The 56566-nt window shown below is 65.6% G+C and carries 53 protein-coding genes (1 of these 53 cut by a window edge); 22 read left to right on the top strand and 31 right to left on the bottom strand.

Going from position 1 to position 56566, the window contains the following annotated elements; translation table 11 throughout:
* The 5 genes from yjdN to J3489_RS29365 form a co-directional block, all read right to left on the bottom strand.
* Positions 1–385, bottom strand: partial view of a VOC family metalloprotein YjdN gene (gene yjdN, locus J3489_RS29385; protein WP_207004334.1) — the 5' portion only. The gene continues 32 nt to the left of window position 1, outside the view; only the first 385 of its 417 coding nucleotides appear in the window; the start codon lies at positions 383–385; its stop codon lies beyond the left edge, outside the window.
* 69 nt (positions 386–454) lie between these two features.
* Positions 455–1408, bottom strand: coding sequence for a transaldolase (gene tal, locus J3489_RS29380; protein WP_207004333.1), 954 nt, complete (start codon positions 1406–1408; stop codon positions 455–457).
* A gap of 182 nt (positions 1409–1590) precedes the next feature.
* Positions 1591–2814: a benzoate/H(+) symporter BenE family transporter gene (locus J3489_RS29375; protein WP_207004332.1), complete on the bottom strand. Its 1224-nt coding sequence runs from the start codon at positions 2812–2814 to the stop codon at positions 1591–1593.
* A 69-nt stretch (positions 2815–2883) separates the two neighbouring features.
* On the bottom strand, positions 2884–4059 hold the full coding sequence (locus J3489_RS29370; RefSeq protein WP_207004331.1) for a vWA domain-containing protein: 1176 nt from the start codon (positions 4057–4059) through the stop codon (positions 2884–2886).
* Positions 4060–4120: 61 nt separating this feature from the next.
* Entirely contained in the window at positions 4121–4963 is an 843-nt protein-coding gene (locus tag J3489_RS29365; protein ID WP_207004330.1) for an AAA family ATPase, read from the bottom strand.
* 339 nt (positions 4964–5302) lie between these two features.
* Between J3489_RS29365 and J3489_RS29360 the strand changes: the two genes are divergently transcribed.
* Both J3489_RS29360 and J3489_RS29355 read left to right on the top strand, forming a co-directional pair.
* On the top strand, positions 5303–5671 hold the full coding sequence (locus J3489_RS29360; protein ID WP_207004329.1) for a c-type cytochrome: 369 nt from the start codon (positions 5303–5305) through the stop codon (positions 5669–5671).
* A 68-nt stretch (positions 5672–5739) separates the two neighbouring features.
* Positions 5740–6123 carry a c-type cytochrome gene (locus tag J3489_RS29355; RefSeq protein WP_207004328.1) on the top strand — a complete coding sequence of 128 codons (384 nt, stop codon included), beginning with the start codon at positions 5740–5742 and terminating at the stop codon, positions 6121–6123.
* 196 nt (positions 6124–6319) lie between these two features.
* On the opposite strand, the gene J3489_RS29350 is transcribed toward J3489_RS29355, so the two are convergent.
* Positions 6320–6757 carry a DUF1841 family protein gene (locus J3489_RS29350; RefSeq protein WP_207004327.1) on the bottom strand — a complete coding sequence of 146 codons (438 nt, stop codon included), beginning with the start codon at positions 6755–6757 and terminating at the stop codon, positions 6320–6322.
* Positions 6758–6968: 211 nt separating this feature from the next.
* Between J3489_RS29350 and J3489_RS29345 the strand changes: the two genes are divergently transcribed.
* Positions 6969–7898: a DMT family transporter gene (locus tag J3489_RS29345; protein ID WP_207004326.1), complete on the top strand. Its 930-nt coding sequence runs from the start codon at positions 6969–6971 to the stop codon at positions 7896–7898.
* Between the two features lie 61 nt (positions 7899–7959).
* Here J3489_RS29345 and nth read toward each other — a convergent pair whose 3' ends face one another.
* Both nth and rsxB read right to left on the bottom strand, forming a co-directional pair.
* Positions 7960–8604 carry an endonuclease III gene (gene nth, locus J3489_RS29340; RefSeq protein ID WP_207004325.1) on the bottom strand — a complete coding sequence of 215 codons (645 nt, stop codon included), beginning with the start codon at positions 8602–8604 and terminating at the stop codon, positions 7960–7962.
* A gap of 10 nt (positions 8605–8614) precedes the next feature.
* Complete coding sequence (gene rsxB / locus J3489_RS29335; RefSeq protein ID WP_207004324.1) at positions 8615–9466, bottom strand: electron transport complex subunit RsxB; 852 nt, start codon at positions 9464–9466, stop codon at positions 8615–8617.
* Positions 9467–9818: 352 nt separating this feature from the next.
* On the opposite strand from rsxB, the gene J3489_RS29330 reads away from it, so the two are divergent.
* Complete coding sequence (locus J3489_RS29330) at positions 9819–10451, top strand: TetR/AcrR family transcriptional regulator (protein ID WP_207004323.1); 633 nt, start codon at positions 9819–9821, stop codon at positions 10449–10451.
* Positions 10452–10633: 182 nt separating this feature from the next.
* Here the strand turns inward: J3489_RS29330 and J3489_RS29325 are convergent, their stop codons facing one another.
* Positions 10634–11911, bottom strand: a complete 1278-nt coding sequence (locus J3489_RS29325) for a polyhydroxyalkanoate depolymerase (protein ID WP_207004322.1) — start codon at positions 11909–11911, stop codon at positions 10634–10636.
* A gap of 281 nt (positions 11912–12192) precedes the next feature.
* The gene (locus tag J3489_RS29320; protein ID WP_207004321.1) at positions 12193–14040 is read right to left on the bottom strand and encodes a glycoside hydrolase family 15 protein; all 1848 of its coding nucleotides are present in this window, start codon (positions 14038–14040) and stop codon (positions 12193–12195) included.
* Positions 14041–14310: 270 nt separating this feature from the next.
* Here J3489_RS29320 and J3489_RS29315 point away from each other — a divergent pair, with 270 nt between their 5' ends.
* Entirely contained in the window at positions 14311–14559 is a 249-nt protein-coding gene (locus tag J3489_RS29315) for a hypothetical protein (RefSeq protein ID WP_207004349.1), read from the top strand.
* Between the two features lie 81 nt (positions 14560–14640).
* Here the strand turns inward: J3489_RS29315 and J3489_RS29310 are convergent, their stop codons facing one another.
* On the bottom strand, positions 14641–14796 hold the full coding sequence (locus J3489_RS29310; protein WP_207004320.1) for a DUF3096 domain-containing protein: 156 nt from the start codon (positions 14794–14796) through the stop codon (positions 14641–14643).
* Between the two features lie 627 nt (positions 14797–15423).
* On the opposite strand from J3489_RS29310, the gene J3489_RS29305 reads away from it, so the two are divergent.
* Both J3489_RS29305 and J3489_RS29300 read left to right on the top strand, forming a co-directional pair.
* Complete coding sequence (locus J3489_RS29305) at positions 15424–15768, top strand: hypothetical protein (RefSeq protein ID WP_207004319.1); 345 nt, start codon at positions 15424–15426, stop codon at positions 15766–15768.
* 341 nt (positions 15769–16109) lie between these two features.
* Positions 16110–16463 (top strand): BON domain-containing protein, encoded by a 354-nt coding sequence (locus tag J3489_RS29300; protein WP_207004318.1) that lies wholly within the window; start codon positions 16110–16112, stop codon positions 16461–16463.
* A gap of 102 nt (positions 16464–16565) precedes the next feature.
* Here J3489_RS29300 and J3489_RS39130 read toward each other — a convergent pair whose 3' ends face one another.
* Both J3489_RS39130 and J3489_RS29290 read right to left on the bottom strand, forming a co-directional pair.
* Complete coding sequence (locus tag J3489_RS39130) at positions 16566–19622, bottom strand: FtsK/SpoIIIE family DNA translocase (RefSeq protein ID WP_508617102.1); 3057 nt, start codon at positions 19620–19622, stop codon at positions 16566–16568.
* A 215-nt stretch (positions 19623–19837) separates the two neighbouring features.
* Complete coding sequence (locus tag J3489_RS29290; RefSeq protein ID WP_207004317.1) at positions 19838–20389, bottom strand: META domain-containing protein; 552 nt, start codon at positions 20387–20389, stop codon at positions 19838–19840.
* Positions 20390–20538: 149 nt separating this feature from the next.
* Between J3489_RS29290 and purT the strand changes: the two genes are divergently transcribed.
* The 3 genes from purT (at position 20539) to J3489_RS29275 (ending at position 25400) form a co-directional block, all read left to right on the top strand.
* Complete coding sequence (purT, locus tag J3489_RS29285; RefSeq protein ID WP_207004316.1) at positions 20539–21753, top strand: formate-dependent phosphoribosylglycinamide formyltransferase; 1215 nt, start codon at positions 20539–20541, stop codon at positions 21751–21753.
* Between the two features lie 461 nt (positions 21754–22214).
* The gene (locus J3489_RS29280) at positions 22215–23879 is read left to right on the top strand and encodes an acetolactate synthase large subunit (protein WP_207004315.1); all 1665 of its coding nucleotides are present in this window, start codon (positions 22215–22217) and stop codon (positions 23877–23879) included.
* Between the two features lie 84 nt (positions 23880–23963).
* Positions 23964–25400: an aldehyde dehydrogenase family protein gene (locus J3489_RS29275; protein WP_207004314.1), complete on the top strand. Its 1437-nt coding sequence runs from the start codon at positions 23964–23966 to the stop codon at positions 25398–25400.
* A 243-nt stretch (positions 25401–25643) separates the two neighbouring features.
* Here J3489_RS29275 and J3489_RS29270 read toward each other — a convergent pair whose 3' ends face one another.
* On the bottom strand, positions 25644–25835 hold the full coding sequence (locus J3489_RS29270) for a hypothetical protein (RefSeq protein ID WP_207004313.1): 192 nt from the start codon (positions 25833–25835) through the stop codon (positions 25644–25646).
* Here J3489_RS29270 and J3489_RS29265 point away from each other — a divergent pair.
* Positions 25834–27273, top strand: a complete 1440-nt coding sequence (locus J3489_RS29265) for a DEAD/DEAH box helicase (RefSeq protein WP_207004311.1) — start codon at positions 25834–25836, stop codon at positions 27271–27273. The two genes, J3489_RS29270 and J3489_RS29265, sit on opposite strands and share 2 nt — an antisense overlap.
* A gap of 113 nt (positions 27274–27386) precedes the next feature.
* On the opposite strand, the gene gluQRS is transcribed toward J3489_RS29265, so the two are convergent.
* Both gluQRS and J3489_RS29255 read right to left on the bottom strand, forming a co-directional pair.
* On the bottom strand, positions 27387–28280 hold the full coding sequence (gene gluQRS, locus J3489_RS29260; RefSeq protein ID WP_207004309.1) for a tRNA glutamyl-Q(34) synthetase GluQRS: 894 nt from the start codon (positions 28278–28280) through the stop codon (positions 27387–27389).
* An 11-nt stretch (positions 28281–28291) separates the two neighbouring features.
* Positions 28292–29155: a sulfurtransferase gene (locus J3489_RS29255; RefSeq protein WP_207004307.1), complete on the bottom strand. Its 864-nt coding sequence runs from the start codon at positions 29153–29155 to the stop codon at positions 28292–28294.
* Between the two features lie 262 nt (positions 29156–29417).
* On the opposite strand from J3489_RS29255, the gene dnaE reads away from it, so the two are divergent.
* Both dnaE and J3489_RS29245 read left to right on the top strand, forming a co-directional pair.
* Positions 29418–32990, top strand: a complete 3573-nt coding sequence (gene dnaE, locus J3489_RS29250; protein ID WP_207004347.1) for a DNA polymerase III subunit alpha — start codon at positions 29418–29420, stop codon at positions 32988–32990.
* Positions 32991–33000: 10 nt separating this feature from the next.
* Positions 33001–34206, top strand: a complete 1206-nt coding sequence (locus J3489_RS29245; RefSeq protein WP_207004305.1) for a glycosyltransferase family 9 protein — start codon at positions 33001–33003, stop codon at positions 34204–34206.
* A 10-nt stretch (positions 34207–34216) separates the two neighbouring features.
* Here the strand turns inward: J3489_RS29245 and J3489_RS29240 are convergent, their stop codons facing one another.
* The 3 genes from J3489_RS29240 to J3489_RS29230 form a co-directional block, all read right to left on the bottom strand.
* Entirely contained in the window at positions 34217–35506 is a 1290-nt protein-coding gene (locus J3489_RS29240; protein WP_374193500.1) for an O-antigen ligase family protein, read from the bottom strand.
* A gap of 181 nt (positions 35507–35687) precedes the next feature.
* Positions 35688–36530: a glycosyltransferase family 2 protein gene (locus J3489_RS29235; protein WP_207004303.1), complete on the bottom strand. Its 843-nt coding sequence runs from the start codon at positions 36528–36530 to the stop codon at positions 35688–35690.
* Positions 36531–36673: 143 nt separating this feature from the next.
* Positions 36674–37462, bottom strand: a complete 789-nt coding sequence (locus tag J3489_RS29230; protein WP_207004301.1) for a glycosyltransferase family 2 protein — start codon at positions 37460–37462, stop codon at positions 36674–36676.
* Between the two features lie 185 nt (positions 37463–37647).
* Here J3489_RS29230 and msbA point away from each other — a divergent pair, with 185 nt between their 5' ends.
* A complete protein-coding gene (msbA, locus tag J3489_RS29225; protein WP_207004300.1) occupies positions 37648–39429 on the top strand; it encodes a lipid A export permease/ATP-binding protein MsbA in 1782 nt (593 codons plus the stop codon).
* 60 nt (positions 39430–39489) lie between these two features.
* Here msbA and J3489_RS29220 read toward each other — a convergent pair whose 3' ends face one another.
* On the bottom strand, positions 39490–39804 hold the full coding sequence (locus J3489_RS29220; RefSeq protein ID WP_207004299.1) for a hypothetical protein: 315 nt from the start codon (positions 39802–39804) through the stop codon (positions 39490–39492).
* Between the two features lie 94 nt (positions 39805–39898).
* Positions 39899–40057: a hypothetical protein gene (locus tag J3489_RS29215; protein ID WP_207004298.1), complete on the bottom strand. Its 159-nt coding sequence runs from the start codon at positions 40055–40057 to the stop codon at positions 39899–39901.
* Positions 40058–40264: 207 nt separating this feature from the next.
* Here J3489_RS29215 and J3489_RS29210 point away from each other — a divergent pair, with 207 nt between their 5' ends.
* Positions 40265–40447, top strand: a complete 183-nt coding sequence (locus tag J3489_RS29210) for a hypothetical protein (RefSeq protein WP_207004297.1) — start codon at positions 40265–40267, stop codon at positions 40445–40447.
* A gap of 59 nt (positions 40448–40506) precedes the next feature.
* On the opposite strand, the gene J3489_RS29205 is transcribed toward J3489_RS29210, so the two are convergent.
* The 10 genes from J3489_RS29205 to upp all read right to left on the bottom strand — a co-directional run bounded on the left by J3489_RS29205 (position 40507) and on the right by upp (position 50172).
* On the bottom strand, positions 40507–41748 hold the full coding sequence (locus J3489_RS29205; protein ID WP_207004296.1) for an ammonium transporter: 1242 nt from the start codon (positions 41746–41748) through the stop codon (positions 40507–40509).
* 309 nt (positions 41749–42057) lie between these two features.
* Positions 42058–43527: a ribonuclease G gene (rng, locus tag J3489_RS29200; protein WP_207004295.1), complete on the bottom strand. Its 1470-nt coding sequence runs from the start codon at positions 43525–43527 to the stop codon at positions 42058–42060.
* A 5-nt stretch (positions 43528–43532) separates the two neighbouring features.
* On the bottom strand, positions 43533–44168 hold the full coding sequence (locus tag J3489_RS29195; protein ID WP_207004294.1) for a Maf family protein: 636 nt from the start codon (positions 44166–44168) through the stop codon (positions 43533–43535).
* Positions 44169–44251: 83 nt separating this feature from the next.
* Positions 44252–44722, bottom strand: a complete 471-nt coding sequence (gene rlmH, locus J3489_RS29190) for a 23S rRNA (pseudouridine(1915)-N(3))-methyltransferase RlmH (RefSeq protein ID WP_207004293.1) — start codon at positions 44720–44722, stop codon at positions 44252–44254.
* Between the two features lie 3 nt (positions 44723–44725).
* On the bottom strand, positions 44726–45178 hold the full coding sequence (gene rsfS, locus J3489_RS29185) for a ribosome silencing factor (RefSeq protein WP_207004290.1): 453 nt from the start codon (positions 45176–45178) through the stop codon (positions 44726–44728).
* A gap of 3 nt (positions 45179–45181) precedes the next feature.
* Positions 45182–45916 (bottom strand): nicotinate-nucleotide adenylyltransferase, encoded by a 735-nt coding sequence (locus J3489_RS29180; RefSeq protein WP_207004345.1) that lies wholly within the window; start codon positions 45914–45916, stop codon positions 45182–45184.
* 73 nt (positions 45917–45989) lie between these two features.
* Positions 45990–46913, bottom strand: a complete 924-nt coding sequence (gene hemF, locus J3489_RS29175; protein WP_207004282.1) for an oxygen-dependent coproporphyrinogen oxidase — start codon at positions 46911–46913, stop codon at positions 45990–45992.
* Between the two features lie 286 nt (positions 46914–47199).
* Positions 47200–48474 carry a phosphoribosylamine--glycine ligase gene (gene purD / locus J3489_RS29170; RefSeq protein ID WP_207004280.1) on the bottom strand — a complete coding sequence of 425 codons (1275 nt, stop codon included), beginning with the start codon at positions 48472–48474 and terminating at the stop codon, positions 47200–47202.
* A gap of 106 nt (positions 48475–48580) precedes the next feature.
* Positions 48581–49309: a YebC/PmpR family DNA-binding transcriptional regulator gene (locus J3489_RS29165; protein ID WP_207004278.1), complete on the bottom strand. Its 729-nt coding sequence runs from the start codon at positions 49307–49309 to the stop codon at positions 48581–48583.
* Positions 49310–49521: 212 nt separating this feature from the next.
* On the bottom strand, positions 49522–50172 hold the full coding sequence (upp, locus tag J3489_RS29160; RefSeq protein ID WP_207004276.1) for a uracil phosphoribosyltransferase: 651 nt from the start codon (positions 50170–50172) through the stop codon (positions 49522–49524).
* 370 nt (positions 50173–50542) lie between these two features.
* Between upp and J3489_RS29155 the strand changes: the two genes are divergently transcribed.
* From J3489_RS29155 to kdpB, 7 genes are all read left to right on the top strand, one after another.
* Positions 50543–51322, top strand: a complete 780-nt coding sequence (locus J3489_RS29155; RefSeq protein WP_207004274.1) for an SDR family oxidoreductase — start codon at positions 50543–50545, stop codon at positions 51320–51322.
* Positions 51323–51368: 46 nt separating this feature from the next.
* Positions 51369–51758, top strand: coding sequence for a methylglyoxal synthase (locus tag J3489_RS29150; RefSeq protein WP_207004272.1), 390 nt, complete (start codon positions 51369–51371; stop codon positions 51756–51758).
* A 37-nt stretch (positions 51759–51795) separates the two neighbouring features.
* Entirely contained in the window at positions 51796–52770 is a 975-nt protein-coding gene (locus J3489_RS29145) for a quinone oxidoreductase family protein (protein WP_207004270.1), read from the top strand.
* A gap of 163 nt (positions 52771–52933) precedes the next feature.
* Complete coding sequence (locus J3489_RS29140; protein ID WP_136898692.1) at positions 52934–53047, top strand: potassium ABC transporter ATPase; 114 nt, start codon at positions 52934–52936, stop codon at positions 53045–53047.
* A complete protein-coding gene (locus tag J3489_RS29135) occupies positions 53044–53136 on the top strand; it encodes a potassium-transporting ATPase subunit F (RefSeq protein WP_137331581.1) in 93 nt (30 codons plus the stop codon). The genes J3489_RS29140 and J3489_RS29135 overlap by 4 nt, the downstream gene beginning before the upstream one ends.
* Positions 53133–54938 carry a potassium-transporting ATPase subunit KdpA gene (gene kdpA, locus J3489_RS29130; RefSeq protein ID WP_207004268.1) on the top strand — a complete coding sequence of 602 codons (1806 nt, stop codon included), beginning with the start codon at positions 53133–53135 and terminating at the stop codon, positions 54936–54938. The genes J3489_RS29135 and kdpA overlap by 4 nt, the downstream gene beginning before the upstream one ends.
* Before the next feature lie 37 nt (positions 54939–54975).
* A partial coding sequence (gene kdpB / locus J3489_RS29125) for a potassium-transporting ATPase subunit KdpB (RefSeq protein WP_207004267.1) occupies positions 54976–56566 on the top strand: 1591 nt, incomplete at its 3' end.

The following is a 56566-nucleotide window of genomic DNA, read 5'->3' as shown; positions in this document are numbered from 1 at the left end:
ACGGAATGCCGAACTTGTCGGTGACCATGCCGAAGCCGAGCGCCCAGAACGTCGCCTGCCACGGCATGCCGATCGAGCCGCCGTCCGCGAGGCCGTTGAACAGCTTCTCGCCCGCGGCGACATCGTCTGCCGCAATGGAAAGGCTGAAGCCCGCGTGCGTCGCCGGTTTCGACATATCGCCGTCACTGCCCATCACGATGCTCGAACCGATCTTGAACGACGCGTGCATGATCTTATCCGCGGCCTCGGGAGCGGGCGGCGGCATATCCTTGGGTCCTTCACTAAAGCGCATCTTGAACAGCACTTCGGCGCCGAGCTTGTTTTGATAGAACGCCAGCGCCTCTTCGCAGCGTCCGTAGAACGTCAAATAAGGCTGGACTTGCATCGCTACCTCCTTTGTCTGCTTCTCGGGGATCGACCGCGGCGCGCGGGGTGTGCGCCGCGGCTTGCAGCATCAGCGCAGCGCGTCGATCAGCTTTTCGAGCTTCACGGCGTCCGCTGCAAATGCACGAATACCTTCAGCGAGTTTTTCGGTGGCCATGGCGTCGTCGTTGACCTGGAAGCGGAACGACGGTTCGTCGACGGCGACGCGCTCGATCGACTCGCTCTTCCCGGCTTCCAGCGACAGCTTGCGCTCGACTTGGGCCGTGCTGTCCTGCAGCTTTTGCAGCAGGTCGGGGCTGATCGTCAGCAGGTCGCAGCCCGCGAGCTCGACGATCTGGCTCGTCGTGCGGAAGCTCGCGCCCATCACTTCGGTCTTGTAGCCGAACTTCTTGTAGTAAGCGTAGATGCGGCGCACCGACAGCACGCCCGGATCGTTCGCGCCGCCGTTCTTCACTTCGTCCCACTCGGCGCCGGCGCTCTTCTTGTACCAGTCGTAGATGCGGCCGACGAACGGCGAGATCAGTTGCGCGCCGGCCTCGGCGCACGCAACCGCTTGGGCGAGCGAGAAGAGCAGCGTCATGTTGCATTTGACGCCTTCCTTTTGCAGCGCTTCGGCCGCGCGGATGCCTTCCCAGGTCGACGCGAGCTTGATCAGCACGCGCTCGCGGCCGATGCCCGCTTTCTCGTAGAGCTTGATGAGCTCGTGCGCTTTGTCGATCGAGCCCTTCGCGTCGAACGACAGGCGCGCATCGACTTCGGTCGACACGCGGCCCGGGATGATTTTGAGGATTTCGGTGCCGAACGCGATCAGCAGGTGATCGATGACCTCGCGAGCCGGCTTGCTCGCGTGATCGCGCACGGTTTTTTCGAGCAGCGGCTTGTAGTCGTCCTTTTGGACGGCCTTCAGGACCAGCGACGGGTTGGTCGTCGCGTCTTGCGGCTTGTATTGGGCGATTTGCTGGAAGTCGCCGGTGTCGGCGACCACAGTCGTGTACTGCTTCAGTTGATCGAGTGCGGTTGTCATGGCGGATCTTCCAGGCGCGCGAGCGCGGTTGTGCAGAGAAGGGCGTATCCCGCTATTTTATTGCGGATCGAATGACTCGGTTCTGACAATTGCGAAGGGGACGCCGGGAGCGGGCCTGCTGCAGCGCCGAGCCGCGTTGCGGTTGCGGCGCGCGTGGCCGTTTTCGGCGCTTCCCTGTCGTATCAGCCACGCCGCGCGTTCAGCACGACCTGCGTGACGACGCCCGCGACCAACCCCCAGAACGCCGAGCCGATCGACAGCAGCGTCAGGCCCGACGCCGTGACCATGAACGTGACGAGCGCGGCCTCGCGCTGCTTGAGGTCGTGCATGGCGTTGGTCAGGCCGCCCATGATCGAGCCGAACAGCGCGAGCGCCGCCACCGACACGACGAGCGCCTTCGGCAGCGCAGCGAACAACGCCGCGATCGTCGCGCCGAAGATGCCCGCGATCAGATAGAACGTGCCGCACCAGAGCGCGGCCGTATAGCGCTTCGTGCGGTCTTCGTGCGCTTCGGGGCCGGTGCAGATGGCGGCGGTGATCGCAGCAAGATTGATGCCGTGCGAGCCGAACGGCGCGAGCGCGAGCGACGCCATGCCGGTCGTGGCGATCAGCGGCGCGGAGGGCGGGGTGTAGCCGTCGGCGCGCAGCACGGCGATGCCCGGCACGTTCTGCGACGCCATCGCGACGACGAAGAGCGGAATGCCGATGCTGATCGCCGCGGCGAGCGAGAAGCTCGGCATCGTGAACACGGGCTTCGCGAGCGCGACGTGAAAATGGCTGAAGTCGACGAGACCGAGCGCGGCTGCGGCGGCCGTGCCGACGATCAGCACCGTCACGATCGCATAGCGCGGCGCCGCGCGCTTCATCACGAGATACGCGGCGAACATCGTGAGCACGAGCGCCGTCTGGTACTGCGCGGCGCGAAAGATCTCGATGCCGATCTCGAACAGGATGCCCGCGAGCAGCGCGGCGGCGATGCCGGCGGGAATCTTCTTCATCAACGCGTCGAACCAGCCGGTGAGCCCGACGACCGTGAGCAGCACCGCGCAGACGATGAACGCGCCGATCGCCTCGGGATACGCGACATGCGGCAGCGAAGCAACCAAGAGCGCCGCGCCGGGTGTCGACCAGGCGATGACGATCGGCGCGCGGTAGCGCAGCGAGAGGCCGATGGTCGTGAGCGCCATGCCGATCGACAGCGCCCAAATCCACGAGGAAATTTGCGCATCGGTCAGATGCGCCGCGCGGCCGGCCTGGAACATGAGCACGAGCGAGCTCGTATAGCCCGTCATCATGGCGACGAAGCCGGCGACGACCGCATGCAGCGAAGTATCGGCAAAGGGCCGCAGCGCGCCGCTGCGCGATGCGGGCGACGGAGAGAACTCAGGTGTCGAGGGCGGATTCATGCGTCATAGGCCGGGAGCGGGGAGCGCTCAGGCGTGATGGTCGTTGGGTTGTCGAGGGGTTGCCGACGGCTACTTGCTCAGCGTGCGCATCGCGCTTTCGAGCCCGGCGAGCGTGATCGGATACATCCGCCCGCCGAGCACCTGGCGAATCGCCGACACCGATTGCCGGTACTCCCACAAGCCTTCCGGCTCGGGATTGAGCCACGCGTGATGCGGGAACTGATCGGCGAGGCGCCGCAGCCACACGGCGCCCGCCTCGGCGTTGTTGTATTCGACCGAGCCGCCCGGCTGCAGCACTTCGTAGGGGCTCATCGTCGCGTCGCCGACGAAGATCAGCTTGTAGTCGGGCGTGAATTTGTGCAGGACGTCCCAGGTCGGCGCGCGCTCCGCGTGTCGCCGGCGGTTGTTCTTCCACAGAAAGTCGTACACGCAATTGTGGAAGTAGTAGAACTCGAGGTGCTTGAACTCCGCCTTGGCTGCCGAGAACAGCTCTTCGGTGCGCTTGATGTGATCGTCCATCGAGCCGCCGACGTCGAGCAGCATCAGCACCTTCACGTTGTTGTGCCGCTCGGGAACCATCTTGATGTTGAGCCAGCCCGCGTTCGCGGCGGTGCTGCGGATCGTGTCGGGCAAATCGAGTTCTTCGGCTGCGCCTTCGCGCGCGAAACGGCGCAGCCTTCTGAGCGCGACCTTGATGTTGCGCGTGCCGATCTCGACCTGGTCGTCGTAGTCCTTGTAGGCGCGCGCTTCCCACACTTTCACCGCGGTGCGGTTGCCGGCCGACTCGCCGCCGATCCGGATTCCTTCCGGGTTGTAGCCGCCGTTGCCGAACGGCGACGTGCCGCCCGTGCCGATCCACTTGTTGCCGCCTTCGTGGCGGCCCTTTTGCTCGTCAAAGCGTTCTTTCAGGCGTTCCAATAGCTTGTCGAGGCCGCCCAGTGCTTCGACCTGCGCTTTCTCCTCAGGCGTGAATTCGCGCTCCAGCTTCTTCTTGAGCCAGTCGAGCGGTACGTCGAACGCGAGCGCCGCCGTGCTTTCGACGCCGTGAAAATACGCGCTGAACGCCTGGTCGAACTTGTCGAAATACTGTTCGTCCTTCACGAGCGTCATGCGCGACAGATAGTAGAACGCGTCGAGCGACGGTGCGATCACCTGCGCCTTGAGCGCTTCGATCAGCGTGAGGTACTCCTTGACCGAGACCGGCAGCTTCGCGGCGCGCAGCGAATAGAAGAAGTCGATCAGCATGCGGTTTCCTTCGCGGTTTCGGTCTATCGGGCGGAGTCAGCGTGGCAACGGCGATTTGCGATCAACGGTTATGGCGATTCATGAAGATGAGCCGCTCGAAGAGGTTCACGTCCTGCTCGTTCTTCAAGAGCGCGCCGTGCAGCGGCGGAATGATCTGCTTCTGGTCGGGCGAGCGCAGCGCTTCGGGCGGGATGTCTTCGGCGAGCAGGAGCTTGAGCCAATCGAGCAGCTCCGAGGTCGAAGGCTTCTTCTTCAGCCCCGACACGTTGCGCAATTCGAAGAAGCTCGCGAGTGCCGCGGACAGCAGTTCCTGCTTGATGCCGGGATAGTGGACCTCGACGATCTGCTGCATCGTCGCCGGTTCGGGGAACGTGATGTAGTGGAAGAAGCAGCGGCGCAGGAACGCGTCGGGCAGCTCCTTCTCGTTGTTCGACGTGATGATGACGAGCGGCCGGTGCTTCGCGCGCACGAGCTCGCGCGTCTCGTACACGTAGAACTCCATGCGGTCGAGCTCGCGCAGCAAGTCGTTCGGGAATTCGATGTCGGCCTTGTCGATTTCGTCGATGAGGAGCACCGTCTGCTGGTCCGATTCGAACGACTGCCACAGCACGCCCTTCACGATGTAGTTGGCGATGTCCTTCACGCGCTCGTCGCCGAGCTGCGAATCGCGCAGCCGCGACACGGCGTCGTATTCGTAGAGGCCCTGTTGCGCCTTCGTCGTCGACTTGATGTGCCACTGCAGAAGCGGCATGTCGAGCGCGGCCGCGACTTCCTCGGCGAGCATGGTTTTGCCCGTGCCCGGCTCGCCCTTGATGAGGAGCGGGCGTTTCAGCGTCATCGCGGCGTTGACCGCGAGCTTGAGGTCGTCGGTGGCGACGTATTGCGAGGAGCCTTCGAAACGCATGTCGGATGCTCTTTCAAAAAAATCCCAGTATAAGTCAGAAGCCCTTTTGTCTCCTCGGCGGCCGGCGTATCGTGTCGGGCCCGGTATCCGTGTCGATGTCAGATCCGGCGCGAGGTCGGGAGGGCCGCACGGAACGACCCTGGGGAGGCCCCCGGGCGTCGCCTCGGCCGCGCGCTGTGTAGGCGGACCGCAAGGGAGTGCGGCTGGTGGACGCACCGCGCGGCGGCGCGGTACAATTGGGCCGATTTTTTTGGCCTGCGTGGCAACCCTATAAGTAGAACGGCGCGGGCCGTTGCCTTTTTGGGCGCCTGTTTCCCCTCAAGCTAGGTTACAAGAGCTATGAACAAACTCGTCGGCAAACACGTTGTGATCGCAGCGCTGGCGGCGCTCGCGGGCTTCGCGGTGAGCGCGCAGGCAGCCGATGTCGTCGGCAACGCGAAGGCGGGCCGGGGCAAGGTTGCGATGTGCATCGGCTGCCACGGCATTCCCGGCTATCGCACGGCGTTCCCGGAGGTCTACCGGGTACCGATCCTCGGCGGCCAGAACCAGCAATACCTCGAAAACGCACTGCACGCCTATAAGAAGGGCGACCGCCATTTCGACACGATGCACGCGATCGCGTCCTCGCTCTCGGACCAGGACATCGCCGATATCGCCGCCTACTACGCAGCGCAGACGCCCACCTCGAAAGACAATCCCGACAAGTGATGAAGGCGCGTTGCCGCAGGCATTCGAACCGTCACTGAGCTATCAAATTTCGCGGGATAGGAGAATTCATGAACAAGCCTAATCAGGCACTCCGCACGGTGTTCAAGGCTGCGAGCGCAGCGGCCGTGCTCGGCGCTCTCGTCGGGTTCAATCCGGCTTTCGCCGCCGATGCCGGCAACGGCAAGGTGCTCGCCGACGCCCACAACTGCGCGGCATGCCACGGCGTGAACCTCAACAAGCCGGTGAGCCCGGAGTATCCGAAGCTCGCGGGCCAGCACGCGGACTATATCTTCTTCGCGCTGCGCCAGTATCAGATGGGCACGGGCAACCCGCGCTTCGGCCGCAACAACGCGATCATGGCCGCGCAGGTGCAGAGCCTGTCGCAAAGCGACATGAAGGATATTGCCGCATACATCGAGTCGCTCAACGGCGATCTGGTCGAGAAGAAGTAAGGCGCCAGGTTCCGGCAGCCGGTCGATTCGGCATCAAAACACCCCGCATCGTGCGGGGTGTTTTGTTTGTGTCGGCCGGAGTTAGTGCTTTAGCACTTACTCCGGCCCCATGCACAGCGGTCGGCCGGAGTTAGTGCTTTAGCACTTACTCCGGCCCCATGCACAGCGGTCGGCCGGAGTGAGTGCTTCAGCACTGTCAGTCGCGCGAGGCGCGCCGTTCGATGCGTGCGAGATACGCGTCCGAATCGGGCGGCACGTTGTTGCGCTGGGCATCCCAGATCGTCTCGCCGAGGCATTCCATGATCGCGTGCTGCGCGTCGTGGGTCGAGCCGAGGCGCGCTGCAAGACGCTCGTGCGCCGCGCGGATGCCGGGCGGCTGGTCGATCGAAAGCTGCTCGCTGATCGCGAGGTGCATCGACAGATGCAGGAACGGATTGGTCTGGCCGCGCTCCGGCGAATAGTCCGCGGCGGCGCCCGATCCTTCCGTATCCGCCAACGCTTCGTGGTATTCGGGGTGCTCGACGATCCAGTCAGCGGCAATCGCCTCTAGCGGCGTGAGAATCTCGCCCGCGCGCTGCTTGCGCCAGGTGTCGATGAAAAAGCGTCGGACTTCGTCGCGGCTTGGGTTGAACATCGTGTGAGTGCGTCTTCGGTGGGGGCGGGGAGGCGCCGGATGAGCAAGCCGGCATTTTACGCTGGGCAGCTTTTGGGCGCTGCGCGCGCCCCGGATTGTCGCAACCCCTGCTACCCTCCGCTACTGAGCGGACCGGCCGGGCCGAGCTTGTTGAGCGCTGCAGCACCCGGCTAGAATCGCGCGGTTGCGTTTCCTCGATTCCCATTCAACGATGACTTCCCACCCTCACCCCCATGCCGAAACCGTACGCGGCGCGGCATTTGTCGCGCTGTCGGCGATCGCGTTCGGCGCAATGGCAATTTTCGGACGCTACGCCTACGCGGGCGGCGCCGACGTGCTCGGCCTCCTCATCGTGCGTTTCGCGATCGCCGGCGGCGTGCTGGCGTTCATCGCCGTCAGGCGCGGTGTCGTCTGGCCGCGCGGCCGCGCTGTCTGGCCGATCGTCGGGTTGGGCGGGATCGGCTACGTCGGGCAGTCGCTCAGCTACTTCACGGCGCTGGAGCATGCCCAGGCGAGCCTCGTCGCGCTGCTGCTGTATCTGTACCCGGCGTTCGTCACGCTGCTTGCAGCGTGGTGGCTTGGGGAGCGCCTGACCAAAGTGAAAGTGGCGGCGCTGGTGCTGTGCGTTGCGGGATCGGCGGTGATGGTCGGCGGCGGCCATGGCGATCCGCTCGGGATCGCGCTGGCGCTTGCCGCCGCGGTGATCTATTCGCTCTATATCGTGATCGGGGCGCGCTTTACGCGCGGTGTCGATCCGCTCGCGACGTCGGCCATCGTGTGCTTATCGGCGACGGCGGTGCTGGCGGCGCTTTGCGTGGCGCGCACGCTGGCCGGCGCGCCGCCGCATCTGCCGGACGCGCCCGGCGGCTGGGCTGCGGCGCTCGCGATCGCGCTGATTTCGACGGTCGCCGCGCTGCTCTGCTTCTTCGCGGGACTCCAAAGGCTGGGGGCGGCGCGCACGTCGATGCTGTCGACGCTCGAGCCGGTCGTGACCGTCTTGCTCGCCGCGATCACGCTCGGCGAGGCGCTGACGCCGCTCCAATGGGCGGGCGGCGCGTCGATTCTGATTGCGGTGTTGTGGCTCGTGCGCACCGGCGGCGGGGCGCACGACGAGGCAGTGGCGCTCGAAGTCAATCAATAGCGGGCGCGCATTTCAGGCGGCGCCTTTGCGCCCGCCCGCGGCTTTGAATGCAGCGCGCCGCTCACATCTCCGGCGGCGGCGTCTTCGGCTTGAACTCGCACAGCGGTTCGATCACGCAATGCCAGCATTCGGGGCGGCGTGCCTTGCACACGTAGCGCCCATGCAAAATCAGCCAGTGGTGCGCGTCGTGGCGGAATTCGGCGGGTGTGAACTTCTCGAGCGCCGCTTCGACCGCGCGCACGTCCTTGCCGGGCGCGAGGCCCGTGCGGTTCGCGACGCGGAAGATGTGCGTATCGACGGCGATCGTCGGATGGCCGAACGCGGTGTTGAGCACGACGTTCGCCGTCTTGCGGCCGACGCCCGGCAGCCCTTCCAGCGCTTCGCGATCCGTTGGCACCTCGCCGCCGTACTGGTCGAGCAGGATGCGGCACGTCGCGATCACGTTCTTCGCCTTGGTCCGGTAAAGCCCGATCGTCTTGATGTAGTCGGCGACGCCGGCTTCGCCGAGCTCGAAGACCTTCTGCGCCGTGTTCGCGACCGGGAACATCCGGCGCATCGCCTTGTTCACGGACACGTCCGTCGCCTGCGCCGACAGCATCACCGCAATCAGCAGTTCGAACGGCGTCGTGTATTCGAGCTCGGTGCTCGGGTGCGGGTTGAGGCTTTGCAGCGTCTCATAGATTGCGCGGCGTTTGTTCGCGTTCATGCGGTCGGTTTCAGCGCTTGGTGGCGTCTTGGGCGGGCGCGGCGGCGTCGTCGGGCGCCGGGTTCTCGCCGGCGCCTGTCGGCGCGATGCCGAGCCGGCGGCGACGTGCTTCAGCCGCGTCGATCTGGGCCTGGACGTCGGCGCTGACGGCATCTACGTTCTTCGGCCCCTGGCCTTGTGCCGCCAGTTCTCCCTTCTTCTTGCGCGCGCGTTCGAGCGCGGCCTGGATGATCGCGCGCTTCTTGGCTTGCTCGTCGTCCGCGGCTGGCGCACTCGATGCAGGAGCGCTGGCGCCAGCGGCGGCGGTGTGGCTCGCCGCCCGGCGCGCCGCAGCGCGCGCTTCGGCCGCTTCGCGCTCGCGCGCAAGACGCGCCAGATGGCGGTCGTGCCGCGTGCGCGCGGCGTCGGCCTGCGGTTGCGTCCACGCGTCCCAGCCAGTGGCGGCGCCGGTGACGGGCACCATCGCGATGCAGTCGACCGGGCAGGGCGCGACGCACAGATCGCAGCCCGTGCAAAGCTCGGCAACGATCGTATGCATTTGCTTCGGGGCCCCGACGATTGCATCGACCGGACACGCCTGCATGCAAAGCGTGCAGCCGATGCAAAGTTGCTCGTCGATGACGGCGAGCGGCCGCGGCCGTTCGATGCCGTTGGCCGGGTTCAGCGCGATGACGGGCTTGCCGAGCAGCGCGGCGAGCCGCGCCACGCCTTCCTCGCCGCCCGGCGGACATTGGTTGTAGCCGGCCTCGCCGCTGGCGATGGCCTCGGCATACGGGCGGCAGCCGGCATAACCGCACTTCGTGCATTGCGTTTGGGGCAGCAGATCTTCGATGCGGTCTGCGAGGGTCTGGGGATAGGTCACGGTGAGGACGTCTGGGGCGGCCGGCGGCGCTGGCCGCCGCGCTTGTAGTCTTGTTCGCAGCCAGGCAGCGAGCGTTTGAAGCCGGTGCCGGCGGTGCGTGGCTCGCGCCTCGTTTTTTTCGCTCGGTTTTGCCGCTTAGGCGCACGCTGCGCGGGTTAAGCCAAAGGCTGCATTATCGCCGATTTCCCCGATTGCCATTGACAATCCATGTGCCATAATCGAAGCGCTTTTTCGCACGACCGCAGGAGGGAGTCTCCCAATAACGGCGCGAGCGTCACGAATAGCCGGTGCATGGCCATGGAGGACCGGCGGCGCGCTTCCGGTAACGCGGTTCAAGAAGCCATTTGCCACCATGAATCAGCCGAAAATCAAAAGAGATCCTGAAGGCACACGGCGCCGAATCCTGCTTGCGGCGGCCGAAGAGTTTGCGAATGGTGGGTTGTTCGGCGCGCGCGTCGATCAGATCGCCCGCCGTGCCGAAACGAACGAGCGCATGCTCTACTACTACTTCGGCAGTAAGGAACAGCTTTTTACCGCGGTGCTCGAGTACGTGTTCAGCGCGCTCACGGAAGCAGAGCGGGCGCTCGATTTGAACGGCATAGCGCCGGTCGAAGCGATCACGCGGCTGGCCCACTTCGTTTGGGACTACTATCGCGACCACCCCGATCTGCTGCGGCTCGTGAACAACGAAAACCTGCATGAGGCGCGCTACATTCACAAGTCGACCCGCATCCGCGAAATGATTTCGCCGATCGTCGCAACGCTCTCGGCCATTCTCGATCGCGGCCAGCGGGCGGGGCTCTTTCGCGCGAACGTCGACCCGCTGCGTTTTTACGTGGTGCTGTCGGGGCTTGGCTACTACATCGTGTCGAACCGCTTCACGCTGGCAGCAACGCTGGGGCGCGATTTCAGCGCACCCGCGGAGCGCAGCGAGATCGTCCAGATGAACACCGAGCTGCTGCTGGCGTACTTGATGCGGCGCTGAGCCCTCGGGCCGGAGCCGCTCTCATCTCGCCGTTCGCTTTGACTGATTCACGCGTGCGCGGGCCGCGTGAGTCCGTGCACGCGTTTTGCTGGCTGGAACATGAAAAAGGGCGCATCGCGAACGATGCGCCCTTTGCGTTTGTGCGCCCAGCATGGGCGCACTCCTGCGGGTGCCAGCCGAGCTTACGCTTCGACGGCAGCTCGCTCGGTCTTCGGTTCCTTGTTGTGCGCGAGGATGAAGTCGCGCAATTGCGGATAGATGATCGTGCGCCAGCGGCGCCCGGAGAAGATGCCGTAGTGGCCGCACTTTTCGGCCGTGAAGTGGCGCTTGTTCTTCGCGGGAATGCCGCTGCACAGATCTTGCGCGGCGCGCGTCTGACCGTCGCCGGAGATGTCGTCGAGCTCGCCTTCGATCGTGAAGAGCGCGGTCTTCTTGATATCCTGCGGACGCACCGATTCGCCCTTGATCATCCACGTGCCCTCGGCGAGCCGGAACTCCTGGAACACGATGCGGATCGTGTCCAGATAGTATTCGGCGGCCATGTCGAGCACCGCGTTGTATTCGTCGTAGAAGCGCCGGTGTGCTTCGGCATCCTCTTCATCGCCGCGCAAGAGGCTCTGGTAGAAATCCCAGTGCGATGCTGCGTGCCGTTCCGGATTCATCGCGACGAACCCCGTGTGCTGCAGGAAGCCCGGGTACACGTGCCGGCCGACGCCCGGATAGTTCGACGGCACGATATGAATCACGTTGTTTTCGAACCACTCGTACGAGTGCTGGACCGCCAGCGAGTTGACCGACGTCGGGCTCATACGCGCGTCGATCGGGCCGCCCATCATCGTCATCGTGCGCGGGGTGTCTTCGCCGCGGCTCGCCAGAAGCGAGATCGCCGCGAGCACCGGCACCGTCGGCTGGCAGACCGAGATCACGTGCAGGTTCTTCGCGCCGATGTGGCGGATGAATTCCTGAATGTAGGCGACGTAGTCGTCGAGATGGAAGTCGCCGTCTTCGAGCGGCACCATGCGCGCGTCGATCCAGTCGGTGATGTAGACCTTGTGGTCCTGCAGCAGCGTGCGCACCGTGTCGCGCAAGAGCGTGGAGTGGTGGCCGGAAAGCGGCGCGCACACCAGCACGACGGGTTCGTCCTTCAGTTGCGACACTGCGCCGCTATCGTCCGCGAAACGCTTGAAGCGCAGAAGACGGCAGAACGGCTTTTCGATGATCGTCTGCTCGACGATCGGGATGTTGTGGCCGTCTTTGACGATTTGATGAATGTTGAATTCGGGCTTTTCGTAATCCTTGCCGAGCCGGTACAACAGTTCGTAGGCGGCCGACAGGCGCGTCGCGCCGGGCACGTAGGCGAGCGGGCTCGCCGGGTTCGCAAACGACTTCGACGCTGCTTGGGCCCAGGCCGTCATGGGGCTCAGCAGCGCGCGTTGGAATTCGTGAATCTGGTAAAGCATGGTGGGAGGCTCCCGCGTGTGGGGACGGTTCACGTGGGGCGGCGCGTGGCGTCGCGGCGTACCGTGTTAACTCATTGTTTCTAGGCCGGTCAAACGAGTCGATGATATAGGACAACACCCAATTGTGCAACGCAGCAATTTCGAGATTTCGAAAGTATTTTCCCGTATTTAGAATCGCGCTACGCTTGCCGATCCGGTCTGTTTACATTCACCTTGCGGTGCGGCGCCGTGTGTCGCTGTGCGCCGCACCAATTAGACCGCCGGCGGGCTCTTTAAATCACTCACGCATTGCTTTTGGCCGCGTTTTCCTTTTGCGTGCCGTTCTGCGCAGGGTGGCCCGTCGCGCGAGTCATCTCCTGCTCGTGCCGCATCAGGTTCAAGCCGGTATGCACGAGCGCCACGTGCGAGAACGCTTGCGGGAAATTGCCGACGAGCCGCTGTGTCGCCGGATCGTATTCCTCCGATAGAAGCCCGACGTCGTTGGCGAGCGACAGCAAGCGTTCGAAGAGCGCGTGCGCGTCGTCGAGACGCCCTTGCAGGGCGAGGTTGTCGACCATCCAGAAGCTGCACGCGAGGAATGTGCCTTCGCCGGGCGGCAGGCCGTCGTCGACGTCGCCGGTGTGATAGCGCAGGACGAAACCGTCGCGCATCAGGTTCTTCTCGATCGCGTCGACGGTGCCCGCGATGCGCGGATCGGCTGGCGGCAAAAAACCCAACAGCGGCATGAGCAAGGTGGAGGCGTCGAGATTGTCGCCGCCGTATGCCTGCACGAACGCGTTGAGCTTCGGGTTCCAGGCCTTCGCGCAGACGTCGGCGTGAATCTGCTCGCCCAGCGCGCGCCAGTGCTCGATGGGTGCCGGCAGGCCGAATTTTTCCGCCGAGCGGATCGCGCGATCGAAGGCCACCCACGCCATCACCTTCGAGAACGTGAAATGCCGGCGGCCGCCGCGCACTTCCCAAATGCCTTCGTCGGGCTCGCGCCAGATCGTCTCGAGATGGTCGAGCATGGCGCATTGCACGGACCATACCGTCTCGTCCGTGTGCAAGCCGCCGACGCGCGCGAGATGCAGCGCGTTCATCACTTCGCCATACACGTCGAGCTGCAGTTGGCCGACGGCGTTGTTGCCGATGCGCACCGGCTTCGCGCCCTGGTAGCCGGGCAGCCAGTCGATCTCCGATTCGGGCAGGCGGCGCTCGCCGGCCAGGCCATACATGATCTGCACTTGCGACGGCGCGCCCGCCATGACGCGGCCGAGCCAGGCACGCCATGCGCGCGCTTCGTCGTAGTAGCCGCCGCGCATCATCGCGAGCAGCGTGATGGTGGCGTCACGCAGCCAGCAGTAGCGGTAGTCCCAGTTGCGCGTGCCGCCGAGGTGCTCGGGCAGCGACGTGGTCGGCGCCGCGACGATGCCGCCGGTCGGCTCGTAGGCGAGCGCTTTGAGCGTGATCAGCGAGCGGCGGATCGGGGCGGCGTAGCGGCCCGCCACCTTGCAGCGCGACGACCAGTCGCGCCAATGGTTTTCGGTGCGCGCGAGCGACGTATGCGGATCGCGCCCAGGCGGGGTGCGCAAGTGCGACGGCGCATACGCGAGCGTGAACGGCACGCGCTCGCCCTCGGACACCGTAAATTCGGCGACCGTGCGCAAGTTTTCGCCGCGCAATTCGACCGGGGTGCGCAGCACGACCGTGTCCGGCCCGACGATCGCCTTGATGCCGTTATCGCGCGACAGCCTCGTGACCCACGGCACCGAAAAGCCGTAGTCGAAACGCAGCACCAGCTCCATTTGCATGCGCACGGTGCCGCGCCTGCCGACCACGATGCGCGCGAGTTCGGACCAGCCGTTGCCGGGCGGCATGAAGTCGACGATGGTCACCGCGCCCTCGTCCGTCTCGTAGTCGGTCTCGAGGATCAGCGTCTCGCCGCGATAGCGGCGCGTGATCTTCGGCGTGCCCTCGATTGCCGGCGCGATCAGCCAGCGGCCGTGCTCGGGCGTGCCGAGCAGCGCGGCGAAACAAGCGCCGGAATCGAAGCGCGGCCAGCAGAGCCAGTCGACCGAGCCGTCGCGGGAGATCAGCGCGGCGGTATGGCCGTCGCCGACGAGTGCGTAGTCTTCAATGGGAGCGGGCATCGGCAAAAATCGGGCAAAAAGTGCTGAAACGTGACCCGGGCAGCAGACTGACGGTAAAAAATGGTCAAAGACGGCATGAAGACAGCAAAAAGCAAGTGGCAACCGGCAGATAACGGCAAAAAGAGTGCATCTTTCGTTGCCATGGCAGAACCGGCATCGCTACAATCGAACTTCAAACTATTCAGGCCAACGCACGGCATTCGTCGCGACGCCATGCGAATGCGGCCTTCAACACGCTCGTGTATTGCACCCTTTGCGAGGATAGACGCCATGCTGAATCCGTCGAAAGTCGATTGCATCACGATTCTCTCCGCCGCCAGCGAGCTTGGCGACGGCGCATTTCTGCCTCTCGAGCATCACCGGCTTGGACTGACCCGCAACGGCATGGACACGGCCGCTGCATTTCTCATCGAACGCGCGTGCTTTACGCGTCACCGCCGCGAAGACGACGGCCATTATGCGGTGGGCGGCCTCTCGTTGCAGGGGCGGCTGCGTCTCGATCAATTCGTGAATGGTTGACGGCGCGCCGATCGAGCCTGCGTGGCGCGGTAATTAGCCGAGGTCGAAACGGCCGGCATGCTTGCCGGCCGCATGCGCTCGTCATAAGTGGTGCGGTCCGCCCGCGCCGAAGAGCCCGATCACGCCGATGATGATCAAATACAGCGCGACGATGTAGTTCAAGAGGCGCGGCATCGCCAGAATCATGATGCCGGCGATCAGTGCGACGAGCGGGCCCAGGCTCAGTGTGATGTTCATGACGCCCCCTTGGGGGGTAGCAAACGTAAGTGAGCGCTGGGGTCGTTCATTTCGGCTCCTTAAGTGGGTGGCGTCAGTGCGCTTGCGCTCGATCCGGCAAGCGGTCAGTGGCGTGAGCGGCGCGGCACGAGCTGGTCTGCCACCTTGGCCGGCCTATCTCAGCAGTAAAAGCGCAGCAATAAAAACGGACCCGCACGACAAAGCATTCGCACGGGCCCGAAGCTGCCGCACCACGGGGGGCGGGGGCGGCAGGGAACGAAATCGGCGATTCGGCGATCTCTTGCTTCAAGCGAGCGATGGTGTTCGATGTTCCTGCAATCGGCCCGCCTGCTTTCAAGCAACGCTTATGCCTAAGCGGGCCGCTGCGGTGCGCACATCGAGCCGTTCGATGAGCGGCATACGGCCGCACGGTTTCGTAACGATGCGCCGCGCTCGCCGCCACGTATCGAACCGGCGTTGCGACGATGACTAACTCTTGCAATCGTCGCGCACGATTTACGCGCGGAGCGTGCTCGGAACAAGTCATAAGATGAAAACGGCGCTCGCCAGAATCGGCTTCGCGACGACGCTCGCGGTGTCGGCCGCGGCGCCGCCGGCTCGTGGTTCGCCGCCGGGTGCGAGCGCATCATGCGCGTGGCGACCGAAGGCACCTGGGATCTGTACATCACCGGATACGGCTGGCATATCGGCGGCTACACGGGCGAGAGCAAGGCGGCGCTCAACGCCGACTCCTGGGGCGCGGGCGCCGGCAAGCATTGGACCGACGAGGACGGCAACGAAGACATCCTGTTCGCGTTCGTGTTTCGCGATTCGCACGACCATCCGGAGCCGATCGGCGGCTATGCGCGGCAGTGGTACACGCCGTCTGTGCCCGGCGGCTTGTCGCTCGGCGGCGGCTTCGCGGGGTTGACCGCGCGCGACGTAGGGGCACCGCGCTTAGCATTTTTTGCGGCGGCCGGTACGCCAGATTGACACCGCGGGCGGCTCGGCTTGGGCGATAGGAGATGAATAACCTAGAATCGAAAGCGCATGCCCTGTCCGTCTGCCGGCTAGCACTGCCGTGCCCGGCAAGGCTGAGCGGCATACGGCTTGCACGAAACATGAAAAAGTGCGGAGTGCGCACTTTTTGCGGGGGCGTAGTGCTCACATACAACACAATATTGGCAAAAGCGGTATAGACTCCCTCACCGCAACGCCTGAAGCATCATTGTTGCACCGAGTACCAGTAGTCACAGTTCGTCCAGCGGTCCCCTAGTGTTCCTGTGCGACTTCCATACGGGATCGTCGCCAACTATGAAAAAAGGAGAATGTGAATGAAGGCTATTCAGGCAATCAAGCTGGCAAGCGGCGCGCTTCTCGTCGCGGTTTCCGTCAGCGCTTGGGCGCAGGCGAGCGACACCGGCATGGCCTCGGCACCGGCCATGTCGTCGATGAAGGCAGAGCACAAGGCTGACCGCATGCTGAGCCGCAAGGTTCGCGGTGCGCTGGCAAAGGCGAAGGGCGTCACTGCCGCCAACATCGAAGTTAAGGCGAGGAGCGGGGCGGTGATTCTTGAAGGCTCGGTGCCGGACCAGTCGCAGGTCGATAAGGCCACGCAGGTCGCGCAGGGTGTCGCTGGCGTGACGTCGGTCAAGAACGCCTTGACCGTGAAGGCAGAGGGCCAGTAATCCTGGTCCGCAGCGAGGCCCCCTTAGTTAGCGAGGGGGCCTCGCTTTTTCTGCCGCTTTTGCCGTTTTTGCTCAACTCCCCCCGCCGTTTTCGCTTCCCGCTTATTCCGCCGGTCCCGGCGCCAGCACTTCGCGGCTGCCGTTGATGCCCATCGACGACACCAGTCCCGCCGCCTCCATCTGCTCGACGAGCCGCGCTGCGCGGTTATAGCCGATGCGCAACTGACGCTGCACCGACGAGATAGACGCCCGCCGCGTCCGCACGACGAACGCCACGGCTTCGTCGTAGAGCGGATCGGCTTCGGGGTCGGGCGCGTCGCCGAACAGGTCCTGCGCGGCGCCTTCGCTCGCCGGGCCGTCGAGAATGCCTTCCTCGTACTGCGGCTCGCCGAACTGTTTCAAATGCTCGACGATCCGATGCACTTCCTCGTCCGCGACGAACGCGCCGTGTACGCGCTGCGGGTAGCCGGTGCCCGGCGGCAGGAACAGCATGTCACCCTGGCCGAGCAGCGACTCGGCGCCCATCTGATCGAGGATGGTGCGCGAATCGATCTTCGACGACACCTGGAAAGCGACACGGGTCGGTATGTTCGCCTTGATGAGACCGGTGATCACGTCGACCGAGGGACGCTGCGTCGCGAGAATCAGATGGATGCCGGCGGCGCGCGCCTTCTGCGCGAGCCGCGCGATCAACTCCTCGATCTTCTTGCCGGCGACCATCATCAAGTCGGCCAGCTCGTCGATCACGACGACGATGAGCGGCAGCGTCGACAGCGGCTCGGGCGCGTCGGGCGTGAGCGAGAACGGATTGGTCAGCTTCTTCTCGGCGCGCTCGGCGTCGCGCACCTTCTGGTTGAAGCTCGCAAGATTGCGCACGCCGACCGCCGACATCAGCTTGTAACGCTTCTCCATCTCGCCGACGCACCAGTTGAGCGCGTTGGCCGCGAGCTTCATGTCGGTGACGACCGGTGCGAGCAGATGCGGAATGCCCTCGTAGACGGAGAGCTCGAGCATTTTCGGATCGATCATGATGAGGCGCACGTCCTCGGGCGTCGCCTTGTAGAGCAGCGACACGATCATCGCGTTGATCGCAACCGACTTGCCCGAACCGGTCGTGCCGGCAACGAGCATGTGCGGCGCCTTGGCGAGATCGGTGACGACCGGATGACCGATGATGTCCTTGCCCATCGCGAGCGTCAGCTGCGACGTGGAGTTCTGATAGGCGCCCGCTTCGAGGATCTCCGATAGGCGGATCGTCTGCCGCCTTGCGTTCGGCAATTCGAGGCCCATGCAGGTCTTGCCGGGGATCGTCTCGACCACGCGGATCGACGTGAGGCCGAGCCCGCGCGAGAGGTCCTTCATGAGGCCGACGATCTGGCTGCCGCGCACGCCGAGAGCGGGCTCGACTTCGAAGCGCGTGATGACCGGACCGGCCGAGGCGCCGACCACCGTGACCGGCACTTTGAATTCCTGCAGCCGCTGCTCGATCAGCTGGCCGGTTTCGGCGAGGCGCTCTTCGGGGATCGGCTCGACGTCGCCGGCCGCGTGTTCGAGCAGATCGAGCGACGGCAGCTCGACCGACGATGCCTTCGGCGCGTGGAATTCGAATTCGGTCGGCGCGTGGCCGCGCAGGGCAGGGCGCGGGGCGGGCACCTCGGACGTGTCTGAAGCGGCGGGCGGGGCGATCTCGGCACGCTCGGTTACGGCGGTAGCGGGCCCGGGCAGCGATGCACCCGGGAAACGGACCACGTTCGACGGCGCGGCGTCGTTGGCAGCCGGAGCGGGCACGGGTGGCGTGTCGGGTGCGGCGCTCACACCACCTTCTTCGGCGGCGTCTGCTGCTTGGGCCAGTCCGCTTGCGATCGGTGTCACGGCAGGTTCTTCAGCCTGCAAGACCTCCGTGGCGTGAGCCGCTTCTGTCGATTGCGCATGGGCTTCAACCTGGGCGCCGAGCACAGGTGCGACGGCGGCGGAGGCTGGGTTCGCCACGACCGGCTCATCGGCAACGGCATGCGCACACGCCGTCGCAGCCGGTTCGCCGCCCGGCGCCGGGGGCGCATCGCCGGACGCCGCCCCGGCCATCGCGCTGCCGCGGCGCGCGAGACTCGCGCCGGCAAGCGTCGTCCAGCGCGCGGCGTTTTCTTCGATCGCGCGCAGCGTCTCCTGCACGCTGGCGGACGGCGCCGGCGGCGCCGCTTTGGGATCGTCCGGCTGGCGAGACGCCGTGACCGGGTAGCGGCGAGGCACCGGGCGCGGTGCCGCCGACGCCGGGCGGGGCGCGACGGGCGGACGCGGCGGCGCGTATTGCCGCGTCGCCTCGGCGGCTTTCGATGCGGTCGATCCAAGTGTGACGGGGCGCGTATTCGGCGCGCTTATCGGCATACGCGGCGCGCTGTTTCCGGTCGCGCCGAAGCCGGCGGCGAAATCGCCGAGGGGTGCGCTCGTGCTGGCCGCGGCCGCCGGCCCCATCGCCGCGATTGCGCGTCTGCCGATCAGCGCATCGGCGCCCGGCACGTCGGCGCCCGGCGCACCCGCACTTGCGGACGAGGCCGCGCTCGCCGCAGCCCCCACCGGATCGCGCAGCCGGCCGGCCGGCGCGGCGGGTTCTGCCGGCGTGCTCTCGAAGGCCCCGCTGCCGCCGCCGTGCGAGACTGCCGGGGGACGCCAGACGGTCGGCCGCGCGTAACGGCCGCCTTGCTTCGGCGCCATCGGATTCACGCTCGCGACAGAAGCGCCCGGCGCTTCGGCGGCGCGCCGGCCGCGCGGTTTGCCGTCGCGCTTTTGCCCGTCGAGCGGCAAGCCGAGTCCGAACGCGACGTTGGCCCAGCGCAGCACGCCGGTCCAGCGAAAGCCGATGAGCCACGGCACGCTCACGAACATGAGCGCGAACATCACGAGCGGCGTGCCGATGCGGCCGAACAGATGGCGGAAGCCTGCCGCGAGGGCGTGGCCGAGCCCGTCGGTGCCGCTCGAAACGAGGCTTGCCTCGATCGTGCAGCTCGCGAGCAGCACGCACGCGAAGCCGAGCCACAGGCGAATCGTGCCCGGACCGCGCAGCCCGCCGCCGCCCGGCAGCGCGGACTTTGCGAGACGCCAGAAAAGAGGAAGGAACCAGACGGCGGAGACGCCGAACCAGCCGAGAACTACCGTATGCAGCATGCTAGAGCCAGAGACTGACGAAGGACGGACACGCGTTTCTCGCGCAACCCGCCGAGTTTAACCGGTGAAGCGAGGCGCTTCTAAGACAGGGGCCGGCCGGCCGGGTGCCCGAAAGATCCGTGCAAGGCGCGCCGCGGCCACGCCCGGCGAACGGCTGCACGCGTCCGAGGCGTGCAGGCTTCGCGACGGAACATGGCGTCGGCCGGGCGCTGCGATCATTGGCCGCGAGGATGCGAAAAGATCAGCGTGTCGCCGCTTTCGAGCACGATCTGCAATTGCTGCGGCGGCTTCATTTGCACGCCCGATTTCGCGACGTGCGCGAGGCCGTCGAGATACGCGCGCTCCAGATCCCCTGCCGCGGATGGACACGCCTTGCGCGTGCTCGCGAGCGGGCCGAACGACAAGCCGCCGTTCTTGAGCGTATAGCTGCCCATATAGCGGTTGCAGCCCGAAAAGCCGCTTACGCGGCGCTGGCCGCCGGCAGTCGAGAAATCGAGCGTGAGCGCTTCGCCGTCCGTGCCGTTGTCGGCTTGCGGCAGGGCGCGCGTGGTGCCGTCGGCATGCTTCCACTCGGCCAATTGCCAGTTCGTGTCGTCGAGCAGTTGCGTGGCCGCGGGGTTGAACGGGTCGCTCGGCGGCGCGGACGAATCGGGGTGCGTCGGTATCGCGCAGGCAGCGACGAGCGTGGCGACGGTCAACGCGCTCGCCGACATCCTGGCGCGCGCAAAAACGGTTGCGCGTCGCGGCGCGATCGACTGATTCGGCATGGCCTCGTTCCTCTTCAAGCTGGCGAAGGCGTAAGGGTAACGCACTCCGCGGCCGCTGCGTTGCGCAGTCTGCCGTTCCGTCGCGCGGGTCCGGAGTGTTAACATCGCGCATTCATCGCTTCATCTCCATCGCTACCTCGGGAATTCTCATGCAGATCGGTCAACGCATCGGCACGCCGCTGTCGAAATCGGCCACGCGCGTCATGCTGCTCGGCGCGGGCGAGCTGGGCAAGGAAGTCGTCATCGCGCTGCAGCGGCTCGGCGTCGAAGTGATCGCCGTCGATCGCTATCCGAACGCGCCCGGCCATCAGGTCGCGCATCGCGCGCACGTCATCGACATGACGGACCGCAGCGCGCTCGTCGATCTCGTCAAAGCGGAGAAGCCGCATCTGATCGTGCCGGAAATCGAAGCGATCGCCACCGATGCGCTCGCCGAGATCGAAGCCGCCGGCCTCGCCGAAGTCATCCCCACCGCGCGCGCGACCCAGCTCACGATGAATCGCGAAGGCATCCGGCGCCTTGCCGCCGAAGAGCTTGGGCTCGCCACGTCGCCCTATGCGTTCGCGCAGTCGCTCGGCGAACTGAAGGCGGCGGTCGCGCCGATCGGCTATCCGTGCGTCGTGAAGCCGGTGATGTCGTCGTCGGGCAAGGGGCAGTCGGTGCTCAAGGGCGATGCCGACGTCGAGCCCGCGTGGCGGTACGCGATGGCAGGCGGCCGCGTGAACCACGGGCGCGTGATCGTCGAGGGCTTCATCGACTTCGACTACGAGATCACCCAGCTCACCGTGCGCGCGATCGATCCCGCAAACGGCAATACGGAGACGTACTTCTGCGAGCCGGTTGGCCATGTGCAAGTGGCGGGCGACTACGTCGAATCGTGGCAGCCGCAGCCGATGAGCGCCGTCGCGCTCGAACGTTCGCGCGACATCGCGCACAAGGTGACGGCGGCGCTCGGCGGCCGCGGGCTGTTCGGCGTCGAGCTGTTCGTGCGCGGCGACGACGTGTGGTTCTCGGAAGTGAGCCCGCGTCCGCACGACACCGGGCTCGTCACGCTGTGCTCGCAGCGCTTTTCCGAGTTCGAGCTGCATGCGCGCGCGATTCTCGGCCTGCCGGTGGACACGTCGCTCTCCGCGCCGGGTGCTTCGGCCGTGATCTACGGCGGCCTCGAAGAAGCGGGCATCGCGTTCGAGGGCGTGCGTGAAGCGCTCGCGGTGCCGTTCACCGACCTGCGCCTCTTCGGCAAGCCGGAAAGCTTCAAGAAGCGCCGCATGGGCGTCGCGCTCGCGACGGGCAACGATATCGAAGCGGCGCGCGAACGCGCGAAGGCCGCGGCGGCCAAGGTGCGGCCGGTATCGGCGGGCTGACGGTCCGATCGGCGCCCGCAGGCTCGCGGCGTCCGGCGCGAAATATCGGGCCGAGAGCTACACCGGGTGGACCAAAGGGCTGCAGGCCGGTCTCTATGACGAGATGGCGGGCGCGAATGCGCCGCCCATCCTCGCCGGCTGCGTGACGCTGCGCTGAAGCCGCAAGCGCGGCGCTTCGGCGTGAGCGTCCCGCTTTCCCGCAGCTCGTGCGCCGCTCGCTGCGCGACCCGCCCCAATCCCCTAGAATCAAACTTCGCTTCCGCCGTATTCGGCCAACTCCCGGCCGCTTAGGCGGGCGCGCTTCTCCTATCGATGGGCCGTGAACGGCCGGCGTGCGTTGCCTCGCGGCGCACGCGCGGCGTCTTCGTCCGGCGCGGCGGATCAGCGCGGCGTCGACGGTTCGTTCCATGGCCCGCTGGCGCGGGGCAGGGCCCTGCGCGTCGTCCCAAGCGAGGCCGCTCATGAAAGCATCGGATCTATTCGTCAAGGCGCTGGAAGCCGAAAACGTCGAGTACGTGTTCGGGATTCCCGGTGAAGAAAACCTCGATCTGCTCGAGTCGCTGCGCCGCTCGAGAATCAAGCTCGTGCTGACGCGCCACGAACAGGCGGCGGGCTTCATGGCGGCAACATACGGGCGCCTGACCGGCCGCACGGGCGTTTGCCTGTCGACGCTCGGGCCCGGCGCCACCAACTTCGTCACGGCCGCCGCGTACGCGCAGCTGGGCGGCATGCCGATGCTGATGGTCACGGGCCAAAAGCCGATCAAGTCGAGCAAGCAGGGGCACTTTCAGATCGTCGACGTCGTGCGGATGATGGAGCCGCTGACGAAATACACGCGGCAGATCGTCTCGATCGGCAATATTCCGGCGACCGTGCGCGAGGCGTTCCGGCGCGCGGAGGACGAGCGCCCCGGCGCCGTGCACCTCGAATTGCCCGAGGACGTCGCGCACGAAGAGGGCGACGGCAAGCCGATTCCGAAGAGCTACAGCCGCCGCCCGGTCGCCGAGGACAAGGCGGTGGAGCGCGCGGTCGCGGCGATCGTCGCCGCCAAGCGGCCGCTCCTGATGGTGGGCGCGGGCGGCAACCGCACGACGACGCGCACCGTGCTCGGCGAATTCGTCGACCAGATCGGCATCCCGTTCTTCACGACGCAGATGGGCAAGGGCGTCATCGACGAATCGCATCCGCTGTGGCTCGGCAACGCCACGCTCTCGGACGGCGACTTCGTCCACCGCGCGATCGACCACGCCGACTGCATCATCAACGTCGGCCACGATGTGATCGAGAAGCCGCCGTTCTTCATGCGCAGCGCCGATGCCGGCGACAAGACCGTGATTCATGTGAACTTTCTCGGCGCGCAGGTCGACCCGGTCTATTTCCCGCAGATCGAGGTGGTCGGCGATATCGCGAACGCGGTCTGGCAGATGAAGGAAAGCCTGAAACAGAAGCGCGAAGCGGCCAAATGGGACTTTTCGCGCTTCATGGACATCAAGGCGCACTTCGACGCGCATCTCGCGAAAGGCCAGCACGACGAGCGCTTCCCGCTCTACCCGGTGCGGATCGTCCACGACGTGCAGGAGGAGATGTCCGGGGACGGCATCATTTGTCTGGACAACGGCATGTACAAGATCTGGTTCGCGCGCTACTACCGCGCGCACGAGCCGAATGCGCTGTTGCTCGACAACGCGCTCGCGTCGATGGGGGCGGGGCTGCCGTCGGCGATCGCGACCAAGATCGTCCACCCGGCGCGCAAGGTGATGGCGATCTGCGGCGACGGCGGCTTCATGATGAATTCGCAGGAACTGGAGACGGCGGTGCGTCTCAAGCTCGATCTCGTGATCCTGGTCGTGCGCGACGACGCGTTCGGGATGATCCGCTGGAAGCAGGAAAACATGAATTTCCCCGACTACGGCATGACGCTTGCGAACCCCGACTTTGTCGCGTACGCGCAGAGCTACGGCGCACAAGGGCACCGCGTGGAATCGGCGGACGCGTTCGCGCCCCTGATCCGCGAGTGCTTCGCGACGCCGGGCGTGCACCTGGTCGACGTGCCGATCGACTACTCCGACAACGAGCGGGTCCTCAACCGCGAAATCAAGCGCTTGAGCGCCGCTTTGGCGATTTGAGGCCAGTCTGCGGCCGAGCCATCACGACGCGTGGCCACGCTGAGTTACGCTCAGTCACGCGCATCGCACCAAGGAGAACGTGTCATGTTGCAGAAGACTTACCCGTACTACCTCGCGAACCGGCCCGTCGAGGCCAATACGGATCTCGAGGTCACCGATAAATTCACCGGCGAAGTCGCGACCCGCGTCGCGATGGCGGATGCCAAGGCCATCGACGAAGCGATCGGCCGCGCGGTCAGCGCGCAGCACGCGCTGCGCGAATTCCCGCCGTACGCGCGCCAGGCGGTGCTCGAGCACTGCGTGAAGCGCTTTCGCGAGCGCTTCGACGAGCTGGCGATGGCGCTATGCATCGAGGCCGGCAAGCCGATCAACGACTCGAAAGGCGAAGTGACGCGCCTGATCGATACGTTCAAGGTGGCGTCCGAGGAAGCGGTCCGCATCGACGGCGAGATCATCAATCTGGAGATTTCGCCGCGCGCGCGCGGCTATCACGGCTACGCGAAGCGCGTGCCGATCGGGCCGTGCTCGTTCATCTCGCCGTTCAACTTCCCGCTGAACCTCGCCGCCCACAAGGTCGCGCCCGCGATCGCGGCCGGCTGCCCGTTCGTGCTGAAGCCCGCGAGCCGCACGCCGATCGGCGCGCTGATCATGGGCGAGGTCCTCGCACAGACCGATCTGCCGGAAGGCGCGTTCTCGATCCTGCCCGCGCATCGCGACGGCGCGGACCTCTTCACGACCGACGAGCGCTTCAAGCTGCTGTCCTTCACCGGGTCGCCCGCGGTCGGCTGGGAGCTCAAGAAGAAGGCCGGCAAGAAGAAGGTGATTCTGGAGCTGGGCGGCAACGCGGCGGCGATCGTCGACGGCGATCAGCACGACCGGCTCGACTACGTGGTAGAGCGCCTCGCGTTCGGTGCGTTCTATCAGTCGGGGCAGAGCTGCATCGGCGTGCAGCGGATTCTCGCGCACGTCGACATCTACGACGCGCTGCGCGAAAAGCTGATCGCGAAAACGAAGTCGCTCAAGATGGGCGACCCGAAAGACCCGCAGACTTTCGTCGGACCGATGATCTCGGAATCCGAGTCGAACCGGCTCGCCGGATGGATGGAGCAGGCCGTGCTCGCGGGCGCGAAGATCGTCGCGGGCGGCAAGGTGGACGGCGCGATGTTCGAAGCGACGCTCCTCGAAGGCGTGCATCGCGATCAGGACCTGTACCGCAAGGAAGCGTTCGGGCCGGTCGCCGTCATCGAGAAGTTCAGCGATTTCGATCAGGCGCTGCTGACGGTCAACGACAGCGACTTCGGCCTGCAGGCAGGCGTGTTCACCGATTCGCTCGCGCACGCGCACCGCGCGTGGGACGTGCTGGATGTGGGCGGCGTCGTGATCAACGACGTGCCGTCGTTCCGCGTCGACAACATGCCGTATGGCGGGGTCAAGGATTCGGGCCTCGGGCGCGAGGGCATCCGCTACGCGATCGAGGACATGACCGAGCTGCGCCTCATGGTGATGCGCGAGCTGCGCTGAGCGCTGTCACGCCGTTGCCGTCTGCGGCGGCTACGCTGGTGAGCATTTTGTGCCGCTCACGCGAGCGTCGGCGGGCGCGAGCGGTGCGGTGCTACAATACCGGCCTTTCCGGCGGGGTTCCGCGCTGCGGACGTCCGCCGGCTGGAGCCGGCCACACGTTCGGTCGAATTGCTTGGTGCCCGTCCGGTTGGTCCGGGCGAGCCGTCAGGGCCGATTGCACGATATGGCTTGAGTCTGCGGCGCCTATGTATCGAGCGCCTGACGTGTCCCGATGAGTTCGAGGTTGCTCGGCGTTGATTGTCGACGCCGCATCGGGAGTGCATCGAGCAGCCGTCGCTCCACCTTCATTCCGATGCCTTCGAGCGGCTGTGGCCGCTGCCGTCCGCGCTTCACCGACACGACGCCCCACGGCGCATTTTTAGCGAAAGCCACCATGTCCGATCCTGCTGTCACGCCTGTCCAACCGACCTTCGATCAGTTCGGCTTCGCCGCCGACATCCTGAAAGCCGTCGCGGAGCAGGGCTACACGACGCCCACGCCGATCCAGGCGCAGGCGATTCCGGTCGTGCTGTCCGGCCGCGACGTGATGGGCGCCGCGCAGACCGGCACCGGCAAGACGGCGAGCTTCTCGCTGCCGATCATCCAGCGGCTGCTGCCGCAGGCGAGCACGAGCGCATCGCCGGCCCGCCACCCGGTCCGCGCGCTGATCCTCACGCCGACGCGCGAACTCGCCGACCAGGTCGCCGCGAATGTGCAGTCGTACGCGAAGCACACGCCGCTGCGCAGTGCGGTGGTGTTCGGCGGAGTCGACATGAATCCGCAATCGGCCGAGCTGCGGCGCGGCGTCGAAATCCTGATCGCGACGCCGGGCCGCCTGCTCGACCACGTTCAGCAGAAGACCGCGAATCTCGGCCAGGTGCAGATCCTGGTGCTCGACGAGGCCGACCGCATGCTCGACATGGGGTTCCTGCCCGACTTGCAGCGCATCCTGAACCTGCTGCCGAAGGAGCGCCAGACGCTGCTCTTCTCCGCGACGTTCTCGGGCGAAATCAAGAAGCTCGCGTCGACTTACCTGCGCAATCCGCAGACGATCGAAGTCGCGCGCAGCAATTCGACGGCCGCCAACGTGACGCAGATCGTCTACGAGGTGGCCGAAGGCGACAAGCAGCCCGCGGTCGTGCAGTTGATCCGCGAGCGCGGCTTGAAGCAGGTGCTCGTGTTCTGCAACAGCAAGATCGGCGCAGGACGCCTCGCTCGCCAGCTCGAACGCGACGGCGTGGTGGCGACGGCCATTCACGGCGACAAGTCGCAGCTCGAGCGGATGCAGGCGCTCGACGCGTTCAAGCGCGGCGAGATTGAGGCTTTGGTTGCGACCGACGTCGCGGCTCGCGGGCTCGATATCGCCGAACTGCCGGCCGTCATCAATTTCGATTTGCCGTTCAACGCCGAAGACTACGTGCACCGGATCGGCCGCACGGGCCGGGCAGGGGCGTCGGGCGATGCGCTGTCGCTGTGCAGCCCGAACGAGCGCAAGCAGCTCGCCGACATCGAGAAGCTGATCAAGCGGCCGCTCGACGTCGAGCGGCTGGCCGTCGATGCGCCGGTGCGCCACCTCCGCGAAGAGCGGGGCCGCCGCGATCGCGACGACCGTGAGGAGCGTTCCAGCCGCCGCCGCACGGGGACCTTCGAGCGCACGCACCATCGGCATGCGCCCATCGACGATTTCTTCCTGAAGCCTTACGAGCCGTCGCCGTCCGCGCTGAAGCGCGATGACGCGCCGGCGCCGGAGCCGGTCGGCAAGCCGGCGGCGAAGCAGCCGCTCGCGGCATTGCTGGGCGGCTTTGGGATGCCGCGGAAGACGACGTCGTCGTGATAGCCCGGGCGTGGCGGCTCGCCGTTAGGAAAGCCGCCCGACGAACCCGGCGAAGCACTAGCTGGCTGGGCAATCGCTGAAGGCCGAACGGCCGATCACAACGCTCGCGCAATTTAGTCCGTTTCTTGCGCTTCGACGAAGCGTTTCGCCCAGAGCGCCGTGGCTTGCGCGTAGAAGGCATCGCGTGAGGCCCGGGTGGGCGCGCCGAGTTCGAGCCCAAGGTGGCGCGCCGCAATGCCGAGCATGGGCAGCGGATCGCCCGCATCGAGCGCCGCCGCGCCGGTCTGCTTGCTGAGCTTTTCCCCTTCCTCGTCGACTACCACCGGCACGTGCAGATAGGCCGGTGTCGCCACGCCAAGGCAGCGCTGCAAATAAATCTGACGCGCGGTCGAATCGAGCAGGTCCGCGCCGCGCACCACGTGCGTGATACCGCTATCGGCATCGTCGACGACGACCGCCAACTGATACGCCCATTGCCCATCCGCACGCTTCAAGACGAAATCGCCGACGTCCGTCGCGAGATTTTGCGTTTGCGCGTGCTGCCAGCGATCGTCGAGCGTGACGATCGCCGCATCGCCGTCGGGCACGCGCAGGCGCCATGCGCGCGCGGGTTTGCCGTTCAGGCCGTGACGGCACGTGCCGGGGTAGGCGAGCGTCGTGTTGCGCGCGTGCGCGTTGAGTAGCGAGTCGGCGATTTCCTTGCGCGTGCACCCGCATGGGTAGACGAAGCCCGCTCGATCGAGCGCGTCAAACGCTTGCCGGTAGCGCGCGGTGCGCGTGCTTTGCCAGATGGGCGGTTCGTCGGCACGCATGCCGAAGCGCTCCAGCATGGCGAGGATGTCTTCCGCCGCACCGGGCACGTTGCGCGGACCGTCGATATCCTCGATCCGCACGAGCCAAGCGCCGCGATGCGCGCGCGCATCGAGATAACTCGCCAATGCACCGACGAGCGAGCCGAAGTGCAGCGGCCCGGTAGGCGACGGCGCGAAGCGGCCGCGATAGGGCATTGACCCGGTCATCAAGCCGCGCGCGCGGCGTCCTTCCGCGGATGGCACGCGGGGCACGTCTTGCCCGGCGCGTAGAGCGGCGACTTCTGCGCCTCGGGCGTGACGACCGCGCGGCAGCTGAAGCATTGCTCGGTGGCAGTCGGTTCGAGCTGCGGATTGAGCGCGGTGCGGTAGTCGAACACGAAGCATTCGCCGTGATAGTGGGCGCCGCCGACTTCCTCGAAGTATTTGAGAATGCCGCCTTCGAGCTGGTAGACGTTCTCGACGCCGACCTCCTTCATGTGAATCGCGGCCTTCTCGCAGCGAATCCCGCCGGTGCAGAACGACACGACGGTCTTGCCTTCGAGGTCTGCGCGGTTCTTCTCGATCACTTCCGGAAACTCGCTGAACTTCGTGATGCGGTAGTCGAGCGCGTGATCGAAGGTGCCGACGTCGACTTCGAACGCGTTGCGCGTATCGAGCATCACGACGGGGCGGCCTTCGTCGTCGTGGCCGCGGTCGAGCCAGGCCTTGAGCGTGGGAGCGTCGACGGACGGCGCACGGCCCAGTTCGGGCTTGATCGCCGGTTTGTTCATCGTGATGATTTCGCGCTTGATCTTGACGAGCATGCGCTTGAACGGCTGCGTTTCCGACACGCTTTCCTTGAACTGCAGGTCGGCGAATTTGCCCTCGAAAAGCGGATCGCGGCGAAGGTAGCCGATGAATTCGCGGGCAGCTTCCGGCGTGCCGGCGATGAAGAGATTGATGCCTTCGGGCGCAAGCAGGATCGTGCCCCGCAGCCCTAGCGCCACGCACTTTTCGGTGACGAGCGGACGCCATTCCGGGATGGCGTCGAGCGTGGCGAATTGGTAGGCGGCGAGATTGACGATGCTCATGATGGTCCGGCGGTAAAAGCAAATAGCGGCTGCGGTGGCGCGGCGTGCGCGAGGTCTTGGCAGGCGAGGCGGCGGCGCGGCAGCGCTAGTGGCGAAAACCCGTATTATCCCGCAAACGGCCGATCGGCCCGCAATAGGCCGGATGGCCAAACGCCGCTGATCGATTCCCTCTTTTTGCCGCGCGCCGATGCGCTGCGGCGAGCCTTGTCCGAACGGCCAACGCAGCGTTTTCCGCGCGAACGCGTGAAGGGGCGGATGTACAATAGCGCCCATGTCAGATCCCCGCTTTGTCCATCTCCGCGTCCACTCCGAGTTCTCGATCGCCGACGGCATCGTTCGCCTTGACGACATCGTCAAAGCCGCCGCCGACGACGGCCAGGGCGCACTCGCATTGACCGATCTCGGCAACGCGTTCGGCCTCGTCCGTTTCTACAAGGAAGCCCGCGACAAGGGGGTCAAACCCATTGCCGGCTGCGATGTCTGGATCACCAATCCCGACGATCGCGACAAGCCATCGCGTTTGCTCTTGCTCGTCAAGGACCGCCGCGGCTACCTCAACTTGTGCGAACTGCTCACGAAGGCATGGCTCACGAACCAGTATCGCGGGCGCGCGGAGGTCGAGGGCGAGTGGCTCGAATCCGGTCTTGAGCAAGGCCTGCTCGCGATTTCCGGGGCGCAGCAGGGCGACATCGGTCTTGCGCTTGCCGCCGGCAACGAGGAAGCGGCGAAGCGTTGCGCACAGCGCTGGGCCAAGCGCTTTCCGAGCGCGTTCTATATCGAGCTGCAACGCTGCGGCCAGCCCGGCGGCGAGGCCTATGTGCAGCAGGCGGTCGCGCTTGCCGCGGCGCTCAAGCTACCCGTGGCGGCCACGCACCCGACGCAGTTCATGACGCCCGACGACTTCACCGCGCACGAAGCGCGCGTGTGCATTTCGGAAGGCGACATCCTCGCGAATCCGCGTCGTCAGAAACGCTTCACGACCGAGCAGTTTTTTCGCACGCAGGAAGAAATGGCCGCGCTCTTCGCGGACATTCCCTCCGCGCTCGCGAACACGGTCGAAATCGCGAAGCGCTGCAACCTGACGCTCGAACTCGGCAAGCCGAAGCTGCCGCTTTTTCCGACGCCCGACGGCATGTCGCTCGACGACTACCTCGTGCAGCTGTCGAAGGAAGGCCTCGAAAAGCGTCTCGAGCAGCTGTATCCGAACCAGGCGGAACGCGACCAGCAGCGCAATACGTACTGCCAGCGTCTCGATTTCGAGTGCGGCACGATCATCAAGATGGGCTTTCCGGGCTACTTCCTGATCGTGGCGGACTTCATCAACTGGGCGAAGAACAACGGCGTGCCGGTCGGCCCGGGACGGGGTTCGGGCGCGGGTTCGCTCGTCGCGTACGCGCTCGGCATCACCGATCTCGACCCGCTGCGCTACAACCTGCTGTTCGAACGCTTCCTGAATCCGGAGCGCGTGTCGATGCCCGACTTCGATATCGATTTCTGCCAGGAAGGGCGCGATCGCGTCATCCAGTACGTGAAGGGCAAGTACGGCGCCGATGCGGTCTCGCAGATCGCAACGTTCGGCACGATGGCTGCCAAAGCGGCGGTGCGCGATATCGGCCGCGTGCTCGATCTCGGCTACATGTTCACCGATGGCGTCGCGAAGCTGATTCCGTTCAAGCCCGGCAAGCACGTGACGATTGCCGACGCGATGAAGGAAGAGCCGCTCTTGCAGGAGCGCAACGACAACGAAGACGAAGTGCGGCAGCTTCTCGAGCTGGCACAGCGCGTCGAAGGTCTCACGCGTAACGTCGGCATGCATGCGGGCGGGGTGCTGATTGCACCGGGCAAGCTCACCGATTTCTGCCCGCTCTATACGCAAGGCGACGACGGCGGCGTCGTCAGCCAGTACGACAAGGACGACGTCGAAGCGGTCGGCCTCGTGAAGTTCGACTTTCTGGGCCTGACCACGCTCACGATTCTCGATTGGGCCGAGCGCTACATCCGCCGGCTCGATCCGTCGAAGGAGGATTGGTCGCTCGCCCAAGTGCCGCTCGACGACCCCGCATCGTTCTCGATCCTCAAGAAAGCGAATACGGTCGCCGTGTTCCAGCTGGAAAGCCGCGGCATGCAAGGCATGCTGAAGGACGCCCAGCCCGACCGCTTCGAGGACATCATCGCGCTTGTGGCGCTGTATCGTCCGGGCCCGATGGACCTGATCCCGAGCTTCTGTGCGCGTAAGCACGGGCGCGAGGTGGTCGAGTATCCGGATCCGCGCGTCGAACCTGTCCTGAAGGAGACCTACGGCATCATGGTCTATCAGGAGCAGGTGATGCAGATGGCGCAGATCATCGGCTGCTATTCGCTCGGCGGCGCCGACTTGCTGCGCCGCGCGATGGGCAAGAAAAAGCCCGAGGAAATGGCGAAGCATCGCGAGCTGTTCCGCGAAGGCGCCGCGAAGAACGGCCTCACCGGCGAGAAGGCCGACGAAATCTTCGACTTGATGGAGAAGTTTGCGGGCTACGGCTTCAACAAGTCGCATGCTGCGGCCTATGCGCTGCTCGCTTACTACACCGCGTGGCTGAAAGCGCACCATCCGGCCGAGTTCATGGCAGCCAACATGAGCTTGGCGATGGACGACACCGACAAGGTCAAGATCCTGTTCGAAGATTGCCTGACGAACGGGATGGTCATGCTGCCGCCTGACATCAACCGCTCGGCGTACCGTTTCGAGCCGGTCGCCGAAGCCGACGGCAAGCGCTCGCGCACGATCCGCTACGGGCTCGGCGCGGTGAAGGGCAGCGGCCAGAACGCGATCGAAGAAATTCTGCGGGCGCGCGAAGAGGGGCCGTTCCAGGATCTGTTCGATTTCTGTGCGCGCATCGACCGGCGCGTCGTCAACCGCCGCACGGTCGAAGCGCTGATCCGCGCGGGTGCGTTCGATACGCTCCATGACAACCGCGCGCAACTGATCGCCTCGGTCCCGCTCGCGATGGAGGCCGCCGATCAGGCGAGCGCGAACGCGATGCAGGCGGGCTTGTTCGACATGGGCGATGCGCCGTCGCAAGGGCACGAGCTCGTCGCCGAACCCGCATGGCACGAGAAGAAAAAGCTGCAGGAAGAAAAGAGTGCGCTGGGCTTTTATCTGTCCGGCCACCTGTTCGATGCCTACCAGGACGAAGTGCGCCGCTTCGTGCGCCAGAAGCTCGGCGAGCTTAAGGAAGGGCGCGACAAGCTGGTCGCCGGCATCATCTCGTCGCTGCGCACGCAGATGACTCAGCGCGGCAAGATGCTGATCGTGCTGATCGACGATGGCACAGGACAGTGCGAAGTCACGGTCTTCAACGAGCAGTTCGAGGCGCACAAGGCGCTTTTCAAGGAAGACGAGTTGCTGGTCGTCCAAGGCCAAGCGCGCAACGATGCGTTCACAGGCGGCATCCGGTTCACCGTCGATACCGTGATGGATCTCGAGCGCGCGCGCAGCCGCTACGCGCAGGCGGTCAAGGTGCAGATGAACGGCAACGCGGACGCGCTCGCACTGCGCCGCGTACTCGAAGCGCATTGCGCGGGGCCGGCTGTGGCGGCCGAACCGGCTGCGGCCTCCGCGTCGGCCCGGCCTGCGCGAGGCGGCCCGGCGGGCCGTGGCGGCTCCGGCGGAGACGGCCGGCAGCGCGCGCCCGTCAATATTCCGAATGGCCTTGCCGTGCAGATCGTTTATCGCAGCGATCACGCCGAGGGCGAAGTGCGGCTCGGCGACGAGTGGCGCGTGAAGCCGACCGACGAATTGTTGGCGGCGTTGCGCGGCGAGTTTGAGGGAAGCGCGATCGAGATCGTTTATTGAGTCCCCGAACGTGGCTGCATTATTTTCGTCCTCCCGTCCGCCCCGCAGCATTCTCGTCGTTTGCACTCGCCGCATCGGCGACGTGCTGCTCACCACGCCGTTCGTCCGGTCGCTGAAGGCGCGTTGGCCCGATACTCCGGTCGACATGCTGGTGTTTCGCGGCACGGAAGGGATACTCGAACACAATCCGGACGTGCGGCGCGTGATTCTCGTCGCGCAGCGCGCACGGCTCTCCGAGCGTCTTGCCGATGCCGCGCGCCTCTGGCGCCGCTACGATCTCGCGTGCGCAGCCGTCAGTTCGGACCGGCCGCGCTTCTATACGTGGTTCGCGGGCAAGAAGCGCATCGGGCTCGTCGATCCCAACCGCGTGACGCTGCTGACCCGGTTCATGCTGCACGGCATCGCGATCAATTATCACGAGTCGGTCCATACCGTGAACAGCAGCCTGGCGCTGACGCCGCTCTTGGGCATCGAGCCGCAAGCGCAAGTCGTCGCGCCCGGTATCGGTGACGACCCCGCGCGCCGCGCGCAGTTCGACGCGCGCATTCACACGCCGCCCGCCGTGCTGCCGGGACAGCCTTATGTCGTGCTGCATCCGTACCCGATGTTTGCGTACAAGCGCTGGCATATCGAGGGCTGGGTCGAGCTGATCGGCTGGCTGCGCTCGAAGGGATTTGCCATCGCATTGAGCGGCGGCCCGGCTGCGGCCGAGCGGGAGTACGCGGAGCGCGTGGCCGCCGCGGCCGGCGGTCCGGTGCTGAACATGGCGGGGCAATTGTCGCTCGGCGAAAGCGCGGAAATGATCCGGGGCGCCGAGCTTTACGTCGGGCCCGACACGGGCGCGACACATGTCGCGGCAGCCACCGGCACGCCGACGATCGCGCTCTTCGGCCCGTCCGATCCGGTCCGTTGGGGCCCATGGCCGTGCGGCTGGCCGGCCGGCGTCGATCCTTGGCCTTTGGTCGGATCAGGGCGCCATGCGAACGTCTATCTGCTGCAAGGCGAGGGCGATTGCGTGCCTTGCAAGGGTGAAGGGTGTGAGCGCCATGTCGAGAGTTTCAGCGAGTGTCTGACGACGCTCAGTGCGCGGCGCGTCATTGGGGCCGCCGCGGAAATGCTCGGCTTGCCCAATCCGCCGCTCGAAGCCGCTCAAACGTCGCAAGCCGCCGAGGCGGTCGTCGATACGTCGTTGCTTGGCCGGCCGCGCGGCAAGTAACGCAGCGTCGCTACGCCTGCCGCGTCGCCGGCGCAGCGTTTTGCGTGGCGGGCACCGCGCTGGGAGCGCGATACCCGCAGCCAAGCAGAATGCCGGCGAGCAGTACCAGCAAGTGCCCTTCCGCGAAGTCCAGGAGCAGCGAGTTCGCCAGGCAGCTGATGGCGAAAGCCGCGAGCCAGCCGAGCAGCAATTGCCGGGAGCGCGGATCCAATGCGGTTGCGCTGCGACCGATCTGCACGAGCAGATTGATGAAGAGCGCCACCCCGATTGCGCCGAGTTGCACGGCCATCAGCAGATATTCGTTGTGCGGATTTTGCGTGAGCAGTCCTTGCGCGTCCGTCTTGCCGGCAGACAATTTCGCGAATTCGACGCCGAGGCCGCCCGCGCCATAGCCGATCACCGGCCGTGCGCGAATGAGCTCAAAGCTTTTGCGGTACCACTCGAGCCGCAGCCCGGTGGACGTGACGGCGTCGGTCTGCCGGTATTCCTTCACTTCGTTGGCGACCTGCAACAGGCGGTCGCCCTTGATCGTGGAAGCGACGCCCACCAGCATCCCGGCCGCGGCGATCACGGCGCAGACGTAGAGCGCCGCGCGCGTCGGCGATTCTTCATGCTTGCGCCAGGCGAGGCGCAGCGCCGTGTAAAGCATGAAAATCAACGCGATGATTTGCCCGGTGCGTCCCTGCAGCATCACGAAAACGTTGACGAGCGTGAGCGCCGCGATGGCGGCGAACAGGATGCGCGCGCGGGCGTTGCGCGTCGTCATCGCGAGATCGATGGCCTGATGAAACAGCAGGGCGCCGAAGAGGCCCGCTGCGATATGGTTCTTGAACACCCACGCGCGCGAGAGCGGCAGATCCGTGGCGTGCGCGGGCCCGATCGCGGTCAGGCCCAGGTAGTTCGTCGTCGACAGCAGCAGGATGATGCAGAGCGTCACGAACCAGCTCCAGCGCACGATGCCCGCCCAATTGGAGTCCTTGAACGCGATGACAGCGAGCGGCAGCAGCAGCAATTTCGAGTACTTGCCGATCCACGACCAAGCCTCTTGATGCGGCGCGATGGTATAGGAGACGCTCGCCATGAGCGCCGCGAGCAGCAGCAGCGCGGAAACGGCCGCGCCGTGGCGCAGCAGCGAGGGCAGATTGCGCCGGAATTCCGGCGCGCTCAGCAGCGCGAGCGCGAAGAGCGCGCAGGCGATGTTGGTATACGCCGTCGAGACGGGCACCATGCACAAGGCGGCGACCGCGAAGACGCGCGCAGCCGTCAAGCGGTGCGAAGCGTTTTGCATGACTGTAGACATTGACGATCGGTGGGGCAAAGCGTGGTTTGAAGCATCGCCTCGCGTGGCGAGAGGCGGCGCACCCCGATTTTTGGGCGACGCTGCGGTCCGGAAAACAGACAAGTATACGCTAGGCGGCCGCGCCATCTCATTACACGTATCGAAAAGCTGGCCCTTTGACGGCAACGCCGCGCCGCAAGCACTAACCGAATGCTCGCTTGATGCGCGACTTCAGCAGCGCGCGCTTGAGCCGGCCGGTTTGCTCCGGCTCGGCCACGTCGAGCCGCTGATCGACCGGCTGTCCGCGGCGCAGGTAGTAACGGTCGAAGGTCGCCTGCGTCATGCCCCACTTGTTCAGGAACTGGCGGCGGCCGTCGTTTTTGACGATCTTGCCGGTGCTTTTCTGCTGGAAGTGATAGACGAGGCTATCGCCGACCCCAAGGAAGACGCGGCAGCCGGCGTCCCACAGCTTCATCGAGAAATCGTTGTCGCTGCTCATCCCCGGGCTCAGCTCGCTGCTATAGCCGCCCACCTTGTGCCACCAGTCGCGGTGCACGAGGGTCGGCGGCCAGGTGGCGCCGCGCCAGTGGGCGCGCGCGAGCTGCGGCGCGGCGGCGATCAGGTCGGCGGCGCGGAAAGTCTCTGCGTCGCGCCCGAAGTCGCGCACCACGACGCACGGATTGCCTGTATCGACCGGTTCGATCATCGTGCCCGACAGCAAGAACAGGTCAGACGGCATCTGCCCGATGCGGCGCGCGAGCGCATCGTCCCAGCCGGGGCAGCAGTACATGTCGTCGTTCATATAGACGACGTAGTCGCGCGTGGCGCGCGCCGCCGCGATGTTCACCGCGTGGCAGATGCCGATATTGGCGGGCGAAGCCGTATGTTCGATGCCTTGTTCGCGCACCCAGGCGAGCGTGCCGTCCGAGCCGTCATTGACGTGGACGACGACCTGATGCTCGTGCGTCGAGTTTTGCCGGATGCTCTGGACGACCCATTGCAGATAGGGGAGGTTGTTCCAAGTCGGGATGATGATTGAGAACATCGAAATCGGGTGTCCGTTGTCGGGGGGCTGCAAGGCATCGGGGCGTCCGGGCGCTAAGGCGCTAAGGCGCTAAGCCGCCGGAAAAAACAGGCTGAATTGTACCGCCGGCCTGGGCGCCGGCGTGGCCGGCTCGCTTGAGGCGATCAGGCGCGCTCGTCGCTTGGCGCCGCCAAATCGAGCTTCAAGAACCGGTAGTAGACCGTCTCCGCATTGAAGACGGCGATCATAAACCCCGCGCGGCCGTCCAGAAAGCCGCGCCGCAGCAGGTAGGTGCGGACGAACGCCCACGCGCCGCGCCCGAGCGCCTTGCCGAAGCCGCCGCGCTGGCCCGCCGTGCGGCGCTGGCGGGCGCCGGCGCTCGAATAGGCGTCGAGCTTGCGCAGCACGGTCTCGAAGTCTTCGTACGAGTAGTGCATCAGCTTGCCGTCGAGGCGCGCGGCAGGTGTTTCGAACACGAGGCGCTCGTGCACGAGATCGTCGGAGAAGCGCGCCACGCCGCGCTTGAAGAGACGCGGCACCCAGTCGGGGTACCAGCCGCTGTGGCGCACCCATTGGCCGCAGAAACTGGAGAGCCGGTCGAGCGCGTAGACTTCGGCGCCGGGCGCGCGGATCGCGGCGAGGATCGACGCGGCCAGCTCCGGCGAGACGACTTCGTCGGTGTCTATCGAGAGAATCCAGTCCGTCGACAGGGCCGCCACCGCGCGGTTCTTTTGCGTCCCGAAGCCGGGCCAGTCGGGCGCGGCGATCACGCGGGCGCCGTGCGCGCGGGCGATCGCTTCCGTATCGTCGGTACTGCCGCCGTCGACGACGACGACTTCGTCGGCAAACGACAGCGCCGCGAGGCATTGCGCGAGCCGCGCCGCCGCGTTGTGCGCGATGAGGGCGACGCCGAGGGTGGGGGCGGCGCTGGGAGCGGTGGTCGTTGACTGCACGTCGGGATTGGGCCGAATCGGTTTTGTGTGAGCGCGAGTATACCGGGCGGCCAGCCCAGGCGGATCGCGCAGGCTGGCCGCCGTGCGCCGGGGGATGAAGGGCGGGGCGGCTATAATGCTTCGATTTTTCGCACTGTCCGAATACCCCCGCGACATGGGAGTAAGAGGGACTTAAAGGGAGTTCCTTGGAAACCCAATCCACTCTGAGAAAACCCGCCGACGCGGAGCGCGCGTCGACGTCCGTCGTGATGAAGCGCCTTTGGCCGTACCTCAAGCCGCTCATCGGGATGCTGCTGCTCGGCATCTTTTCGATGGCCGTCAGCGCTGCGACCGACGCCGGGATTCCCGCGCTCCTGAAGCCGCTGCTCGACCACGGCTTCGGCGAGAACGCGAGCAAGCACTCGGTGTGGTTCGTGCCGATCGCGGTGATCGGCCTCGCGCTCGTGCGCAGCGTGTCGTCGTATGCGTCCAATTACCTGCTGCAGTACGTGTCGAACCGCATCCTGCTGCAAATGCGCCTCGACATGTTCAACCGCATGATCCATACGAGCGCGTCGTTCTTCCAGCGCGAAACGGCGAGCACGATCATCAACGCGATCGTGTTCGAGGTGAACCAGATCCTGAACGTGCTGATCAGCGTGCTGATCACGCTCGTGCGCGATTCGCTCACCGTCGTCTTTCTGCTCGGCTACCTGTTCTATCTGAACTGGCGCCTCACGCTGATCGTCGCAGTGATCCTGCCCGGCATCGGCTGGATCACGAGCAAGATCAGCCGTCGTCTACGGCGGCTCGGCCGCGAGCATCAGTCGCTGACCAACGAGCTGTCGTACATCGTCGAGGAGACGGTGGGCGGCTACAAGGTCGTGAAGGTGCACAACGGCGAGAACTACGAGATTCGCCGCTTCTCGGCGATGAGCAAGCGCCTGCGCGGCTACCAGATGCGCATGACCGTGGCGGGCGGCCTCGCGCAGCCGCTCACGCAGTTCCTCGCGTCGATCGCGCTTGCGATCGTCATCACGGTCGCGGTCGTGCAATCGGCGCACGATCAGACGACGGTCGGCGGCTTCGTCGCGTTCGTCACCTCGATGTTGCTGATCATTTCGCCGCTCAAGCACCTGATCGACGTCAACCAGCCGCTGCAGCGCGGGATGACCGCATGCGAGCTGATTTTCGGCCTGATCGACGAGCCGACGGAGCCCGCCGGCGGCGACCGCAAGCTCGAGCACGCGCGCGGCGACATCGAGTTCCGCGACGTGTCGTTCACCTACGGCGCGGTCGATCGTCCGACGCTCGATCGCGTGTCGTTCTCCGTGAAACCCGGCGAGATGATCGCGCTGGCGGGACCGTCGGGCAGCGGCAAGACGACGCTCGTCAATCTGCTGCCGCGATTCTTCACGCCGACGGGCGGGCAGATTCTCATCGACGGCGTGCCGATCGACGAATACGGCGTGCACGACCTGCGCAGCCAGATGGCGATGGTGAGTCAGGACGTCGTGCTGTTCAACGACACGATCGGCGCCAATGTCGCGTACGGCCAGACACCGGACCGCGAGCGCGTCGAAGCCGCGCTGCGGGCGGCGAATCTCGCCGATGCGGTGGCCGCGATGCCCCAGGGCATCGATACGCTGATCGGCGGCAACGGCATGCGCCTGTCGGGCGGACAGCGGCAGCGTCTCGCGATCGCGCGCGCGATCTATAAAGATGCGCCGATTCTGATTCTCGACGAGGCGACCTCGGCGCTGGATTCGGAGTCGGAGCGTCACGTGCAAGCGGCGCTCGAAACGCTGATGAAGGGGCGCACGACGCTCGTCATCGCACACCGTCTGTCGACGATCGAGCGCGCGAACCGCATCCTCGTCATGGAAAGCGGGCGCATCGCCGAGCAGGGCAGCCACGACGAGCTGTTGCAGCAGGATGGGCTGTACGCGCACCTGCATCGCATTCAGTACCAGCAGCAGGCGGCATAGCGCGTTCGATGCGGCGGCCCCATGCGGAGCACCGACTCGGGCCCCATGCAAAGCGGCCGGCTAGACACCCCCCGTCACGAGAGGCAGCACCGTCAGATCGGAATGCGTCCCATCGACGATGCTGCGCCCCACATGGACGCCTTCATACAACGCGTCGGCCGCGCTCTTGAACGACTCTTCGCCGTCCGCATGAAACGGCACCGAATGGCCGGGCAGTTTCGGGTCGGCACCCGGGTGGCAGACGAAGCCGATGTAGGTATACCGGTCGCCGGGCTGCGGCGCCTGATTCTCTGGCTGGCCCTTCACAAACGGGGCCACATGGATCTCGAATCCTTCGTATTCTTCCATTTGCCACTGCGCTTGTTCGTCGGACATGCTCGTCTCCGTTCAAGCTGTTCACCGTGGGGTACGCACCGCCAAGCGGGCGTCTGCGCGTTGCGCGCCTGACGCGCAAGCGGGAGCGCGGCAATCAGTGCCGATGCCGCATCCGGTCCCAGAGCCGATGCGCGTCCAGCCGCGAGAGCAGCCGTTCCCTGTGATGTTCGCGCCGGTAGTGCGAGGTCACGAGGATCGCGGCCACGATCAGCACGATCAGACCGACTACTGTGCTCACCATCGATTCAGCCATGGCAGCCTCCTTCGAAGTCACCTGCATACAAAAATTCTAGGTGATCCTCGCGGGTAGCAAAGGGGGGGCGGAGCGGGGGGAAGCGGCGCCGAATTGCCACGCCTATCGTCTGACAGAAAAAATATGCCGTTACGCAAGTCACAATTCGTACTCGAACGGCGGGCGGCCCGTGCTTATCTAAACAACACAACGACTAGGAGAACGACCATGGGCAGAATTCTGATCGCTGTTGCGCTTCTCGGCGGACTGTCCGGCTGCGTCGTGGCGCCTCCGCCGGGCTATGCCTATGCGCCGGGCTACTACTACCCGGGCTATTACTATGGGCCGTCGGTCAGCGTGGGCGTGGGCTTCGGCGGCGGCTGTTGCTGGCATGGGGGCTGGCACCACTGACGCCGATTCGAGTAACCAAATGTAAAAGCGGCGCTGCCCGATGGGCAGCGCCGCGAGCATCACGTATCCAGATAAGCGACCTCGCCGTGCAGCTCGGTGTCGAGCCCGCGCTGCGCAGCCTCTGCGCCGACCTTCACGCGCGTCACGCGATCGATCAGCCACAGCATGCCCCAGGTGAACACGAATGCCCAGATGCCGGACACGATCACCGCGACACATTGCTTGAGGAAGAAGTCGGTGCCGCCGAGCAAGAGGCCGTCGGCGCCGTTCGCATTCCATGCCTTCGACGCGAACACGCCGAGCAGGATCGTGCCGGTCAAGCCGCCCACGCCGTGGACGCCCCAGACATCGAGCGCATCGTCGAGGCCCAGCTTGTTCTTCAGCGCGACCGCGTAATAGCAGATGAGCCCGGCGGCCACGCCGATGATGGCGGCCGTATCGAGCGAGACGTAGCCCGCGGCCGGCGTGATCGTCGCGAGACCCGCAACCGATCCGGTCAGGAGCCCGACGAACTTCGGCTGACGCGCGTTCAGCCATTCGATCAAGAGCCACGTGACGGCCGCAAACGACGCGGCGACGTCGGTGTTGAGGAACGACGACGCGGTCACCGCGTCGATGCGCAACTCGGACCCCGCGTTGAACCCGTACCAGCCGAACCAGAGCAGCCCCGTGCCGAGGGCGATCAGCGGCACGTTGTGAGGCTTGTGCTCGACGCTATGACGGCGCCCCACATAGAGCACCGAAGCGAGCGCCGCGAAGCCGGCCGTGTTGTGCACGACGATGCCGCCGGCGTAATCGAGCACGCCCCACTTCGCGAGCAGGCCTTCCGGACTCCAAACCATATGCACGAACGGGAAGTACACGAGCACGAGCCAGCCGGTAAGGAATAGAAAGTACGCCTTGAACGTCACGCGGTTCGTGAAGGCGCCGGTGATCAACGCAGGCGTGATGATCGCGAACATCATCTGATACGCGACATGGACGACGAGCGGAATGCCGGCGTCGTTGCCCTGGAACATCGTCTGCAGCGTGATGCCGCGCAGGAACGCGTAGTAGGTCGGATCGCCGACGATCCCGTGCCACGTCGGGCCGAAGCACATCGAGTAGCCGAACGCGAACCAGAGCACGGTCGTCCAGGCGAGCGAGATGAAACTCTGCATCATGATCGCGAGCACGTTCTTGCGCTCGACGAGGCCGCCATAGAAGAACGCGAGCCCTGGCGTCATCAGCATGACCAGGCTCGCGCACAGCAGCATGAATGCGGTATTGCCGACGTTGATCGGCATCGAAGCGGGTAGCACGGCTCGTCTCCTTAGTTCGTGGGGTGACGAAAAATATGCCGTGGAGCGAGGGGGCGCAATACGCCGCGCGTCTATAGTCGGATTCAGCGCTTGGGTATGGGGCCCGTGCTGCCGGGCGGAGTGCGCGCGGACAGCGGGTAAACGTGGAGTCGGAAGCATTCGATCGATAGGGTCCGCGCCGCCATGCGCGCATACGGCAAATCGAATGAATGAATCAAGCCATTCAAAGCCGGCCGGCCTCTGCCAGCCAATGGCCATGACCACGTCAGCGTCTTGCCCGCGCCCTGCGAAAGGCGGGGGACGCGAACGCTACATCAGAACGATGTCGTACTGCTCCTGACTCAAATTCGACTCGACCTGCAACGACACCGGCTTGCCGATGAAATCCATCAGCATGGCGAGATGCTGCGATTCCTCGTCGAGAAACAGATCGATCACCTGCTGCGAAGCGACCACGCGAAACTCGCGCGGATTGAACTGCCGCGACTCGCGCAGGATTTCGCGCAGCACGTCGTAGCAAACGGTGCGCGCGGTCTTGACTTGCCCCTTGCCCTGGCAAACCGGACACGGCTCGCACAGCACGTGCGCGAGCGATTCGCGCGTGCGCTTGCGTGTCATCTCGACCAGCCCGAGCTGCGAGAACCCGTTCACCGTCACCCGCGTGCGATCGCGCGACAGCGCCTTCTTCAGTTCCCCGAGCACGGCATCGCGATGCTCGGCGTTCTCCATGTCGATGAAGTCGATGATGATGATGCCGCCCAGATTGCGCAGCCGCAGTTGCCGCGCGATCGTATGCGCGGCTTCCAGGTTGGTCTTGAAGATCGTGTCGTCGAAGTTGCGCGCGCCGACGTAGCCGCCCGTGTTGACGTCGATTGCCGTCATCGCCTCGGTCTGGTCGATCATCAGGTAGCCGCCCGATTTCAGATCGACGCGCCGCGACAGCGCACGCTGAATCTCGGCCTCGATGTTGTACAGATCGAAGAGCGGCCGCTCGCCGGTGTAGTGGTGGAGCTTCGAGCTGACGGCCGGCGTGAATTCCGCCGCAAACTCGGCGAGCATCTGATGCGTCTCGCGCGAATCGACCTGGATGCGCGTCGTCTCGTCGTTGACGAAGTCGCGCAGCACGCGCTGCGACAGGTTCAAGTCTTGATAGAGCAGGCTCGTCGGCGGCAGGCGCTGCGCTTGTGCGACGATCGTCGCCCAGGTCTTGCGCAGGTAGGCGACGTCGGCCGCGAGTTCTTCGCTCGTGGCGTCTTCCGCGATCGTGCGCACGATGTAGCCGCCTTTCTCGTCGACGGGCAGCACGGCCGTCAGGCGCGCGCGGATCGCTTCGCGCTCCGTTTCGCTCTCGATCTTCTGCGAGATGCCGATATGCGGCTCCTGCGGCAGATAGACGAGCGTGCGGCCCGCGATGCTGACCTGCGTCGAGAGGCGCGCGCCCTTCGTGCCGATCGGGTCTTTGACGACCTGCACCATCAGCGTCTGTCCTTCGAAGACGATCTTCTCGATCGGCTGGTGCGGCGCCTGAGCCTGCGATTCGCCGGCGATGCGCGGATGCCAGATATCGGCGACGTGCAGGAACGCAGCGCGCTCGAGCCCGATATCGATGAACGCGGACTGCATGCCGGGCAGCACGCGCACGACCTTGCCGAGATACACATTGCCGACGCGCCCGCGCGCGGCCGTGCGCTCGACATGAAGCTCCTGCACGGCGCCTTGCTGGACCAACGCGACGCGCGTTTCTTGCGGAGTGACGTTGATCAGAATCTCTTCGTTCATGTCTGTTAGAAGTCCACGCGAGCCGTGCGCAGCAATGCGGCGGTCTCAAAAAGGGGCAGACCCATAATACCTGAATAGGACCCGTCGATACGCTCGATGAATTCGGCGGCGCGGCCTTGAATCCCATAGGCGCCGGCCTTGCCGAGCGGCTCGCCGCTCTCGGCGTAGCGCTGCAGCGCAGCGAGCGGAGCGGCGGCGAAGCGCACCGTCGAGCGCGACAGCGCGGGCGGCAGCAGTTCGCCCATGGCATCGATCACGGCGAGCGCGGTCAGCACCTCGTGCTCGCGGCCCGCGAGCTGCGACAGCATCGCGACCGCATGCTCGACGTCGCCGGGCTTGCCGAGGATCGCGCCGTCGATCGTGACGGTCGTGTCCGCAACCAAAATCGGCGCAGCGGGATGGCTGCCCGCGACGAGCCGTGCGCGCGCCGCCTCGGCCTTCGCGACGCACACGCGCAGCACGTAGTGATCTGCCGCTTCGCCGTCTTGCTCCGCTTCGAGCGCTTCCGCGTCTTCATCGGGGCGGGGCAGCAGCAGCTCGAAGCGCACGTTGAGCTGCGAGAGCAGTTCCTGGCGGCGCGGGCTTTGCGACGCGAGATAGACGAAGGGATGGCGTGGAAGAGGGGAGTCGTCTTGCGGCATGTATCGTTCTCGTAGGACGCACCGTGGCGCGTCTGGCGCGATGCCGGGTGATCAGTTGTGGCATCGCCGGCGAGAACGGCGCGTCAGGCGCGGTGGTAGGGGTGATTCTGCGTGATGCTCCACGCGCGGTAAAGCTGTTCGGCGAGCAGCACGCGCACCATGCCGTGCGGCAGCGTGAGGCTCGACACGCGCAGCATCAGTTCGGCGCGCGCTTTCACTTGGCTGTCGAGGCCGTCCGCGCCGCCGATCACAAATGCGACGTCGCGTCCGTCCTGCTGCCAGCCGGGCAGCGCGTCGGCGAGCTGCATCGTGGTCCAGTCGCGGCCGCGCTCGTCGAGCGCGACGAGGCGCGCGTTTTTCGGCAGGACGGCTTCGATGCGCTGACGTTCGGCCGCCATCACGCTCTCGGCGGAGCGGCCCGACGAGCGCTGCTCGGGCTTGATCTCGCGCAGTTCGATGCGCAGCTCGGGCGGCATGCGCTTTGCATATTCGTCGAAGCCGGTCGAGATCCAGTCGGGCATCTTGTGACCGACCGCGAGGATATGCAGCTTCATGACTCAGCGGCGGCGGGCGGGCGCCTTGCGGGCCGGCTTCGCGGCGGGGGCCTCGTCGTCGTCGTCATCGTCGAGCGGTTCGCTCGCCCGCGCGCCGCCGAACGCGCTCGTATTCGCGAGCTTCACGCGCACGGGCTTGTCGCCCCAGATTTCTTCGAGGTTGTAGTACTGGCGCAGCGCCGGCTGCAGGATATGCACGACCGCGTCGCCGCAATCGACGAGCACCCATTCGCCGATGTCCTCGCCTTCGGTGCTGATGATGTCGCCGCCGGCTTCCTTCACTTTCTCGCGCACGCTGGAGGCGAGCGCCTTGGTCTGCCGGTTCGACGTGCCGCTCGCGACGATCACGCGATCGAACAGCTCCGTCAGGTGGCTGGTGTTGAACACCTTGATGTCTTGCGCCTTGATGTCTTCGAGCCCGTCGACGATCGCGCGTTGCAGTTTGCGGATATCCATAAATTACCGGTGGTACAGATGATGTTGAAGAATATAGTCCGAGACCGCGTCGGGGACCATGTCGGTGAGGCGGCCCGCGGCGGCGGCTTTCGTCTGTTGCGCGAGGCGGTCGCGCAACTGGTGGCGGATGTCGGTGGCCGAGACGTCGAGCGCCAGCACCGTATCGATCAGCAGATGGCCGCTCGGCGTGCCTTGGAGCACGTCGGCGCTCGCCTCGCGCGCCGCCAGTTCGCCGCGCAATGCGGGCGACGCCGACGCAAGATCGAAGCCAGGGCGCGTCGCCGCGCAGATATGCGCGAAATCGAAGAGGCGCCGCCACTGGTGCCACTTGTCGAGATGCACGAGCTGGTCGGCGCCGATCAAAAGCGACAGCGACACGCCGGCGCCTTCGCGCGCGCGCCAGCGCTCGAGCGTCTCGACGGTGTAGGTCGGGCCTTGGTGCTCGATTTCGTCGGTCGCGACGCTGACGGCCACGCCGGGCAGCACGAGCGATGCCGACGCCGCGCGCGTCATCGCGAGCCGGTGCTCGGCGGGGGAGACGCCGGCCTTCTGATAGGGCTGGCCGGCGGGCAACAGCACCAGCTCGGTCAGCCGCAGCACGTCGGCGAACCGGCGCGCGAGCGCGAGGTGGCCGTTGTGGATCGGATCGAAGGTGCCGCCGAGCAGGCCGATGCGCCTCGGCAACTGCGGCAGCGGCGCGAGCGGGTCAGCGGCGGAAAAGCGGGCTTTCGGATTCAGATGACAGTCCTTTGCGTATTAGCGAGCGCGGCGGTGCGGCGGACATGAGGCATGCCGCCTCGCGCGGTGCGCGTCATAGCCAGTCGCGCGGCTTGAGGAAATCGCTGCAGAGGCGCGCCTCCGGCGTGCCCGGCTCGGGCCGCCAGTCGTAGCGCCAGTTCGCGACGGGCGGCATCGACATCAGGATCGACTCGGTGCGGCCGCCGCTTTGCAGCCCGAAGTGCGTCCCGCGGTCGAAGACGAGGTTGAATTCGACGTAGCGGCCGCGCCGGTAGGCCTGGAACGACCGCTCCGCTTCGCCGTACGGCGTCGCACGGCGTTTTTCGACGATCGGCAGGTAGGCGGCGAGGAACGCGTCGCCGACGCGCTTCACCATCTCGAACGAGCGGTCAAAGCCGAGCTCGGCGAAGTCGTCGAAGAAAATGCCGCCGATGCCGCGCGTCTCGTTGCGGTGCTTCAGGAAGAAGTATTCGTCGCACCAGCGCTTGAAGCGCGGGTACAGGTCCGCGCCGAACGGTTCGAGCGCGTCGCGGCAGGTGCGGTGGAAATGCTGGGCGTCTTCTTCGTAGCCGTAGCAGGGCGTGAGGTCCATGCCGCCGCCGAACCAGAAGATCGGCGCCTCGCCTTCCTTCGTCGCCATCAGGAGGCGCACGTTCATGTGCACGGTCGGGCAGTGCGGGTTGCGCGGATGCATCACGAGCGACACGCCCATCGCCTCGAAGCCGCGCCCCGCGAGCTGCGGGCGTGCCGCGCTCGCCGAGCCGGGCAGGGCGTCGCCCGCGACGTCGGAAAAGCCGACGCCGCCGCGCTCGAACAGCTCGCCGCCTTCGAGAATGCGCGTCACGCCGCCGCCGCGCAGCTTCTCGCCGGAGCCGCGCTGCCAGGTGTCGGTGGCGAACGGGGTGCCGTCGAGGGCGCCGAGCGCGTCGGCGATGTGCGTCTGCAGGCCTTGGAAGTAGGCGCGGACGCCCTCTACGTCGTAAGTCGGATCGGTCATGGAAACAACGCGCGCGGGCTGCCGCGGCGCGGACAATAAAAGAGTACTGCCGGGAATTCTAGCGAATGCCCGGCAGTTCGATGCGTGGCGCCCGCCAAACGAGGCGCCCGAGGCCCGGCGCGCTGCTGTGTTGCCGGCACCGCTTGCCGCTCTCAAGGAAATCGCCGGGCCGCCCCAAGATTTCCCGCCCCGCGGCCCAAGGCCACTTCCTTCGGGGCGCAGGAAGTCCCCTTGGGGGATTGCCCCCCTCGGGGGGCCTGGCGCGAAGCGCCAGGTTTGGGGGCGCTCAATGTTTGCGGCCGATCGCGCGATGGCCGATGTCGCGGCGGTACTGCATGCCGTCGAACGAGATCTGGTTGACCGTCTCGTAGACGACCGATTGCGCGCCGCGCACCGAATCCGACAGGCCGACCACGCACAGCACGCGGCCGCCCGAGGTCAGCAGCTTGCCGTCGGTGAGCGTCGTGCCGGCGTGGAACGTCACCGCTTCTTCGGTCTCGGCCGGAATACCGTTGATGCGGTCGCCTTTCCTCGGCGTTTCGGGGTAGTTGTGCGCGGCGAGCACGACGCCGAGCGCCGTGCGGCGGTCCCAGGTCAGCTCGACGGTATCGAGCGTGCCCGCGATCGCCTGCTCGATCACCTTCGAGAAGTCGCCCTTCAGGCGCGCCATGATCGGCTGTGTTTCCGGGTCGCCCATGCGGCAGTTGAATTCGAGCGTCTTCGGGTTGCCTTGCGCGTCGATCATCAGGCCGGCGTAGAGGAAGCCGGTGTAGCGGATGCCGTCGCTTTCCATGCCGCGCACGGTCGGCAGAATGATTTCGCGCATCACGCGCGCATGCAGCTGCGGCGTGACGATCGGCGCGGGCGAGTAGGCGCCCATGCCGCCGGTGTTCGGACCCTGGTCGCCGTCGAGCAGCCGCTTGTGGTCCTGGCTCGATGCGAGCGGCAGCACATGCTTGCCGTCGACCATCACGATGAAGCTCGCTTCCTCGCCTTCCAGGAACGCCTCGATCACGACGCGCGCGCCCGCATCGCCGAGCTTGTTGTCGGCGAGCATCATGTCGACGGCGGCGTGCGCTTCTTCGAGCGTCTGCGCCACGACGACGCCCTTGCCCGCGGCGAGGCCGTCGGCCTTGATGACGATCGGCGCGCCCTTTTGCTCGAGGTACGCGTGGGCGGCGGCGAGCTCGGAGAACGTCTCGTATTCGGCCGTCGGAATGCCGTGGCGCTTCATGAACGCCTTCGCGAAGTCCTTCGAGCTTTCGAGCTGAGCGGCTTCCCGGGTCGGCCCGAAGATCTTGAGGCCGCGCTGGCGGAACAGGTTGACGATGCCGGCCGCGAGCGGCGCTTCCGGACCGACCACGGTGAACGCGACTTGCTCCTTCTCGACGAAATCGGCGAGCGCTTCGGGCTCGGTGATATCGACGTTGAGAAGGCGCTCATCCTGCGCGGTGCCGCCATTGCCGGGCGCGACGTAGACGAGCTGAGCCCGCGGCGCTTGCGCGAGCTTCCAGGCGAGCGCATGTTCGCGACCGCCGGAACCGACGACGAGTAACTTCATGGGATTCCCCGAAGGCTAACAAACCGTGACGGCAGGCGAATCCCGCCGGCCGTTGTAACTTTCGCGAGGCGCGCGGCCCCCGATCGGGCGCCGCGCCCCCGGCACATCATGCTTCGGCGATGGAGGCGTTCGTATACACCTCCTGCACGTCATCCAGGTTTTCGAGCGCGTCGAGCAGTTTTTGCATCTTCACGGCGTCTTCGCCGGTGAACTCGACTTCCGTCTGCGGCTTCATCGTGACTTCGGCGAGTTCCGCCTTGAAGCCCGCCGCTTCGAGCGCTTCCTTTACCTTCGTGAAATCGTTCGGCGGCGCCAGCACTTCGATGCTGCCGTCGTCGTTCGTGATGACGTCGTTGGCGCCGGCTTCGAGCGCGGCTTCCATCAGTGCGTCTTCGGGCGTGCCCGGTGCGAACAGGAACTGGCCGACGTGATCGAACAGGAACGCGACCGAGCCGTCGGTGCCCATGTTGCCGCCGTACTTCGAGAACGCGTGACGCACCTCGGCGACCGTGCGCGTGCGGTTGTCGGTCATCGTGTCGACGATGACCGCCGCACCGCCGATGCCGTAGCCTTCGTAGCGGATTTCTTCGTAGTTCGCGCCATCGACGCCGCCGACGCCGCGCTGGATCGCGCGGCTGATGTTGTCCTTCGGCATGTTGGCGTCGTACGCCTTGTCTACTGCGAGGCGCAGACGCGGGTTCGAATCGATCTCGCCGCCGCCCATGCGGGCCGCGACTTGGATTTCCTTGATCAGACGAGTCCAGATCTTGCCGCGCTTGGCGTCGGCGGCGGCTTTCTTATGCTTGATGTTGGCCCATTTGGAATGACCAGCCATACCTTTCTCCGTCGCGCGCGCGTGTGACGCGCACGCATGATGCGTGTTGTTCGTTGCGAATTGGCGATTGATTGCGGCTTCGGGCGGCGAGTTGCGCGAGCGGCATGGGGCCGCTTTTTGACCATGAAAGGCAATTCGAGCCGCTCGACGAGCGGAACGCGATTTTAACATGCCGCAGGGGGCGCGAAAGCGCCCGCCGGCGGCGGCTTTCGTCAGTTCTTCGTCCCGAACAGCCGGTCGCCCGCGTCGCCCAGGCCCGGCACGATATACGCGTGCTCGTTCAGGTGCGAATCGAGCGAGGCGACGAAGAGCTTCACGTCCGGATGCGCGTCCTGAAACACCTTGACGCCTTCGGGCGCCGCGACGAGCGCCAGAAACGAGATGTTCTCGCCGGGCACGTTGCGGCGCTTGAGAACGTCGACCGCGTGCACGGCCGAATAGCCGGTCGCGACCATCGGGTCGCACAGGATGAAGATCCGGTCTTCGAGGTCCGGCAGCCGCACCAGATACTCGACCGGCCGGTGGTCTTCCGCCCGGTATACGCCGATATGCCCGACGCGCGCCGACGGAATCAGCTCCAGGAGCCCGTCCGACATGCCGACCCCCGCGCGCAGCACGGGCACGATCGCGAGCTTCTTGCCGGCGATCACCGGCGCGTCGATCTCGACGAGCGGGGTCGCGACGCGCTTGGTCGTGATCGGCAGATTGCGCGTGATCTCATAGCCCATGAGGAGTGTGATCTCGCGCAGGAGCTCGCGGAACGTGCGCGTGGAAGTGTCCTTGTCGCGCATATGGGTGAGCTTGTGCTGGATCAGCGGGTGATCGAGGATGAAGAGATTCGGAAAGCGGCTGTCTTGTTTCATGGCAGGTGCGCACAAGCGGCTAGAGGGGGCGGGGAATCGTATCGGCGGCGGCGCTTGGGCCGAGCGAGACGGCCGGATGACGCCGGATGACGCCGAATAACGAATTACGCCCGCAAGTTTACCGAAAGATCAGCGGATCAAGGCGCGCAAAGTCATGCCCGACGCGAAAAGACGCCGCTGCGGGCAAATCCGCCGCGGCGAAAGCGGGTATGGCGGGTACGGCGGGTATGGCGGGCATGGCGGGCATGGCGGGCATAGCGGGGCTGACGCACAGCAGCGCGATAGGGATTCTTCTAGAATCGAGAATCTTCGCTATCCGGCACCTGGCCGGCACCACCGCGACGAACGACGAGAGAAAAGGAAATCCGACATGGACATGGGAATCGCAGGACGGACCGCGCTCGTATGCGCGGCCAGCAAGGGCCTCGGGCGGGGCTGCGCGGAAGCGCTCGCGGCCGAGGGCGTGAAGCTCGTGATCTGCGCGCGCACGGTGGAAACGCTGGAAGCGACCGCCGCCGGCATCCGCGCGAAGACAGGCGCCGACGTGACGGCAATCGCCTGCGACGTCACGACCCCCGAGGGCCGCGCCGCGGTGCTTGCGGCGTGTCCGCAGCCGGACATCCTCGTCAACAACGCGGGCGGCCCGCCGCCGGGCGACTTCCGCAATTTCACGCACGACGACTGGATCAACGCGCTGGAAGCGAACATGCTGGCGCCGATCGCGCTGATCCAGGCGACCATCGACGGGATGATCGAGCGCGGGTTCGGCCGCGTCGTCAATATCACGAGCTCGGCGGTGAAGGCGCCGATCGACGTGCTGGGCCTGTCGAACGGCGCGCGCTCGGGGCTCACGGGGTTCGTCGCGGGCGTCGCGCGCAAGGTGGCCGTGCACAACGTCACGATCAACAACCTGCTGCCGGGCCTCTTCGATACCGACCGCATCGCGGCGACGTTCGACGCCCAGGCGAAGGCGGGCAACGTTACCGTCGACGAGGCGCGCCGCCAGCGCATAAAAAGCATCCCTGCCGGGCGCTTCGGCACGCGCGACGAATTCGGCGCGGCCTGCGCGTTCCTGTGCAGCGTCCACGCGAGCTACATCACCGGCCAAAACTGGCTGATCGACGGCGGCGCTTATCCGGGCACGTTCTAAACGCATCCACGACAGTCTGCTCAGTACCGAGCAAAGGACCCCTCTCATGACCCCACGCGTTGCGCTGATCGCGCACGACCACAAGAAAGACGACATCGTCGCGCTGGCCGGCGAATATGCCGAAACGCTCGGCCGCTGCAAGCTCGTAGCGACCGGCACGACCGGCGCGCGCATCGCGGCGGCGCACGGGCTGACGGTGGAGCGCATGCTGTCGGGGCCGCACGGCGGCGATTTGCAGATCGGCGCGCAATTGGCCGAGGGCCGTGTCGACGTGGTGATTTTCTTGCGCGACCCGATGACGCCGCAGCCGCACGAGCCCGACATCAACGCGCTCGTGCGCGCGTGCGACGTGCGCAACGTGCCGTGCGCGACCAATATCGCGACCGCGCGGATGCTTCTCGATACCTTGGCTCGTCGTATGAGCCAGCAGGTCTGACAGCGGATTTTCTCAGTTCAAGAACCAGGAGACGGCGATGGTCAAGGCGATTCGATTCGACAAAACGGGCGGCCCGGAAGTCATGAAGTGGGTCGACGTCGACGTGGGCGAGCCGGGCAACGGCGAAGTCCGCGTCAAGCAGCACGCGGTGGGTCTCAACTACATCGATATTTATTTCCGCACCGGGAATTATCCGCTGCCGCTGCCCGCGGGTCTCGGCATGGAGGCGGCGGGCGACGTGGTGGCGGTCGGGCCCGGCGTGGAGGGCTTGAGGGCGGGGGACCGTGTCGCCTACGTGGCGCGTCCGCCGGGCGCCTATGCGCAGGAGCGCGTGCTGCCCGCGGCGGTGCTCGTCAAGCTGCCGGGCTCGCTCGGCTATGACGAAGCCGCTTCCGCGATGCTGCAAGGTCTCACCGCACAGTATCTGCTGCGCCGGACCTACCGCGTGAAGGCCGGCGACACGATCCTGATCCAGGCGGCCGCCGGCGGCGTCGGCCTCTTCGTGTGCCAATGGGCGAAGGCGCTCGGCGCGACGGTGATCGGCACGGTCGGCTCCGACGAGAAGGCCGAGCTTGCCAAGTCGCACGGCTGCGATCACCCGATCGTCTATACGCGCGAGAACTTCACGAAGCGCGTGAAGGAGATCACGAACGGCGCGGGCGTGCCGGTCGTCTACGACTCGATCGGCAAGGATACGTTCGAAGGCTCGCTCGACTGCCTCGCGCCGCTCGGCCTCTTCGTGAGCTTCGGCAACGCGTCGGGTCCGCTGCCGCTGATCGACTCGTCCGAGTTCGCGGGCCGCGGCTCGCTCTTTTTCACGCGCCCGACGCTCTTTACCTATATCGCGAAACGCAACGACTACGACGCGATGGCAGCCGAGCTGTTCGACGTGATCGGCTCGGGCAAGGTCAAGACCATGATTCGCCAGCGCTACCCGCTCGCGGAAGTGGCGCAGGCGCACGTCGATCTCGAAGCCCGCCGCACCACCGGCTCGACGATCCTCGTGCCGTAGCGGCTTTTCCGCACTGCAGCAGTCCCGCAAAGGCAGGCGGCGCAATGCGCCGCCTGTTTTCGTTTACGCCTTTTTTACATCCCCCCGGTGACCTTTGACCCGTCCTTTACGCCGGAAGGCTTAACGTTCCGGTTGTCCAAAATCCGTAAATGGAGAACACAAAATGGATGTGGTGTACGTCGGCGGTCTGGTGCTTTTTGCGGCGCTGACCTTTGCATTGATTGCCGGCTGCGACAAGCTGTTCCAGTCGCGGCGCGGCCAAGGGGAACGGCCATGACCTGGATGCTCTGGTTGGCGGGGGCGGCCACGGCGCTCTTGTTCGTCTATCTCGTTTACGCACTGCTGTACGCGGAGGATATTGAATGAACGCGAACAATATCCTGCAATCGGCGCTGTTCATCGTCGTCCTGATCGGGTGTGCGGTACCGGTTTCAAAGTACATCACGCACGTCATGGACGGCACCTCGCGCGTCGTGCGCTTCGGCGGTCCGCTCGAGCGGCTGCTGTACCGGATCGCTGGGGTCGATCCGCAAGCCGAGATGGGCTGGAAGCACTACGCGATCGTGACGATCGCCTTCAATGTGCTCGGCACCGTGTTCCTCTATCTGCTGTTGCGCGTGCAGGCCTTCCTGCCGGGCAACCCGCAGCAGTTCAGCGCGATGACGGTCGACGGCGCGTTCAATACGGCAGTCAGCTTCGCGACCAACACGAACTGGCAGGACTACACGCCTGAACAAGCGGTCAGCTATCTGACGCAGATGCTCGGCCTCACCGTGCAGAACTTCTTGTCGGCGGCCACCGGCATCGTCGTCGTGATCGCGCTGATCCGCGGCTTTGCGCGCCATACGACGAAGACGATCGGCAACTTCTGGGTCGACATCACGCGCATCACGCTGTACGTGCTGATCCCGATGGCCGCGATCGTCGGCGCGCTCCTGATGAGCCAGGGCGTGATCCAGAACTTCAAGGCCTATGAGGACGTGCCGGTCCTGCAAGAGACCACCTACAGCGCGCCGAAGACCGACGCGCAGGGCAACCCGGTCAAGGATGCGAAGGGCAACCCGGTGATGGTCGACACGAAGGTCGAGAAGCAGACCATCGCGATGGGCCCCGTGGCGTCGCAGGAAGCGATCAAGATGCTCGGCACCAACGGTGGCGGCTTCTTCAACGCGAACTCGGCGCATCCGTATGAAAACCCGACGCCGTTCTCGAACTTTCTGCAGATCTTCTCGATGCTGATCATCCCGGCCGCGCTGGCTCTCGTGTTCGGCAACATGATCCTGGATCGCAAGCAGGGCGTCGCTGTTCTCGCGGTGATGACGATCGCGTTCGCGGTCTGCGTGGTGGGCGAGATCAGTTCCGAGCAGGCGGGCAATCCGCTCTTCACGACGCTGAACGTCGACCAGTCGGCGAGCGCGCTGCAAGCCGGCGGCAACATGGAAGGCAAGGAAACGCGCTTCGGCATCGCGCAGTCCGGCATCTTCACGGTCGCGACGACAGCGGCTTCGTGCGGTGCCATAGACAACACGCACGATTCGCTGACGCCGCTCGGCGGCCTGATTCCGATGCTCCTGATCCAGCTCGGCGAAGTGATCTTCGGCGGGGTCGGTTCCGGCATGTACGGGATGCTCGTGTTCGCGCTGCTCGCCGTGTTCGTCGCGGGCCTGATGATCGGCCGCACGCCCGAATACGTCGGCAAGAAGATCGAGTCGTACGAGATGAAGATGGTGTCGATCGTGATTCTGTTGACGCCGCTCCTGGTGCTCGTGCTCACGTCGATCGCGGTGCTCACCGATGCGGGCAAGGCCGGTATCGCGAACCCCGGTCCACATGGATTCTCGGAAATCCTCTACGCGTTCAGCTCGGCTGCGAACAACAACGGCAGCGCGTTTGCCGGCCTGTCCGTCAACACGCCGTTCTACAACTGGCTGACGGGTATCGCGATGTGGTTCGGCCGCTTCGGTTCGATCGTGCCGGTGCTGGCTATCGCGGGCTCGCTCGCAGCGAAGAAGAAGATCGCGGTGACGGGCGGCACGATGCCCACGCACGGTCCGCTCTTCGTGGTGCTGCTGCTCGGTACGGTTCTGCTCGTCGGCGCGCTGACTTATGTGCCTGCGCTGGCGCTCGGCCCGGGTGTCGAACATCTGCTGATGATTTCGGGTCACTGATTCCGGGTCACAAAGAAAAGAGCATTAGAGGATTCCAATGACTCAACATTCTGCAACGCGGTCCATGTTCGATCCGGCGCTTCTGAAGCCGGCGATCGTGGACTCATTCAAGAAACTGACGCCGCGTCACCAACTGCGCAATCCGGTGATGTTTTGCGTGTACGTCGGGAGCGTCCTGACCACGATCCTCTGGATCGCTGCGCTCATGGGCCAGGCGGAAGCGCCCGCGGGCTTCATCCTCGCCATCGCGCTGTGGCTGTGGTTCACCGTGCTGTTCGCGAACTTCGCCGAAGCGCTGGCCGAAGGCCGCTCGAAGGCGCAGGCCGCTTCGCTGAGGAGCGCGAAGCGCGACGTGATGGCGAAGAAGCTCAACGAGCCGCATCCGAAGTCGCCGATCCGCATTACGACGGCCACCGAGCTGCGCAAGGGCGACGTCGTGCTCGTCGAAGCGGGCGACACGATTCCGGCCGACGGCGAAGTGGTGGACGGTGTCGCGTCGGTCGACGAATCGGCGATCACGGGCGAATCCGCGCCGGTGATCCGCGAATCGGGCGGCGATTTCTCGTCGGTGACGGGCGGCACGCGCGTGCTGTCGGACTGGATCGTCGTGAAAGTCACGGCGAATCCGGGCGAGGCGTTCCTCGACCGCATGATCGCGATGGTCGAAGGCGCGAAGCGCCAGAAGACGCCGAATGAAATCGCGCTGACGATCCTGCTGGTCGCGCTGACGATCGTGCTCTTGCTCGCAACTGCCACGCTCTTGCCGTTCTCGATCTTCTCCGTGGAAGCGGTGAAGGCCGGCCACGTGGTGACGATCACGGCGCTCGTCGCGCTGCTCGTGTGCCTGATTCCGACGACGATCGGCGGCTTGCTGTCGGCGATCGGCGTGGCGGGCATGAGCCGCATGATGCAGGCGAACGTGATCGCCACCTCGGGCCGCGCCGTCGAAGCCGCAGGCGACGTCGACGTGCTCCTGCTCGACAAGACCGGCACGATCACGCTCGGCAATCGGCAGGCGTCGACGTTCATTCCGGCACCGGGCGTGACCGAAGAAGCATTGGCCGACTCGGCACAACTGTCGTCGCTCGCCGACGAAACGCCGGAGGGCCGCAGCATCGTCGTGCTCGCGAAGGAACGCTTCAACATTCGCCAGCGCGACATGGCTGCGCTGCACGCGGCGTTCATCGGCTTTTCGGCGCAGACCCGCATGAGCGGCGTCGACCTGTCCCCCAACGGGACTTCCGCCGGGGCGCCGAATCGCGAGATCCGCAAGGGCGCGGCCGATGCGATCAAGAAATATGTCGAAGCCAATGGCGGCCGCTATCCGAGCGAAGTGTCGAGCGCAGTGGACGACGTCGCGCGTCGCGGCAGCACGCCGCTCGTAGTCGCGGACAAGGGCGAAGGCGCGGCACGCGTGCTCGGCGTGATCGAGCTGAAGGACATCGTCAAGGGCGGCATCAAAGAGCGCTTCGCCGAGCTGCGCAAGATGGGCATCAAGACCGTGATGGTGACCGGCGACAACCGTCTCACCGCCGCGGCGATTGCAGCCGAGGCGGGCGTCGACGACTTCCTCGCGGAAGCCACGCCGGAAGCCAAGCTGACGACGATCCGCGCACACCAGGCCGAAG

Source organism: Trinickia mobilis (assembly GCF_017315705.1).
Lineage (GTDB): Bacteria > Pseudomonadota > Gammaproteobacteria > Burkholderiales > Burkholderiaceae > Trinickia_A > Trinickia_A mobilis.
This window is presented reverse-complemented; position numbering and strand designations above follow the sequence as displayed.

What these genes read in the sequence shown, in the direction of transcription:
- J3489_RS29360 (WP_207004329.1), top strand. Translation starts at nt 5,303, where the DNA reads ATGAACAAACTCGTCGGCAAACACGTTGTGATCGCAGCGCTGGCGGCG.
- J3489_RS29195 (WP_207004294.1), bottom strand. Translation starts at nt 44,168, where the DNA reads ATGCCGCAAGACGACTCCCCTCTTCCACGCCATCCCTTCGTCTATCTC.
- tal (WP_207004333.1), bottom strand. Translation starts at nt 1,408, where the DNA reads ATGACAACCGCACTCGATCAACTGAAGCAGTACACGACTGTGGTCGCC.
- J3489_RS29150 (WP_207004272.1), top strand. Translation starts at nt 51,369, where the DNA reads ATGACCCCACGCGTTGCGCTGATCGCGCACGACCACAAGAAAGACGAC.
- purD (WP_207004280.1), bottom strand. Translation starts at nt 48,474, where the DNA reads ATGAAGTTACTCGTCGTCGGTTCCGGCGGTCGCGAACATGCGCTCGCC.
- J3489_RS29325 (WP_207004322.1), bottom strand. Translation starts at nt 11,911, where the DNA reads ATGCTTTACCAGATTCACGAATTCCAACGCGCGCTGCTGAGCCCCATG.
- gluQRS (WP_207004309.1), bottom strand. Translation starts at nt 28,280, where the DNA reads ATGCCCTATCGCGGCCGCTTCGCGCCGTCGCCTACCGGGCCGCTGCAC.
- J3489_RS29265 (WP_207004311.1), top strand. Translation starts at nt 25,834, where the DNA reads ATGTCCGATCCTGCTGTCACGCCTGTCCAACCGACCTTCGATCAGTTC.
- J3489_RS29270 (WP_207004313.1), bottom strand. Translation starts at nt 25,835, where the DNA reads ATGGTGGCTTTCGCTAAAAATGCGCCGTGGGGCGTCGTGTCGGTGAAG.
- J3489_RS29155 (WP_207004274.1), top strand. Translation starts at nt 50,543, where the DNA reads ATGGACATGGGAATCGCAGGACGGACCGCGCTCGTATGCGCGGCCAGC.
- J3489_RS29235 (WP_207004303.1), bottom strand. Translation starts at nt 36,530, where the DNA reads ATGTTCTCAATCATCATCCCGACTTGGAACAACCTCCCCTATCTGCAA.
- kdpA (WP_207004268.1), top strand. Translation starts at nt 53,133, where the DNA reads ATGAACGCGAACAATATCCTGCAATCGGCGCTGTTCATCGTCGTCCTG.
- J3489_RS29310 (WP_207004320.1), bottom strand. Translation starts at nt 14,796, where the DNA reads ATGAACATCACACTGAGCCTGGGCCCGCTCGTCGCACTGATCGCCGGC.
- J3489_RS29305 (WP_207004319.1), top strand. Translation starts at nt 15,424, where the DNA reads ATGCGCGTGGCGACCGAAGGCACCTGGGATCTGTACATCACCGGATAC.
- nth (WP_207004325.1), bottom strand. Translation starts at nt 8,604, where the DNA reads ATGAACGCGAACAAACGCCGCGCAATCTATGAGACGCTGCAAAGCCTC.
- J3489_RS29290 (WP_207004317.1), bottom strand. Translation starts at nt 20,389, where the DNA reads ATGCCGAATCAGTCGATCGCGCCGCGACGCGCAACCGTTTTTGCGCGC.
- purT (WP_207004316.1), top strand. Translation starts at nt 20,539, where the DNA reads ATGCAGATCGGTCAACGCATCGGCACGCCGCTGTCGAAATCGGCCACG.
- J3489_RS29375 (WP_207004332.1), bottom strand. Translation starts at nt 2,814, where the DNA reads ATGAATCCGCCCTCGACACCTGAGTTCTCTCCGTCGCCCGCATCGCGC.
- J3489_RS29135 (WP_137331581.1), top strand. Translation starts at nt 53,044, where the DNA reads ATGACCTGGATGCTCTGGTTGGCGGGGGCGGCCACGGCGCTCTTGTTC.
- J3489_RS29345 (WP_207004326.1), top strand. Translation starts at nt 6,969, where the DNA reads ATGACTTCCCACCCTCACCCCCATGCCGAAACCGTACGCGGCGCGGCA.
- J3489_RS29140 (WP_136898692.1), top strand. Translation starts at nt 52,934, where the DNA reads ATGGATGTGGTGTACGTCGGCGGTCTGGTGCTTTTTGCGGCGCTGACC.
- J3489_RS29215 (WP_207004298.1), bottom strand. Translation starts at nt 40,057, where the DNA reads ATGGCTGAATCGATGGTGAGCACAGTAGTCGGTCTGATCGTGCTGATC.
- J3489_RS29330 (WP_207004323.1), top strand. Translation starts at nt 9,819, where the DNA reads ATGAATCAGCCGAAAATCAAAAGAGATCCTGAAGGCACACGGCGCCGA.
- J3489_RS29275 (WP_207004314.1), top strand. Translation starts at nt 23,964, where the DNA reads ATGTTGCAGAAGACTTACCCGTACTACCTCGCGAACCGGCCCGTCGAG.
- rsfS (WP_207004290.1), bottom strand. Translation starts at nt 45,178, where the DNA reads ATGGATATCCGCAAACTGCAACGCGCGATCGTCGACGGGCTCGAAGAC.
- J3489_RS29210 (WP_207004297.1), top strand. Translation starts at nt 40,265, where the DNA reads ATGGGCAGAATTCTGATCGCTGTTGCGCTTCTCGGCGGACTGTCCGGC.
- J3489_RS29145 (WP_207004270.1), top strand. Translation starts at nt 51,796, where the DNA reads ATGGTCAAGGCGATTCGATTCGACAAAACGGGCGGCCCGGAAGTCATG.
- J3489_RS29280 (WP_207004315.1), top strand. Translation starts at nt 22,215, where the DNA reads ATGAAAGCATCGGATCTATTCGTCAAGGCGCTGGAAGCCGAAAACGTC.
- J3489_RS29165 (WP_207004278.1), bottom strand. Translation starts at nt 49,309, where the DNA reads ATGGCTGGTCATTCCAAATGGGCCAACATCAAGCATAAGAAAGCCGCC.
- J3489_RS29220 (WP_207004299.1), bottom strand. Translation starts at nt 39,804, where the DNA reads ATGTCCGACGAACAAGCGCAGTGGCAAATGGAAGAATACGAAGGATTC.
- J3489_RS29240 (WP_374193500.1), bottom strand. Translation starts at nt 35,506, where the DNA reads ATGTCTACAGTCATGCAAAACGCTTCGCACCGCTTGACGGCTGCGCGC.
- J3489_RS29300 (WP_207004318.1), top strand. Translation starts at nt 16,110, where the DNA reads ATGAAGGCTATTCAGGCAATCAAGCTGGCAAGCGGCGCGCTTCTCGTC.
- J3489_RS29320 (WP_207004321.1), bottom strand. Translation starts at nt 14,040, where the DNA reads ATGCCCGCTCCCATTGAAGACTACGCACTCGTCGGCGACGGCCATACC.
- J3489_RS39130 (WP_508617102.1), bottom strand. Translation starts at nt 19,622, where the DNA reads ATGCTGCATACGGTAGTTCTCGGCTGGTTCGGCGTCTCCGCCGTCTGG.
- upp (WP_207004276.1), bottom strand. Translation starts at nt 50,172, where the DNA reads ATGAAACAAGACAGCCGCTTTCCGAATCTCTTCATCCTCGATCACCCG.
- rlmH (WP_207004293.1), bottom strand. Translation starts at nt 44,722, where the DNA reads ATGAAGCTGCATATCCTCGCGGTCGGTCACAAGATGCCCGACTGGATC.
- J3489_RS29370 (WP_207004331.1), bottom strand. Translation starts at nt 4,059, where the DNA reads ATGCTGATCGACTTCTTCTATTCGCTGCGCGCCGCGAAGCTGCCGGTC.
- rng (WP_207004295.1), bottom strand. Translation starts at nt 43,527, where the DNA reads ATGAACGAAGAGATTCTGATCAACGTCACTCCGCAAGAAACGCGCGTC.
- J3489_RS29365 (WP_207004330.1), bottom strand. Translation starts at nt 4,963, where the DNA reads ATGCGTTTCGAAGGCTCCTCGCAATACGTCGCCACCGACGACCTCAAG.
- J3489_RS29350 (WP_207004327.1), bottom strand. Translation starts at nt 6,757, where the DNA reads ATGTTCAACCCAAGCCGCGACGAAGTCCGACGCTTTTTCATCGACACC.
- J3489_RS29315 (WP_207004349.1), top strand. Translation starts at nt 14,311, where the DNA reads ATGCTGAATCCGTCGAAAGTCGATTGCATCACGATTCTCTCCGCCGCC.
- hemF (WP_207004282.1), bottom strand. Translation starts at nt 46,913, where the DNA reads ATGACCGATCCGACTTACGACGTAGAGGGCGTCCGCGCCTACTTCCAA.
- J3489_RS29355 (WP_207004328.1), top strand. Translation starts at nt 5,740, where the DNA reads ATGAACAAGCCTAATCAGGCACTCCGCACGGTGTTCAAGGCTGCGAGC.
- J3489_RS29255 (WP_207004307.1), bottom strand. Translation starts at nt 29,155, where the DNA reads ATGAGCATCGTCAATCTCGCCGCCTACCAATTCGCCACGCTCGACGCC.